Raw genomic sequence first — 55,753 nt, 5'->3', positions numbered from 1 at the left:
GATGGCCTCGTAGTCGCCGGTGTCGGCCACCACCACAGACAGTTCGCGCAGCTGGGAAAGTTTGGACGGGGGGGTGCTCATTGCAGCTCCATCGTTGCGGGCGCGCGTGGGGCGCGGCCAAAGGGTCTGGGATTCTTCAGGGCTTGTCGTTGTGGACAGCGGTGACACGCAGCTTCAACTTGCGACCACCGGGGGCATCCCACTCGATGCGCTGGCCGATCGCCAGTCCCAGCAGCGCCGTGCCAACGGGCGCCAGCACGGAGACCTTGTGCTCATCGACATTGGCTTCGCGGGGGTACACCAGGGTCAGTACGTGGGTATCGCCGGAGGTTTCATCTTCGCACTCTACCCGCGAATGCATCATGACGATGCCTTCCGGCATTTCCGCCGTCGGCAGCACGTTGGCGCGGGTGAGCTCTTCTGAAAGCGCTGCGGCAGTGGGCAGTGCACTCGCCGCAGGCGAGTCCAGCAAGGCCTCCAGCCGGGCAAGATCGTGGGAAGAAACGGTGATGGATGGCGGCAGGCCGCTGGCGGTGGTCATGCAGTACTCCTGGAAAGGGACCATACAAAAGGCGGCACCGGATGGCGCCGCCTCGTTCTATTGTGGGGACAAACGGGGCGGGAATCGACCCGTTGACCGCTTCCAGGGATTTCGCTGTTCCGCTGCGGCTCAGACCAGCCGCGCGGGCGCGGTGCGATCGACGCCGCGTGGTGGAGGCGGCGCCCCGTCCTCCAGCGCGAACAGCGATGCGGGCAGGTGTTTGAACTGATCCGCCAACTGCAGCAGGAACCCACTCATCGCCGAGCTGCGCCGCCATGCCATGGCAATGCGGCGGCTGGGCGGATTGTCACCGATCAGGTCCAGCAGGCGGATGTTGTCTGATCGCGGTACCGGTGGCTTGACCGACAGCGTCGGCAGCAGTGTGATGCCCACATCCGCGGCGACCATCTGCCGCAGCGTCTCCAGGCTGGTGGCGCGGAACTCCGATTTTTCGTTTGCGCCGAACAGCCGGCAGACTTCCAGTGCCTGATCGCGCAGGCAGTGCCCGTCTTCAAGCAGCAGCAGGCGCTGGGCCGACAGTTCCTGCACGTCCAGCCGCTTGCGCCCCGCCAGTGGATGCTGGGCGGACACCGCCAGCAGGAACGGTTCTTCGAACAGGAACTCGGTATGCAACTGATCGTCCAGCACCGGCAACGCCAGCAGTGCTGCATCCAGTTTGCCTTCGCGCAGTCGGGCCAGCAGGACATCGCTTTTTTCTTCCACCAGCAACAGCTCAAGCTGTGGGAAGCGCTCGCGGATGCGAGGGATGACATGCGGCAGCAGGTACGGACCGAGCGTAGGGAAGATGCCCAGCCGCACTGCACCGGCTTCCGGGTCGCGGCTGCGGCGCGCGGCCTCCTTCATCTGCTCTACTTCGGCCACGATCACGCGTGCGCGCGCTGCCGCGTCGTGGCCGGCGGGTGTCAGCATCACTTTGCGGGGAGCGCGCTCCACCAGCGACACCCCGAGCTCGTCTTCCAGCTTGCGTATCTGGGTGGACAGCGTGGGCTGGCTGACGAAGCAGGCCGCCGCGGCCTTGCCGAAGTGACGATGCTCCGCCAGCGCCACCAGGTATTTCAGATCACGTAGGTTCATCCTGAGACCTCATTGGATAGATACCGGGTGATGGCGTGGTTGACCCAGTGGACACGTACGGTCCCGGTGGTCCGGGATCTTTTGTCAGGCAGCTTCTGCAACGGTGCTGCTGCTCTTGCTCACGGACGAGCGGATCAGATGGTCGAAGGCACTGAGTGCGGCCGTCGATCCGGCGCCCATGGCGATGATGATCTGCTTGTAAGGTACGGTAGTGCAGTCTCCCGCAGCAAACACACCGGGCAAACTCGTCTGGCCCCGATCATCGATGACGATTTCGCCACGCGGTGACAAGGTGATGGCGTCGGCCAACCACTCCGTATTGGGCAGTAGTCCGATCTGCACGAAGATGCCTTCCAGGTCGACCCGGTGCGAATCGTTGCCGATGCGGTCCTTGTAGACAAGGCCGGTCACTTTCTGCCCATCACCCAGCACTTCGGTGGTCTGCGCGCTGGTCAGCACGGTCACGTTGCCCAGGCTGCGCAGCTTGCGCTGCAGCACCTCGTCAGCACGCAAGGTGGTGTCGAACTCCAGCAGGGTCACGTGGGCGACCAGGCCCGCCAGATCGATCGCCGCTTCGACCCCGGAATTGCCACCGCCGACCACCGCCACACGCTTGCCCTTGAACAGCGGGCCATCGCAGTGCGGGCAGTAGGCAACCCCCTTGTTGCGGTACTGGTCCTCGCCAGGGACGTTCATCTGCCGCCAGCGCGCGCCGGTGGACAGGATCACCGACTTCGACTTCAGCACGGCGCCATTTTCCAGCTGCACCTGCACCAGCCCGTCGTCGCCGGCGGCCACCAGCCCCGTCGCGCGCTGCAGGTCCATGATGTCCACGTCGTATTCGCGCACGTGCTGTTCCAGGGCCATGGCCAGCTTGGGGCCCTCGGTCTCCTTGACCGAAATGAAGTTCTCGATCGCCATGGTGTCCAGCACCTGGCCGCCGAAACGCTCAGCGGCCACGCCGGTGCGGATGCCCTTGCGCGCGGCATAGATCGCCGCTGCAGCACCGGCCGGCCCGCCGCCGACAACCAGCACATCAAACGCTTCCTTGGCGGCGATCTTCTGCGCATCGCGCTTGGCAGCACCGGTATCCAGGCGCGCCACGATCTGCTCCAGCGTCATGCGGCCCTGGTCGAACAGCTCACCGTTGAGATACACGGTGGGCACGGACATGATCTGTCGCTGCTCCACTTCGTCCTGGAACAGCGCACCGTCGATGGCCACGTGCTGCACGCGCGGATTGAGCACTGCGGCAAGATTCAGCGCCTGCACCACATCGGGGCAGTTCTGGCAGGAGAGCGAAAAATACGTTTCGAACCTGTACTCGCCTTCCAGGTTGCGCACCGCCTCGATGACCTCGGCCGTCGCCTTGGACGGGTGACCGCCCACCTGCAGCAGTGCCAGCACCAGCGAGGTGAACTCGTGGCCCATCGGCAGGCCGGCGAAGGTCACATGGATGTCTTCGCCCGGGCTGCCCAGGTCGAACGAGGGCACGCGGCCCTGGCCGTCGCGCAGGACGTCCAGCGAGATATTGTCGGACAGGCTGTCCAGCGTGGTCAGCAGTTCCAGCATTTCCTGTGCCTTGGCACCGTGATCCACGCGCGCGGTGATCTGGATCGGGCGGGTGACGCGCTCCAGGTAAGTCTTCAGCTGCGACTGCAGGTTGGCATCCAACATGGTTTTCTCCTGGCTTCAGGCAAACAGGGGGCGTGGCGCCGCTGCACAAGGTAGCGGACCAGCGAGGGGTAGGGGTGAACCCAAGACGCCTGTGGAAGGGGCTGGCGGTGGCTGGCGCCGGCGTCTTGGGTTCACCCCCACGCCCGCACGGGGCGGGCATGGGAGCGAGGGGGCAGCTTAGATCTTGCCGACAAGGTCAAGCGACGGGGTCAGGGTCTTCTCGCCTTCCTTCCACTTGGCCGGGCAGACCTGGTTCGGGTTGGCGGCGGTGAACTGGGCAGCCTTCAGCTTGCGCAGGGTCTCGGACACGTCACGGGCGATCTCGTTGGAGTGGATCTCCATGGTCTTGATCACGCCTTCCGGATTGATCACGAACGTGCCACGCAGGGCCATGCCGTCTTCCGGGATGTGCACGCCAAAGGCGTTGGTCAACTGGTGGGTCGGGTCGCCAACCAGCGGGAACTGGGCCTTGCCAACGGCCGGCGAGGTTTCGTGCCAGATCTTGTGGGCGAAGTGCGAGTCGGTGGTGACGATGTAGACCTCGGCACCGGCCTTCTGGAACTCGGCGTAATGATCCGCCGCGTCTTCGATCTCGGTCGGGCAGTTGAACGTGAAAGCAGCCGGCATGAAGATCAGGACGGACCACTGGCCCTTCAGCGTGCTGTCGGAAACCTTGATGAACTCGCCATTCAAGTAAGCGTTGGCTTCGAACGGCTGGATCTGGGTGTTGATCAGGGACATGGATATTCCTCTTGGGTGAAGGGGACTGGGTGAAATCGACAGGGACTACATTACCGGCTCCAATTCAATAAGGACAATCCATTGATCGCATCTATTCAATAGGCATTGGCTATCTAAATAGCCCGTCGTGACGAGGTTCACCCCACCGGAGCGTCGGGAAAGCCTTGTCGCACGGCGCTCTTGAGGTCCCATGGCTGCTTCGGTCGATAGGTCGCGCTTATTTCAGACCCCCACCTGCAGCTGAACGCGGTGGCCCGTCACTCAGGCGATGCAGGACGGGGTGGCGCTGGGTGAGCTGATTGCGTCGCAGCCGCTGGGCTAAGCTGCGCGCCCCTGCAGGTTGAGTCCGATGAACGCGTTTTCCCCGGTTTCAGTACGTGATGTCCTTGCCGATGCCACCGCTAGGCTGTCCGGGCCGGATGCCCGGCACGAGGCGGAGCTGTTGTTGCTGCATACGCTGCAGTGCGCCCGCTCCTGGCTGTTCGCGCACGCAGCCGATCCGTTGGGTGATGCTGACCGCGCGCGGTTCAGCGCGCTGGTGGCGCGCCGCGCGGAGGGTGAGCCGGTGGCGTACCTGACCGGACGCCGTGGCTTCTGGACCCTGGATCTGGACGTTGACGGGGCGACCCTCATACCGCGTCCGGAAACCGAGCTGCTGGTCGAGTTGGCACTGGCGCGCTTGCCGTTGGACAGGCCATTGGAGGTGGCCGATCTGGGAACGGGAAGTGGCGCCATCGCCCTGGCCGTGGCCAGCGAGCGGCCGAACGCACGGGTGCTGGCGACCGACTTCAGTGAGGCGGCGTTGGCGGTGGCCGCCCGTAATGCCCAACGCCATGCGTTGACCACGGTGCGCTTTGCCCACGGATCCTGGCTGGTACCGCTGCAGGGCCAGCGCTTCGACCTGATCGCCAGCAACCCGCCTTACATCCGCAGCGACGATCCCCACCTGCAGCAGGGTGATCTGCGCTTCGAACCCGCCACCGCGCTGGCCTCCGGTGAAGATGGCCTGGCTGATATCCGGCTCCTCGTCGCCGGTGCCATGCAGCACCTGCACGCAGGTGGCTGGCTGCTGCTGGAACACGGCTGGAACCAGGGCGCGGCCATCTGCTTGCTGCTTCAGCAGGCAGGGTGGGACGCGGTGGAGACCGTGCAGGACCTGGAGCAGCGCGACCGGGTCACGCTGGGTCGACGGCCGGCCTAGAATGGAGGCTCTCCTGCCGCGCGCAGGGCACCACCATGGAGTTGCACACATGCGTACGCTGTACCCCGACATCGCCCCGTACGACCAGGGCACGCTGAAGGTCGATGACCGCCACACGCTGTATTTCGAACAGTGCGGCAACCCGGACGGCAAGCCGGTGGTACTGCTGCATGGCGGCCCCGGTGGCGGCTGCAGCGACAAGATGCGCCGTTTCCACGATCCGGCGAAGTACCGCATCATCCTGTTCGACCAGCGCGGCTCGGGCCGGTCCACGCCGCACGCCGATCTGGTGGACAACACCACCTGGGACCTGGTGGCGGACATCGAAAAACTGCGCGAGCACCTGTCCGTCGAGAAGTGGCAGGTGTTCGGCGGCAGCTGGGGTTCCACCCTGGCGCTGGCCTATGCGCAGACCCATCCGGACAAGGTAAGCGAGCTGGTGCTGCGCGGCATCTTCATGCTGCGTCGTTGGGAGCTGGAATGGTTCTATCAGGAAGGCGCGAACCGGCTGTTCCCGGATGCATGGGAGCACTACCTCAAGCCCATCCCCGCCGTTGAACGGCATGACCTGATCTCGGCGTTCCACCGCCGCCTGACCAGTGACGACGAAGCCACCCGGTTGGCGGCGGCCAAGGCGTGGAGCGTGTGGGAGGGTGCGACCAGCTTCCTCCACGTGGACGACGACTTCGTCAACAGCCATGAAGATCCGCAGTTCGCGCTGGCCTTCGCGCGCATCGAAAACCACTACTTCGTCAACGGTGGCTTCTTCGAGGTGGAAGACCAGCTGCTGCGCGATGCGCATCGCATTGCCGACATCCCGGGCGTGATCGTGCATGGCCGCTATGACGTGGTGTGCCCGCTGGCCAATGCCTGGGACCTGACCAAGGTGTGGCCGAAAGCCAAGCTGGACATCACCCCGGCATCGGGGCACTCGGCGTTCGAAGCCGAGAACGTGGACGCGCTGGTGCGGGCGACGGATTCGTTCGCCTGAGCCAGCCGCGGTAGTGACGGCCGCTGGCCGTCAACGGATGCGGGTGAACCTGCATCCGGTCGGGTGACGGCACCTCGTCGTCACCCACCGGCCGTTCCCGTGTCACCACTCTCCGGCCAACAACGCATCAGCCAGCACCTTCAGCTTCGGTGACGCCTGCCGCGACGGCGGGTAGACCAGCGACAGCGCACGACTGCGTCCTTCAAAGGGTTGCAGCACGCGCTGCAGCGTGCCGGCCGCCAAGGCATCGGCCACCGCGAAATCCATCACCTGCACGATACCCACACCGGCCACTGCCGCTTCCACCAGCGGGTCGCCGCTGTCGAACACCATCCGAGCCGGGGCGGTGAACTCGCGCAGCCGGCCGTCTTCGCGGAATTGCCAGTCGACCAGCCGTCCGCTGCGCAGGTTGCGCACGGCCAGGCACACGTGGTCATGCAGCGCATCGACGGTGGCGGGTGCGCCGTGCCGGGCCAGGTAACCGGGCGCGGCCACCGTGACCCAGTGCAGTGGACGCAGGGGGCGAGCGACCATGCGCACATCGCTGATCGGCCCGGTGCGCACTGCGGCATCGAAGCCCTCGTCCACCAGATCGACCAGCCGATCGTTGAGCACCAGCTCGAACTGCAGCAGCGGATGCTCGGCCATCAGCCTGCCGGCCAGTGGCACCAGCACCTTGCGACCGAACATCGACGGCGCGGTGAGCTTGAGGATGCCGGAGGGCGTGCAGGGGCGGTCCCCCAAACGCCGCTCAGCGTCTTCCAGACCGGACAACAACGGCGTGCAATGGTCGACAAACTGACGGCCATCCGGGGTCAGGCTGACATTGCGCGTGTTGCGGTTGAGCAGGCGCACGCCAAGCTCCGTTTCCAGCCGCCCGATCGCACGCGACAGCCCGGACTGACTGATGCCCAGCTGACCCGCCGCCACGGTGAAGCTGCGGGCGTCGGCGACCTGCACCAGCATGCGCACGGCATTGAGATCCATTGCTGACCTTTGATTGATGCCTGTATGCATTACAGAAATCGAAGTATCGGGGTTTCTTTGTCGAGCGTCATCAATGAGACTGCGCACCTCCCCGCAGTCCCCATCGGCATGAACCCACGTATCCCGTTGTTTCCGGCCCGTCTCGCGCTGACCCTGCTGGCCATGGCCCAGCTGATCATCGCGCTGGATGCCACGATCATCTTCGTCGCGTTGCATGAGATGGGCATCCAGCTGGACATCAATGCGCAGCAGTTGCAGTGGATCGTCAGTGCCTACACCGTGGCGTTTGGCGGCTGCCTGTTGCTGGGAGGGCGGGCGGCGGATCTCCTGGGGCGTCGCCGCCTGTATCGCATCGGCATGGCGCTGTTCGCACTGGCCTCACTGGTCGGTGGGCTGAGCAGCAGCGCAGGCATGTTGATCGCGGCCCGCGCGGTGCAGGGCATCGGTGCGGCCCTGCTGTTCCCGGCCACGCTCTCACTGATCAACACGATCTACGCCGAGGGCGCGGCGCGCAACCGGGCGCTGGCGATCTGGAGCATGGCCAGCGCGGCGGGGCTGGCCCTGGGCACGTTGCTCGGAGGGGTGCTGACGCAGTTCTTTGGCTGGTCATCGGTGCTGCTGGTGATCGTGCCCGTCGCCGCGGCGTGCGCCGGGTTGGCGGGACGCTGGTTGCCGCAGGATGCGGCGGTGCCCTCGGGTCGCTCCTTCGACCTGGCCGGCTGCGCGACGGTGACCTTGGGCGGCAGCCTGCTGGTGACCACGCTGGTGCAGGGGCCCGAGTGGGGCTGGACGGCGCCGCTGACGCTTGCGTGCCTGCTGCTGTCGGTCGCCCTGCTGTGGGTCTTCGTGCAGATTGAAAAGCGCAGCCGCGATCCGTTGATGCAGTTCGCGCTGCTGCGGCTGCGCAGCCTGCGTGCGGCCATGCTGCTCACGATGTTGTTCATGAGCAGCTTCGGCGTGCAGTACTACTTCCTTGCGTTGTACTTCCAGGATGGCTACGGCTGGTCACCGCTGCAGGCCGGGTTGGCGTTCCTGCTGCCCACGCTGGTATGCACCTACGGCATCAGCGTGGCCGAACGCATGCTCAGCCGACGCTCACCGCGGCAGGTGCTCGCGCTTGGCATGGGCGCTGGCGCGCTCGGCATCGCCGGCGTGGCGCTGGCCTTGCCGCATGGCCAGACCTACTGGGCACTGCTGCCGGGCATCGTCGTGCTCAGCCTGGGCCAAGGCATGACCTGGACGGCGATGTGGATTGTCGCGGGGCAGGGTGTGCCGGCGGCGCAGCAGGGCGTTGCCTCGGGCATGGCGGCCACGGCCCAGCAGATCGGGGGGGCGCTGGGGCTGGCGGTGCTGGTGATGGCGGCCAACGCCGGGCGCACCGCTGGTGCCGCCGGTTCAAGTGTGGAGGCGCTGCAGGGCTTGATCTCTGCGCAGTACGGTGCAGCGCTGTTCGCGCTGCTGGGCGTGGCGGTGGCGTTGTGGCTGCGTCCGTCGCGATGACGGGATGATGGACGTGGGCCGTCATGGGACCCGCGGCTGACGGCCAGCGGCCGTCACTACCAAGGCCCGTGGCCGTCGTTGCCGAGGCATTGGATCAGCCGAGCAGTACCGGCTGCAGCGCGGTGAAAATGCGCGCCAGCCTGTCCGCCCATGCCTGCTGGCCGGCGGTATCGGCGATCAGGTCCTGGCGGATTTCCAGTTCCACGTGCAGCAGGCCCCGTCCTTCGCCATGCACAGGCACGGCGTAGTCGCTGGTGCTGCTCACTGCGTACGGCTGGTTGTCACCGACCACCAGGTCGTCCTCGTCGCGCAGCGCGTGCAACAGCGCATCGGCCATGCGCGTATCGCGGTGGTACAGCACGCCGGCATGCCACGGCCGCTCCACGCCGTTCATCCTGGGGGTGAAGCTGTGCATCATCACCAGCAGGGTCGGACGCGATGCGGCATGCCGCGCGTCCAGCTCGTCGTCGATGCGCGCATGGTATGGCGCGTGGATGGCATCGATGCGTTGTTGCCGCTCGGCGGCGTACAGGGCCGCATTCCCCGGAACCACCGTGTGGTCGCTGGTTTCAGGCATCAGCGTGGGGGACGTCAGCGGGCGGTTGCAGTCGATCACCAGCCGCGAATACGTCTGTTCGATGGCCCACGCATCCAGCCGTTCGGACAGTGCACGGGTGGTGCCGGCGATGCCGATGTCCCAGCCGATGTGCCGGTCCAGCTCGGCCTGCGGCAGGCCCAGTGCACGCAATGCATGCGGCACGCACTGGCCGGCGTGGTCGGCCAGCAGCACATACGGCGAGGTGCCCTGCGGGCGGTGGATGGCGAACACCGGCGGGTCGTCCGCGCCCAGCAGGGACGGCGCTTGGCGCAGATCGGCATCAGCCACGCGGGGTGCCATCCAGATGATGGTCGATCATCCACAGGCCCGCCCACAGCTTGGCATCCAGCTCGTAGCCTTCGCCGATCTTCTGCACCAGCCAGGCAGCGGCGTTGGCGCGTGGGATCTCATGCACGGTGATGTCCTCGCTGTCATCGCCGCCGCCGACACCCACCCGGCTCAGGCCGGTAGCGCGTACGAAGGCGATCTTCTCGCTGCTCGCGCCGGACGACGTCGGCCCGATCATCAGCACCTCGGCATGCTCGGCCGTCCAGCCGGTTTCTTCTTCCAGCTCGCGCACGGCGGACAGTTCAATGGACTCACCTGCGTCGATGTCACCGACCAGGCCGGCCGGCATTTCGATCGTCCTGGCTTGCAGGGGCACGCGGAACTGCTCGACGAACAGCACCGTGTCCTGCGGGGTGACCGCGATGATGATCGCAGCCAGACCACCGGCGTGGGTACGCTCGCTGTATTCCCAGGTGCCGCGCACGACCATGCGCTGGTACTTGCCTTCGAAGACGACGCGAGGGGCTTCGGTGTTGCGCTGGCTCATGCGAACTCGCTCGATGTGGGGTAAGGGGCTGGCGCGCTGGTGTCCCCGAGGCCGGCCACGGCGAACAGCCGCCGGCGGGTCAAGGGGCCGAAGCGCAGCGTGCTGCACAGGCCGTCAAGCAGCTGTGGATCCACCTCGTCGCGCAACAGGCCGCTGACCGTGCCGTCCAGTGGTGCATCCAGTGCGATGGTGGTCAGCTGCCGCCACAGCAGGGCGTGCTCGCGCTGCTCGCGCAGTCGCACCGCCATCTGGGCCGCGCCACGCAGGCGCAGGAATGGCACTTCGTCCAGTCGCTCGTACAAGGCGTCCAGGCTGCCGAAGTGGGCCAGCAGCACGGCGGCGGACTTGCTGCCCACGCCGGTGATGCCGGGAATGTTGTCGACCGCATCACCGCACAGCGCAAGGTAATCGGCGACCTGGTGCGCATGCACGCCCAGTCGGCCTTTGACGCCGTGCATGTCCCAGCGGACGTTGCGGGCGAAATCCCATTGCTCGTCCTGCTCCAGCAACAGCTGCGACAGGTCTTTGTCTGCGGAGATGATCAACCCGTGGTGGGTGCTGCGATGGGCGTGCAGGGCGCTGCCGATCAGGTCGTCGGCTTCGTAATCATGGTGCGCCATCACCGGCAGGCCGAGGGCCGCGCACAGGGCCTTGCAGTGGACGAACTGCCGGCGCAGGGCTTCCGGGGCCGGATCGCGGTTGGCCTTGTAGGCGGGATACAGCCGGTTGCGGTAGCCGTTGTCCAGCGCTTCGTCGAAGGCGATGGCGATGTGCTTGGGGCGCTGCCGCTCCAGCAGGTCCAGCAGGAAGCGCGCAAAACCGTGCACGGCGTTGGTGGGCCAGCCCTGCGCATCCTGGAACTCGTCCGGCATCGAATGCCAGGCGCGGAAGACGTAGATGCTGGCATCCACCAGATACAACGGCGCGCGCGGCCGCTGAGCCGTTGGCGTGCTCGACGGCAGCGGGTCATCGACCCGCTCGACAGCGCTCACGCCGTGCCCGTCCACAGCTGCAGCAGGGCCTGCGGATCGGGCCGGTCGCGTTCGGGGATCTCGGTTTTCGGGGTGCCGATATGGATGAAACCGGCGATCCCTTCTTCCTCGGTCAGTCCGAGATGGGCGTGCACGGCTGCGTCGAAGGCCATCCAGCCGGTCAGCCACTGGGCGCCGAAGCCCAGTGCCTGTGCGGCCTGCAGCAGGGCGAAGCAGACACAGCCGACCGTCATCAGCTGCTCCTCGGCGGGCACCTTTGCATCCGGGCGGATACGGCTGACGACGGTGATGACCAGCGGGGCATGGTTGAACCGTTGGCGGTCCTTCTCCAGCTGCGCGGACGACACCTGCGGGTCACGTTGCTGCGCACGTTCTACAAGGAATTCGCCCAGCGCCGCGCGTGCGTCGCCGTCGATCTGCAGGAAGCGGAAGGGCACGCGCTTGCCGTGGTCGGGCACACGGACGGCCGATTCGAGCATGCGCAGCACCGTGGCGGCGTCCGGGCCAGGCTCGCCCAGCTGGCGCGAAGGCACCGAACGGCGTGCATCGAGGGCGGTCAGGGCAGCAGGATCGGACATGCGGGAGCCAGTCAGTAAAGCGGAACCCTGAGTATAGCGACGTCACCTGGCGGGGCCGGGAAGGCAGTCAGCTACGGGCAAGGGTGGGGGGCGCCACCCCCGTGTGAACGGAGCCCGGAACCTGCGCTCCCAGTGCCTCGCGGCTTAATCATTCATCACAGGTCGCCGGGTATAGTGGCCTGCGTCAGCCGGCCCGTGCCGGCCTCCCCTTCCCAGTGACAGAATGTGATGTCCATCAGGCTCCATTTTACCCGTGCCTGCGCCATGGCGCTCGCGCTGCAGCCCCTGCACCGCTTACGATACGTATGTTGTGAGTTGCCCGGTCGCGGGGTTTGGAAGTGAGGACTGATTCACTGTCTGCGGCGGGGCGGACGACGTACCATCGAGCAGTTGACGCCGGGGAGGCGTCAGCTGTCATGTCATCGCTGCAGCATCCAGTTTCGCCGAAGGTGGGGAGCCTTCACGCATGGTGACGCCCAGTCCGATGGGAACGCCGGGACGCGACGTGACCCAGCTCATGCTGGTGCGCGAAGCGACCCTGCCCGCGCTATCGCTTGCATTCACGACCGTGCTCGCACGGTTCGACGACGTGCTGTTCGACCGTGCCGCAACGGCCGGCTCCTCGCAGCTGTTGTTCCTGGATGGCATGCGCGAGCTGCGCCGACGGCGCGACGATATCGGCAATGGCTTCATCGCCCATCTGGAACGCAGCTGGGATGCCTTTGCTGCCGGTACACCGTTGTCGGCCGAGGTGACCTTGTCCGGGCAAGGCGACGAAGTGCTGAGCCTGGTGGGTGAGCATGAACTGGAATCGCGCCTGGCGGCGCGGCAGTTCGCCACCATCCTGTTGCGCGATTTCAAATCCGTGCTGGGCCGCCTGGATCGGCGGCTGGGTTTCATCGGCGGCGGTCTCGAGCTGGATGCGGATACCAATCCGATCAGCCCCGAACATCTGGGCGTGGCGGTGCACGAGGCGTTCGCCGATTGCGAGCTGGCTCCGGAAGTCCGCCTGGTCCTGATCAAGTTGTGCGAGCGCGATCTGCACGGCCCGGTGGGCAAGATCTACGAAAAGGTGGACGACCATCTGGTCAAGGCGGGGGTGATGCCGAACATGGCAACGCCACGCCGGCAGCCACCGCCGCCACCGCGCCCGCAGCATGCCGCTGCCGCGCAAGGCATGCTGGATGACTTGGTGGAACACCGCCAGGCACCGGGCGCGGACGCCTATGAAGGGCAGGATGATGGCCAGGCCGCACCGGCGTGGGCGCAACGGTTCACGGACCGCTGGGCGCAGCAGCGCGGTTCGCTGCAGGGCATGCCGGATGACGGTGAAAGTGGACCCTCGGGGCAGGGCGGCGAACAAGGCATGCTGCTGGATGCGTTGCATGAGTTGCTGCGCCAGACCCGCCACGTACGCGAGGACGCTACGTCCGCCGCACAGGTAGCGGTGGGGCAGCAGCGTCCGTTGAGCCAGCGCGAAATGATGTCGGTGCTCTCGCTGCTGCAGGCCACGCCCAGCGCCACCTTGCGCGCAGCCATCGGCGAAGACGGCGAGTCACTGGCGCAACGGTTGAAGAGCGAAGTGCTGTCCAACGCGACCCAGCTGGGCATGGACCCCAGCCAGGCCCGGTTGGACCCGCAGGACGAAGACGCGATCGATCTGGTCGGCATGCTGTTCGACGTCATGCTGGACGAACGTGAGTTGGAAGGCCGCTCGCGCGAGCTGATCGGTCGCCTGGTGGTGCCGTTCGTGAAGGTCGCGATGCTGGACAGGCGCATGTTCGTGCAGAAGACCCACCCCGCGCGCAAGCTGCTCAACTCGCTGGCCGAGGCCTGCGAAGGCAATACCGGCGAAAGCCAGGCCGAGCGCGTGTTGATGGGCAAGGTCGAAGAAATCATTGAACGACTGGTCGCCGAGTTCAACGAGAACTTGGCGATCTTCCTCACCCTGGAAGAAGAATTCCGCGACTTCCTGGCCCAGCACCGTCGGCGGATCGAGATCGCCGAGCGTCGTGCAGCGGAGACGCAGCGTGGCCAGGAGAAACTCGAACTGGCCCGTGCACGCTCCAGCGCCGAGCTGGATCGGCGCATCGCCGACGCGACGCTGCCGCAGGCGATCGCCGAGTTCCTGCGCCAGCCGTGGCAGCATCATCTGACCTTGGCGCTGCTGCGCGAGGGCGACGATGGGGCATCGGTGGCCGAAGCCCTGGCGCTGGCCGATGGGTTGCTGGATGAAGTCGCCGAGGCGCGGCGCAAGATCGTCGGCAAGCCGTGGTTGCAGGCATGGCAGCCGGCACTGGGGCGGGTGTTCACCAGTGTCGGCGTGCACGGTGACGGCGCGGCACGCGCGATCGATGCGCTGCACGACACGCTGCAGAGCATCGCCGAGTCGCGTCCCGAGCTGGAGCGCGCGCTGCCGGATTTGCCGCAGGGCATGCTGCCGCCGCCGCCGCCCACCGACCCCACCTCTGCGGAAGTGACCGCATCGGTGGATGACGACAACTTCGATAATGCCGACGCCGATCGTTTCCGTCGCATGGAGATCGGTATCTGGCTGGACTTCATCGACAAGGACGGCAAGCTGCAGGCCGGCAAGCTGTCGTGGATCAGCCCGATCTCCCAGCGGCTGCTGTTCGTCAACCGCCGCGGCGTCCGCTTCTGCGTCGCCTCCCCGGAAGAACTGGCCGTCATGGTGCGCCTCGGCCGCCTGCGCCCGCACGTAGACCACGGCGCGTTCGACAGCGCCATGCAAGGCGTGATCGACCGCCTGGATCCTCAGGCCAACCGCACCGTGCATTGAAAAAAAGGGGACGGAGGGGATTAAGTCGTAATCGGCCAAGCCGATTACGACTTAATCCCCTCCGTCCCCTTTTTCGTTCTTTGGACTGAGGTATGGTTCACGGACGTTCACGGTTTGGGTATGGCTTGATGCGAAGCAAGGCGGGTGGCTGCTTGCTGTAGGTTTACTCAATGGAGGGAGGACAAGGATGCTGTTGGAGTCCGTTGTGGGGATGGATCGTTGCTGAGCTCGCTAAAAGGGTGCGTCAATTCAATGCGTAGTTGCCCAGCTGGACATGATCCAAGTTCGGAAGTCGGTAGGTTGTCATGCCGATGAGGACGCGGGCCGCCTTCGCTCTCATGGTGATTCCTCTAACTGCCGTCGCTGTCATTGGATTCTGGCTGTGGCAGCAGCTCAGGGTTGATGAATGCCACGACCAGGGTGGGCGTTGGGTGTACGCAGAATCCAGGTGTGATCTCAGATGACGGCCTGCGATTTTTCATGTCGAGGTGCAGGCTCGCTTACGAGCAGCGCTCTTTGGTTTTTAGCGGGCGACTATAGCGGGAGCAACACGTTCGAAGCTTTCTTTGCGATTCTAAGTCCGGGCAGGTGCGGGCTCGGCACTTACCCGTGGGAAACCTCGTCCGAGTCGCTGAAGAGTGCGAAATGAATTTATTCATTTATCTTGCGGGTTGGGTAGGCCTGTTTGCGGTAGGGGCGATTCCGCCCAGGTCGTGGTCAGTTATGAGGAAGGTGGTTAATGAGAAGAGGGGCGCTAGCTTCTTCTTGATGGTGGTAATTGTCAGCGCGGCTGTGGCGATGGATGTTGTCATCGTCTCTCGCATTTTCACCTGCCTTACTCAGCCATATTGCGGGCCTGGTGTGGCAAGTGGATGGATATATCTGGCAACTCTGGGTTCGGCGTATGTGTTGTTTGAGGTCGCAATATTGGCTTTAAGAACGGCGTTGCCGCCAAAGTCGCGTGGCCGCCTACGTAGGGAGGTTGAATAAAATCTTCAAGACGTCGTGGCCTGGGATCAAGATATGAAACTGGCGATGTCGGGCTTGGCTCTAGCTACCTCCACCTTTGCCGTAGGCTTCCATTTCATGTATAGCCACGCGGGGGTCGATGATAAATCCATCTACGCAGATATTCAGTCTGCGGAGGTCGATGGGCGGGGGATGGTTGGCACGTTTCTGTACCGCACCTCCAATGGACGTCGGGTTGTTGGCGTTGAGACTCGTGAAGGGGGCAGGGTGTGGGTATACCTTGGCGGAGTCGATGCGCGGGGGGGCATCTATTCAGTCCCGGGCATGGAGCAAGTCGGCGTGGAGTGCAGGCTCATTCGGAAGTTGATGCTCAGCCATCCTGTGCATCCCACTGTCGCGTCAGCCCTCAAGAATTCATGCGTCGAATAAGTGGGGCGGCGTAGCAGCGGAGATGCTGGGCGAAAGCCTTGGACTTGTGCTGATTCAAGGAGGATGGTGTAGATGTGCAACTTACAGGAGCAGGGAATGCGGAAGGCACAGGAATGCCTCAAGTCGGATCGTACTTGCAGAAGAAAGGCGGGCGCGCGATGAAGTCGATGCTCAGCTCTCTCTTCTCGCGTCTGACTCCTCTATCCGATCTGGAGCGTTTGATCCTCGAAGAGGCGAAAGCGTGCCTGAGTCCCGAAACCGCTGTGCTGTGGCAGCGTCAGGTTGATGAAATAAACGATGTCCAGCGTGCAGTAGGGGGTGGCGGTATCGCGCTCCGACGAACACTGCGTGGAAAGCCGGTATTCAATGAATCCATCGCATTCCCCAATAAAGCCGTCGCCCTGCATGTGGCAACGGTAGTGGTTCAGGTGGACGGCGGTTTTGCGCCCGTGAATGCCTTCGTAAGCAGCTCCGAGGGGTTTCTTTCTTCGATCGTCTACGAGGGAAACGCGGCGTATCTCGAACAATTGTCCAAGGCGAAGCAGGCGTTTGAGATCAGCGTTGAAGCGCACTGCATCAACGATCCAAGCGTTGTCTGAGGCAGAGGCACGGGGTGGCGGGGGATAGAAGAGTGGTTGAAGCCGCTGGGGCCTTGTGTTTTTGCCGCTTTGCTCGCCGAGCGTGGCTCGGCGCTACCCCCACCCCGATGCGCGCGCTACCATCGGGATTCATTCTTCGGCGGGGAATCGCATGTCCGTAGCGTTGCTGGGCGTCAAGGAAACCGCAGCAGGCGAGCGGCGGGTCGCGCTCACGCCGGAGACAACCAAGAAACTCGTGGCCCGGGGCGCAACCGTCTGGTTCGAACCGGGTACGGGGGTGGCGGCGGGATTCACCGATCAGGCGTATCTGGATGCGGGCGCGCTCAGCGTGGACGACAGCCGGTGGGCGGAGATCGATGTGCTGCTGTGCGTGCAGGCGCCGGACGCGACCAGGCTGCAGCGCCTCAAGTCCGGAGCCAGCGTGGTCGGTCTGTTGAATCCGGCGCGCGATGCAGGTCTGGCGGATCTGGTGGCACATCCCGGTCTGCACCTCTTCCCGCTGCAGCAGTTGCCACGCACGTCGCGCGCGCAATCGATGGATGTGTTGAGTTCGCAGGCGGGCATGGCCGGCTACAAGGCGGCGCTGATCGCGGCACAGCGTGCGCCGCGCTTCTTCCCGATGCTGACCACGGCCGCCGGCACGGTGCGCCCGGCGAAGGTGCTGGTGGTGGGGGCGGGCGTGGCGGGTCTGCAGGCGATTGCCACCGCGCGTCGGCTGGGCGCGCAGGTTGAAGGCTTCGACGTGCGGCCGGAGACGCGTGAGCAGATCCAGTCGCTGGGTGCACGTTTTCTGGATCTCGGGGTCAGTGCGGCGGGCGAGGGCGGTTACGCGCGTGCGCTGACCGATGAAGAACGCGCGCTGCAGCAGCAGCGCTTGGCCGACCATCTGCGTGGCGTGGATGTGGTGATCTGCACGGCGGCGGTGCCGGGACGGACGGCGCCGGTGATCCTGAGCCAGGCGATGGTGGAAGGGATGGCCCCTGGCAGTGTGATCGTGGACCTGGCAGCGGAGAGCGGTGGCAACTGCGCGCTGACGGTGCCGGGCGAGTGCATCGAGCACGGCGGGGTGATGGTGGATGGGCCGCTGAACCTGGCCAGCCTCGGCGCCACGCACGCTAGTGAGATGTACGCGCGGAATGTGCTGAACTTCGTCAGCCTGTTCGTGCAGGAGGGTGAGGTCCGGTTTGATTGGGACGATGAGCTGCTGGCAAAGACGCGCTGGGTGGCGGCTGGCTGACGGCGCGGTGCCCGGGAGAGCAGCCGACTGAAGTCGGCTCTACCGAGCAGAGGCGAGCAGAGCCGAGCAGAGAAGAGAAGAGCAGAGCAGAGCAGAGAAGAGCAGAGCCGAGCCGAGCAGGGCCGGGCCGGGCCGGGCCGGGCAGATCAGAGCCGTGCGAGCCAAGCCAAGCCAAGCCAGGACACGTCAGGTCAGTCGCGGTTGCGCGGGGGCGGCGGGTTGTCCCGCACCCACTGCTGGCGCTGGTCCTGGGTCATGCTGCCCCAACGGGTGCGCAGCTCGGCGCGCTGCTCGGGCGTCATGCCGCGCATCTTGCCGAACAGGGCGCGGGCCTGCTCCCGTTGCTGCGGACTCATGCCGTCGAAGCGACGCATGCCTTTGCGGGCCTGATCGCGCTGTTCGGGCGTCATCGCCTGCCAGCGTTGGCCGTGGTTGAGCATGCGTTGGCGCTGGTCGGGCGGAGCGCTGTTCCAGCGATCACGTAGCGGCGCCACCAGCGCATCGCGCTGGGCAGGGGGCAGCTGTTCCCATGCAGGCGGCGCAGTCTGCGCCGATACCGTCGCGCTGGCCGTCATCAGCAGCAGGGCGGCGAGCAGGAAAGAAGGGGAGGGCATCTTCATCGGTTCACTCCATCGCCAGGTCGGTGTTGCCCAGCCACAGGTAGAGGTCGGGGTTTTCATCCAGTGCGCCGCCATCGCTTTCCAGCGCCGCCACCATCGGCGCGACCGTAGAGGAGGGCGCCTCACGCATCTGCAGGCTGAGGCCGATACCCAGCGCGGCGACCCCGGCGAATGCGGTGGCCATCCACCACGCGGGGCTGCGCCGCGACGGGGCCGTGGCGTGCCGTGCGCTGCGAAGGCGGGCCAACGTGGCAGGCGACAGCGCCTGCACGGCCTGCTGGTGCAGCGCGTGCAACTGGTCGTCGGGGGGCAGGGTGCGGCTCACGTCGGGTTCTCCATCAGGGTTCTCAGCGCGTCGCGGGCGCGCGCCAAGTGGGTTTTTACGGCGCCTTCGCTGCAGCCCATGGCGCGCGCGGTGGTCGCGCCGTCCAGATCCTGCAGCACGCGCAGCGTAAAGGCTTCACGCTGGCGGGCCGGCAGCAGGCGCAGCGCCTGCACCAGCGCTTCGTACTGCGCGCGCTGCGCATGCACTTCGGCGGGACCGGGCCCTTCGTCGGCCCAATCCACCGGCTCGCCTTGGCTATCCACGTTGTCGCGCCAGAACGGCAGGCGGAAGCGGCGCCGGCGCTGCATGTCGATCACGCGGCGACGCAGGATGCTCCAGAAGAGCGGTGGCCATTCGGCGGCCGGCCTGTCGCGGTAGTCCAGCATGCGCATCAGGCTGTCCTGCACCGCGTCCAAGGCATCTTCGCGCTGGCGCAGGCCGGCCTCGGCGAAGCGGAACGCACGCGGCCCCACGCTGGCCAGGAAAGCGTCCAGCGAAGCAGGTGGTGCAGCAGCGGTGGCAGCAAGCGGACTCACCAGCACAGGGTACGGGTCCTTCATGGGGCGTACCAAGAACAACGCGCGGGCAGCGGCAAGGTTGACCGCGGGGCGCACGCGGTTCAGCGCGTGGTTATGATGGGGCTACATCACAGAGCGGGAGCGTTGCCGGTGAGTGACGGATTCGTAGCGCTGTACATCTTCATGCTGGCGGCCATCGCCGGCCACGTCATCATCTCGCGGGTGCCGGTGATCCTGCATACGCCGTTGATGTCCGGGTCGAACTTCATCCACGGCATCGTGCTGATCGGTGCGATGGTGGTGCTGGGGCATGCCCAGACGCCGCTGGAGAAGATCCTCGGTTTCTTGGCGGTCGTGCTGGGTGCCGGCAATGCGGCCGGCGGCTATGTGGTCACCGCGCGCATGCTGGAAATGTTCAAGCCGAGCGTCAAGCCGGCCGACACCGACGCCAGTAAGGAGTCGCAGTCGTGAACATCAGCACCCCTGAGCTGCTCGACTGGCTGGTCAAGGCCAGCTACCTCGTCGCTGCCACCCTGTTCCTGCTCGGCCTGCAGCGCATGGCATCGCCGGTGACCGCGCGCAGCGGTATCCGCTGGGCGGGCGTGGGCATGCTGCTGGCCACGGTGGCGACGTTCTTCCTGCCTGAGTTGCACAACATCCCGCTGATCCTGGTTGCGCTGGCGTTGGGGGGCGGGCTGGCGTGGTGGTCGGCTGGCAAGGTCGCCATCACCGACATGCCGCAGATGGTGGCTTTGTACAACGGCATGGGCGGTGGCTCGGCTGCGGCCATCGGCGCAGTGGAGCTGTTGCGCTGGTCAGCGCTGGCCAACCGCGATACCACGCACTGGAGCGCGCAGGCGCTGGCCGATCTGGCCGCGCGCCAGCCGTCGGCAATGGTCATCGCCTTGGCGGTGACCGGTGCGGCGATCGGCGCGGTGTCGCTGTCCGGTTCGGTGATTGCCTGGGCGAAGCTGGACGGTCGCTTGGACAAGCGGGTCACCTGGCCGGGGCAGCAGGCGCTGAACCTGATCGTGGCGCTGGCCGTGGTGATCCTGGGCATCGTGGCAGCGACCACGCTGAGCAGCTGGGCGATCGTGGCCTTCTTCGTGCTGGCGCTCGCACTGGGCGTTCTGATGACGCTGCCGATCGGCGGCGCGGACATGCCGGTGGTGATCTCGCTGTACAACGCGTTCACCGGCCTGGCGGTGTCCTTTGAAGGGTATGTGCTGGGCAACGAAGCCCTGATCATCGCGGGCATGATGGTCGGCGCGGCCGGGATCCTGCTGACGCGGTTGATGGCCAAGGCCATGAACCGGCCGATCAGCAACGTGCTGTTCTCCAACTTCGGCGGCAACGCCGGGGGCGAGGCGCAGGAAATCACCGGCGCGCAGAAGCCGATCGATGCGTCGGACGTGGCGGCGATGATGGCCTATGCCGAACGGGTGGTGGTGGTGCCGGGGTATGGCATGGCGGTGGCGCAGGCCCAGCACAAGATCTGGGAACTGGCGCAGCGGCTGATCGCACGCGGCGTGAAAGTGAAATTCGCCATCCATCCGGTCGCTGGCCGCATGCCTGGCCACATGAACGTGCTGCTGGCCGAAGCCGGTGTGCCGTACGACCTGATCGCGGACATGGATGACATCAATCCGGAGTTCCCCAACACCGATGTGGTGCTGGTGATCGGCGCCAACGACGTGGTGAACCCGGTGGCGCGCACCGATCCGGCAAGCCCGATCTACGGCATGCCGATCCTGGACGTGGTGAACGCGCGCAACGTGGTGGTGATCAAGCGCGGCCGCGGGACGGGGTTTGCGGGGATCGAGAATGCGCTGTTCTATGCGGACAACACGCGGATGCTGTACGGCGATGGCGCAGCGGCGGCGAGCAGCCTGGTCAGCGAATTGAAGGCGCTGGATGGCGGGCACTAGGGTCCCGGAACCGCCCGGCGGACAGCAAGTCCGGTAGCGCCGAGCCGTGCTCGGCGGAACGTGTCCGGTAGCCGTGATGAAGAGCCGCCGAGCGTGGCTCGGCGCTACGGAAGCGCACCGCACGCAGATGCTGTCCGGCGGTCACCAAGTCCGGTAGCGCCGAGCCGTGCTCGGCGGAACGTGTCCGGTAGCCGGGGACACCCGCCCCCGCGTCAGCGGCGGCCGCGCGCGCCCAGCCAGGCGCCGAGCAGCATCGCGACCGGCAGCCACGCCCAGTCCATCACCTCATTGGCCAGGGTGATCAGGGTCCAGGCCAGATGAGGTCCCATCCGCAGGGCGGACGCTACCGGTGCCAGGCCCATCGAGCCGCCCAGCCAGGCGCTGGCGATGCACCACCACGCCAATGCAGTCACCAGCAGCGTGCCGACGGTCACCAGGACGGCGCGCAACGCGCCGCCGCGCAGCGTGCCCAGCTGCAGCATGAACACCAGGTCCAAGGCGACCAGCACGGCCATCCAGCCCATCTGGCGGCCGGTCAACAGGGCCAGGAACACCCAGGCCAGCAGGGCGGTGCCGGCCCCGAGCAGATACATCAGGGGCCAGAGCCAGGTTACGGTCCTGGTGCGTACAGCAGCAGAGTGCATGCGGATTTCCCGTTGGTAGCCAACAGGATACTGGGTTTGCCGCAGTGCACGGGCGGGCGCCGGGCCGCTGGGCTAAAATGTCGGCTTGCGCGGCACGTCCGCAGCCCCCACATCGAGCCTCATGTACTCCCGCAGCAGTGAACCAGTCCACTTCGAACGCGACTGCGAGGCCGTCATGGTCCCGCAGGGCGAAACGGTGACCCTGCCCGCCGGCAGCTATGGCTACATCACCCAGGCCCTGGGTGGCAGCTATACGGTGTTCGTCGAAGGCAATCTTTTCCGCATCGCCGGCAAGGATGGCGATGCCATCGGCAAGGAAGCCCCCGCTCCGCTGGAGCTGCCTGACGACGCCAGCGATGAACAGGTCGAACAGCTGGTGTGGCAGCAGCTGCGCACCTGCTTCGATCCGGAGATCCCGTTCAACATCGTGGATCTGGGTCTGGTCTACGAAGTGGACCTGAAGCATCTGGACGACGGCCGCCGCGAGGTGGACGTCAAGATGACCCTGACCGCACCCGGCTGCGGCATGGGCGACATCCTGGTCGATGACGTGCGCAGCAAGCTGGAAATCATTCCGACCGTGGCGCAGGCCGACGTGGAGCTGGTGTTCGACCCGCCATGGGGCCGCCACATGATGTCCGAGTCGGCGCGTCTGGAAACCGGCATGCTCTGACCCGACCGTACCCCGCCCGCGTGGTGGAATCCCGGCAACAACCGCAACCAGAACAGGAAACATCCGGTGTCCCAGTCCAACCTCAGCTTCGACGTCACCCGCTCGGCCCACCCGCGCAGCGCCGATGAGCGCGCCGCCATCCTGGAAAAGCCGGGTTTCGGCCTGCACTTCACCGACCATATGGTGGAAGTGCGCTGGGACAAGGACACCGGCTGGCACAACGCCAATGTGCGCCCGTACGGTCCGCTGCTGCTGGATCCGGCTGCCGCCGTGCTGCATTACGGCCAGGAAATCTTCGAGGGCATCAAGGCATACCGCCATGCCGACGGCTCGGTGTGGACCTTCCGTCCCGACGCCAATGGTCGCCGCCTGCAGCGCTCGGCGCAGCGCCTGGCGCTGCCGGAGCTGCCGGTCGACATCTTCGTTGAATCATTGAAACAGCTGGTGGCGCTGGACAAGGACTGGGTGCCGTCGGCCGACGAATCCAGCCTGTACTTCCGTCCGTTCATGATCGGCGACGAGGCCTTCCTTGGCGTGCGCGGTGCACACAAGGCCGGCTACTACGTGATTGCCAGCCCGGCCGGTCCCTACTTCGCCAAGGGCGTGGCGCCGGTCGCCATCTGGTTGTCCACCGAGTACGCGCGTGCGGCCAAGGGCGGCACCGGCGCCGCCAAGTGCGGCGGCAACTACGCCGCTTCGCTGTTGCCGCAGCAGAAGGCGCAGGCACAGGGCTGTTCTCAGGTGCTGTTCCTGGACCCGACCGAAGGCAAGTACCTGGAAGAGCTGGGCGGCATGAATGTCTTCCTGGTCTACAAGGACGGCACCCTGGTGACCCCGCAGCTGTCGGGCAGCATTCTGGAAGGCATCACCCGCGAAAGCATCCTGCAGTTGGCGCGCGACCGTGGCATGAAGGTCGAGGAGCGCAAGGTCAGCATCGACGAGTGGAAGCAGGGCGTGGCCTCCGGTGAGATCACCGAGGTGTTCGCCTGCGGTACCGCTGCGGTGGTGACGCCGATCGGCCAGTTGAAGGGCGAAGGTTTCGAAGTGGGTGACATCACCGCACCGGCCGGTGAAGTGACGCTGTCACTTCGTAAAGAGCTGACCGACATCCAGTACGGTCGCTTGCCGGACCGCCATGGCTGGCTGGTCAAGCTGGCCTGATGGACTGACGGGACCCGTTCGCCGAGCATGACTCGGCGCTACCGGTACCGCGCGCCGCCACGGTAGCGCCGAGCCACGCTCGGCGGCCTGCATCCGAAAGCCCGTTCACGCAACGGGCTTTTTGTTGTCCGCAAGGTCACTGCGGGGCAGGCCAAGGACAGTCCGTGACCGTTAACTCCAGGTGAAAGTTCCTTCACCTTCACAAATTTTACACACCAAAAGTCTCATTTCAGACATTTCATGTCCCTGAAGTGGGGCTGAAACATTGTCGTGAATGGCTCGAAACGACTAGCTTCGAGACGTGGGCAGTGCACGGGGGGCTGCCCGCCCCGGTCATCGGTTCCCGCCATTGTGGTACAGCCTGCGGACCTGACCGGCCATCGCCGAATCCGGCATCCATGCCAGAACAGAAAAGGAAATCCGATGTCCCAGGTTTCGCAACCGCGTTTGCGTCAGCGTGCATTGGTCGTGATGGGAGTGTCCGTGCTTGGCTCCCTGCTCCTCGTCACCCCGGCCTTCGCCGGCGATGTCCATCTCAGCGGGCTGGCCTCCGCCCCCAGCCATAAGCAGTTCATCGTGAAATATCGCGAGGGCAGCGCGCCGCTGGCTACGCGCACCGCGCTGGCCACCTCGCTCAAGGCGGCGGCCACTGGCCTGAATGTCAGCCAGGGCCGGGCGCTGGGGCTGCAGGAAGTGCGTCGATTGGCCATCGGCCCAACCGTCGTGCGTGCCGACCAGGCACTGGATGCCGCGCAGGCTGAGCTGCTGATGCGCAAGCTTGCCGCCGACCCCAACGTGGAATACGTGGAAGTCGACCAGATCATGCGCCCGACACTGGTGCCCAACGATGCGCGGCTCGGCGAGCAGTGGGGCTTCGGCACCTCCAATGCCTCCATCAACGTGCGCCCAGCCTGGGACAAGGCCACCGGCACCGGGGTGGTCGTGGCGGTGATCGATACCGGCATCACCAACCATCCGGACCTCAATGCCAACATCCTGCCCGGCTATGACTTCATCAGCGATGCGGCGATGGCGCGCGACGGCGGCGGCCGCGACAGCAACGCCAACGACGAGGGTGACTGGTACGCGGCCAATGAGTGCGGCGCGGGCTACCCGGCCTCCAATTCAAGCTGGCATGGCACCCACGTGGCCGGCACCGTTGCGGCGGTGACCAACAACAGCACCGGGGTGGCAGGCACGGCCTTCAATGCGAAGGTGGTTCCGGTGCGTGTGCTGGGCAAGTGCGGCGGCTACACCTCCGATATCGCCGATGCCATTGTCTGGGCCTCGGGCGGTACCGTCAGCGGGGTGCCGGCCAACGCCAACCCGGCAGAAGTGATCAACATGTCACTCGGCGGGGGCGGCAGCTGCTCTACCACCTACCAGAACGCGATCAACGGCGCGGTCGGTCGGGGCACCACGGTGGTGGTTGCTGCAGGCAACGACGCCGTCAACGTCTCTTCGGCGGTGCCGGCGAACTGCGCCAACGTGATCGCGGTGGCCGCGACCACCAGCACCGGCGCGAAGGCCAGCTTCTCCAACTTTGGTGCCGGCATCGATGTTTCCGCGCCGGGCCAAGGCATCCTGTCCACGCTCAATACCGGCACCACCGTGCCGGCCAGCCCCACCTACGCCTCGTACAACGGTACGTCGATGGCGGCCCCGCACGTGGCCGGCGTGGTCGCGCTGATGCAGTCGGTCGCCCCGACGCCGCTGTCGCCGGCGCAGGTGGAAACCATCATCAAAAACACCGCGCGTGCGTTGCCAGGCGCCTGCTCCGGCGGCTGCGGCGCAGGCATCATCAACGCCGATGCGGCGGTCACCGCTGCACTGGGTGGCGGTGGCGGCAATCCGAATCCGGGCACCGGCACCGTGCTGCAGAACAACGTGGCGGTGAGCGGTCTGTCGGCCGCATCGGGCGCGGCATTGAGCTACACCGTGACCGTGCCCAGCGGTGCCACGCAATTGCGGGTGGCGATCAGTGGCGGCAGTGGCGATGCGGATCTGTACGTCCGCCAAGGCAGTGCGCCGACCGACACCGTGTACACCTGCCGGCCCTACCTGAGCGGCAACAATGAAACCTGCACCATCAACAGCCCCGCAGCCGGAACCTGGCATGTGCGGATCAAGGCCTACAGCACCTTCTCCGGGCTGACGGTGCGCGCGCAGTACTGATGGCGTAGCTTCCCTGGCACAGACGACGCCCCGGCATCCCGGGGCGTTTTTTGTGGAGAGCGTTGGACCGCGTCAGATGCGAGGACAAAGCGACGGCATGTTTCGGGGTTTGCCCGATAGGTCATCATCTTGTACGGCGGAAGCATGGACCGGTCACTTCCCTTGCTCTCCTACGAATTGCCGCCATGTCCCAATCACTCCATCCTCCGTTGCTCGCGCTCGCCACCGCTCTGGCGGCCGTCATCGGCAGCGCGGTGCCGTCCGCGTCCGCCGGTGAGGTGTACCTGCAGGGCCTGGTTTCCAGTCCAGGCAACCAGCGCCTCATTGTGGGCTATCGCGCCGGTAGTCCCCTCGCGCGCTCAAATGACGTGTCGCTGGCGGAATTGCGTGCGGACCGCGGGCCACTCCAGCAAGGTCGGTCCGGACCGCTGCAGCTTCGCGCACTGCGGCCGCTTGCGATCGGTGGCCATGTCGTGCAGCTCACCGGGGGGCCCGACAGAGTGCAGGCTGAGCAGGTGATGCGGCAGATAGCCGCCCACCCTGACGTGGCCTATGTGCAGGTCGATGCACTGCTGCAGCCCACCCTGCGGCCGGATGATCCCCGATTCACTGAACAGTGGGGCTTTGCCGACAGCGCTGCATCGATCAATGTGCAGCCGGCGTGGGATATCGCCACGGGTAAGGGGGCGGTGGTAGCGGTGGTCGACACTGGTATCACCGCCCATCCAGATCTTGATGCCAACATGTTGCCTGGCTACGACTTCATCAGTGACGCCTCCAAAGCCGGCGATGGCGATGGACGCGACGACAATCCGCGCGATGAAGGCGACTGGAACACGACCAACGAATGCCGCGGGTCCAGTTCCAGCTGGCACGGAACCCACGTGGCCGGCACAGTGGCGACGCTGACCAACAACCGCATCGGCGCGGCCGGAACCGCCTTCAACGCGAAAGTGCTGCCCGTGCGCGTGCTCGGCAGGTGCGGAGGTTACAACTCCGACATCGTCGATGGGTTGGCGTGGGCGGTGGGGGCAAAGGTCAGCGGTGTGCCGGACAACCTGACGCCGGCACAGGTGATCAATCTTTCGCTGGGTGGATTTGGTACCTGTGATCCTGCGACGCGTGATGTGATCAAGATGGCCAACGCCAATGGTGCTGTCGTCGTCGTAGCAGCAGGAAACGAGAACATCGATGTCTCCGGTTTCCGGCCAGCAAACTGCCCGGGCGCTATCGCCGTGGCAGCTACCACCAGCGTGGGTGACAGATGGTTGTCATCCAATCATGGCCCGGGCATCAGCTTGGCTGCACCGGGTCGGGCGATTCTTTCGACGCTGAACACCGGCACGACCGTACCCGAACTGCCGGGTTATGCCCGCTACAACGGGACATCGATGGCGGCACCGCACGTCGCAGGGGTCATTGCACTGATGCAGTCCGCAGCCCTCAGAACGCTGTCGCCCGATGCGATCAAACAGATTCTGACCACTACAGCCCGCGCGTTGCCAGGCACCTGTGCTGAAGGCTGTGGTGCAGGCATCGTCGATGCGCATGCGGCAGTGCTGAAGGTACAGGAGGGCGGCACGCCGGGTCCCGATCCGGATCCGCAAGAGCTGCACAACGGCGTAGCGGTGACCGGACTCGCCGGCAAGGCCGGCAGCGAATACCGGTACACCATCCGTGTTCCCGCCGGCAGTGAGCAGCTTTCTGTCTCCATCAACTCAGGACAAGGCAACGCAGATCTTTACGTGCGCTATGGCAGCCCGCCGACCGATACCGAGTACAACTGCCTACCGCAGAGCGGTGGCAATGAAGAGAGCTGCCTGCGCATTCTCCCGGGGTTGGGGCTGTGGCACGTCCGTATCAAGGCAGTGAGTGATTTCAGCGGCGTTTCGTTGATCGCCCGCTATCGATAAGACGACACCTGCCGGCGTATTTCACCGGGGGCGTAATCGGCTGAATCCCGATGGCTGCCGATGGTCGGAACGCCGAAAGTGAGGTCGTCCACCAACCGAAGGACCGCACGAATGAAAACGGCAAACACCCCGAACCTTCTCTCAACGCTCATCACCTGCGTGCTGACGGCCGCAGCCACTGCTCCGGCGTATGCAGGGGACGTAGACCCGGCTGGTCTGATGGAGTCCGAAACCCATCAACAGTTCATCGTGCACCTGCGTGAAGGCAGCGCGCTGCTGGGCAGCGAACGCGCGATGCAGGCGGCGCTGGGTCGTACCGAATCCCGCCTGCGCACGGGTGGTGGGTCCATGCGCGTGCTGCGCCAGTTGGCCATCGGGCCCATGGTGGTGCGTGCCGAACGGGCAATGGATCGTGCCGAGGCCGGCGCCTGGATGGCAGCGATCGCGCGTGAGCCAGAAGTGGAGCACGTCGAGATTGATCGCATCATGACGGTGGCGCTGGACCCCAATGATGCTCGACTACGCGAACAGTGGGGCTTCTCCACCAGCAATGTGGGAATCAACGTGCGTCCAGCCTGGGATAAGGCCACCGGCACGGGACAGGTGGTCGCGATCATCGACACCGGACGCACCCGTCATCCGGAGCTGGATGCCAATACCCTCCCGGGATATGACTTCATGAGCAACAGTGGCATGGCCGGCGATGGCAACGGACGGGATAACAATCCCGATGACGCCGGCGACGGCAGCTGGATTCGGTCATCCAGCTGGCATGGTACCCATGTGGCGGGCACGGTCGCTGCCGCCACCAACAACGGACTGGGCGTTGCCGGAACGGCATTCAATGCCAAGCTAGTACATGTGCGTGTGCTGGGAAAAGGCGGCGGCTACGCTTCCGACATCGCCGATGGCATGGTGTGGGCCGCAGGCGGTGCCGTACAGGGCGCACCGGCGAATGCAAATCCCGCCAAAGTGCTGAATCTTTCGCTTGGCGCATCGGGACCATGCGGTCGCACGTACCAAGCGGCCGTGGACAGCGCGCGCAGCAAGGGGGCAACGCTGATTGTCGCAGCCGGAAACAGCAACAGGGACGTAGCGGGATTCAACCCGGCCAACTGCCGCGGCGTGGTGGCGGTGGCAGCCACGACATCACGTGGCGCGCGCTGGAGTTCTTCCAATTATGGCCAAGGAATCACCTTGGCGGCGCCCGGTGACAACATCCTCTCCACGCTGAATAGTGGCCGCAGCGGGCCGGGTCAACCGAGCTATGCGGCTTACAGCGGCACCTCGATGGCAGCGCCGCATGTCGCAGGGGTCGTCGCCTTGATGCAGTCGGCGGTCGGCGGGTCGCTCACCCCGGACGAGGTTGCCGATATTCTCAAGAAGACCACACGGCCACTGGCGTTCCCCTGCCGTGAAGGATGTGGGGCAGGAATCACCAACGCAGAAGCTGCAGTGGACAAGGCATTGGAGAAAGCCCGCCGATAAGGTGTCGCCGCGCCCAGCGCGCATTGATGGGGGAGGCAGTGCGGCCTCCCCTGCCGGAGCCAACCGGAGAGATCAGGCTGCCTCGAATCGGTTTTCGGCCACGTTCTTGCGCACGCTCTGCGGGTCCCAGATGCGGCCGTTCATCGCGATGTAGACGCCATGCGGCATGGACTGCACCGCACCGATCGCGCATCCGATGTTGAACTCTGCGTCCGACCCACGGAAGCGGGCCGGGCTCAGCGCGCCAGTCATCACGATGGTCTTGTCGGCGATGGTGGCCAGGACCTTGCCGGTCTGCACCATGGAATCGGTGCCGTGGGTGACCAGCACGTGCCGGGTAGGCTGCGCGGCGATGGTCGCGCGGATCAGCTCGCGGTCGTCGTCGCTGATGTGCAGCGAGTCCTTGCGCAGGATCGGGATGACATTGAAGCGGAACGTCACGCCCAGCTCGCGCAGGATCATGCCGATCTGCGGATCGCCGATCTGGTAATCCGACTTGTCATCGAAATAGATCTTGTCGATCGTGCCACCGGTGGTGACGATCAGGAGGTCTTCCATCATGGGTAGGTCTTCGGCGCCTGGAACGGCAGTGCGGGAACAGGAAACAGGATGATACCGGGCGCGAAGGGGCGCGTCAGGGACGACGCCGACTGAACCGGGCACGCAGCCCCGGCAGGCTGGCGGCGAAGATGACCAGCAGTGAAAGCAGGATCGCGACCAGCGCCAGCACCCGGATTTCGGGGTGGCTCCAGGCACTCATCACCCCATGGCTGAACCAGCCCAGGGCGAGTACGGACGACCAGAAGCCGGCCTTGCGCCACCCCAGGCGCAGGGCGATGGCCAATGCCAGCGGCGGGGCGGTGAACACCAATTGCGCCGCCAGCCAATGACGGTCGTTGATGAACCAGCTGGCATACAGGGCGGCAAGGCCCATCAGCGCCAGCAGCAGGACGATGCGGGCCATCGAGGCGCCCATCAGGCCAGCCGCCGCGCGATATCGGCGACACGGCGCCCGAGCGCCCTGGCCAGGATCGCTTCATCCTCGCTGGGCTGCGGATCATCATTGCTGCCGGCCACATGGCTTGCACCGTAGGGCGTGCCGCCGGACGTGGTGTGGCTGAGTGCCGCCTCGGTGAAGGGTATGCCGACGATCAGGCAGCCATGGTGCAGCAGCGGCAACTGCATCGACAGCAGGGTGGATTCCTGCCCCCCGTGCATCGATGCTGTGGACGTGAACACACCGGCCGGCTTGCCGGCCAACGTCCCGTTGACCCACTCCGCGCCCAGCGTATCCAGGAAGTACTTCACTGGGGCGGCCATGTTGCCGAAGCGGGTAGGGCTGCCGAGCAGCAGGCCGTCGCATTCGACGAGGTCAGCGATGCTCACATAAGGGGCGCCCTCTTCGGGCACCGGCGGGCGCGCGGTCTCGGTCACCGGTGCCACGGCCGGTACCGTGCGCAGCCGCGCGCTCATGCCGGCGACCTCGCCGATGCCCCGCGCTATCTGCCGCGCCAGCCGTGCCACCGAACCGCCTCGGCTGTAGTAGAGCACCAGGATCTCGCCCATCATCGACCCGCTTTTTCGTTCAGGAGACATCAGTATGGCTATCCTGCGCCCATCCTGCATCGGGTACCCTTGCGCCGATGGAACCCTTGAATACGCTCAACCTGTGGATGGAACGCGTTCGCGACCGTCCGCGTGCTGCAAGCTTCGGTCGCTTCCTGTGGCGTCGCTTCCTCGATGACCGCCTGTTCCAGGCCGCCGCTGCGCTGGCCTACACGACGGTGTTCGCGCTGGTGCCCTTGGCCATCGTCGTGTTCGGCGTGCTGTCGGCGTTCCCGGTCTTTGACCGCTGGAGCGATCAGCTCAGTGACTATGTGTTTTCCAACTTCGTGCCCAGCGCGGCGCGTGCGGCAGAGGGCTACCTGCGCCAATTCAGCGCCAGTGCCGGACAGCTGACCGCGGCCGGCTTCATCGCGTTGGTCATTTCACTGTTGATCACCCTCAACAGTGTGGAAGAAACCTTCAACCAGATCTGGCGGGTGGGCTCAACGCGGCCGAAGCTGACGCGGTTCCTCGTCTATTGGACCGTGCTGACCCTGGGCGCCATGCTGGCCGCCGCATCGCTGGCGGTCTCGGCGCGGGTGTTCGCACTGCCCCTGTTCGGCACGCAGGAGGGGCGTTGGCTGGCCGATCTCTCGCTGACCCTGGCCCCGGTGTTGATCGAATTCGTCTGTATCACGCTGGTCTACCGGGTCGTGCCGCACCACACGGTCAAATGGCGCCATGCCGTGCCCGGTGCGATCCTCGCGGCGGTGCTGCTGGAAATAGTGAAGTGGGGCATTGGCGCCTATCTCGGCAGTTTCCAGTCCTATCAGAAGCTGTATGGCACCGTGGCCTTCGTGCCCATCCTGTTGTTGTGGATCTACCTGTGCTGGGTCGCCGTGCTGCTGGGTGCGTCGCTGGCCTCGTCGATGGCCGCCTTCCGCTACCAGCCAGCCGAGATGCGCTTGCCGCAGGGTTACGAGTTCTATGCGTTGCTGCGCCTGTTGGGCCGCTTCCAGCAGGCGCGTTCGCACGGGCGCGGGTTGGCCGACGATGACATCCTGCAGCACGAGCCGATGATGACTGACTCGCTGCTGCACCAGCTGTTGTGCGACATGGAGCGCATCGAGCTGGTCACCCGCGCCGAGAACGGAAACTGGATGCTGGCCCGCGACCTTGATCAGTTGACCCTTTCTGATCTGTACGAATCCACCCAGCTGCGCATTCCCGTGTCCGAGCAGCTGCTGCCCTACCGCCAGGACAGCCTGGGCAAGGCGGCGATGGCCGCGTTGGACGAACTGCGACTGCCGCTGCGTGAGAAACTCAAGCGCCGCGTCAGCGACATCTATCCCCCCGGAGAGACCCGATGAAAGTAAACGTACTGGTCGTGGCCTGCGCCGCGCTGCTGCTGGGCGCTTGCAAGCCCGCCGCCGAGCCGGCATCCGATGCAGCGCCTGCCGCGTCTGCGCCGACCGCGCAGGAAACACCCGCGACGCCGCCCGATCCGGACGCGGTGCTGGGTGAAGGGGACGGGGCTGCGCCAGCCGAACGGGTCACCGCCGAGTTCCCCACGTTGAAGGTAAAGACCATCGACGGAGCGGACTACGACCTGGCCGCGCACCGCGGCAAGTGGGTGGTCGTCAACTTCTGGGCGACCTGGTGCGCGCCCTGCCGCAAGGAAATGCCGGAGCTGTCCGCGCTGCATGCGATGCGCAGCCAGATCGAGGTCGTGGGCCTGGCGTACGAAGAGATCGAGCCGGCCGATATGCAGGCCTTCCTGAAGACACGACCGGTGACCTATCCGATCGCCATTGTCGATCCGTACGCCCCGCCGGCCGATTTCGCCACGCCGCGTGGCCTGCCGCTGACCCACCTCATCGATCCGCAGGGCAAGCTGGCGCACTCCTTCGTGGGCCCGGTCACCGCCGCGGACATCGAAGCGCGCATCGCCGGCAAGTCCTGACGTCCGGGACGCCCGGGGTCAGGTCCCTTCACGTGGAAGGGCCCTGACCGCATCGCGGTTCAGACCACCGGCGGGATCGGCTTCAACTCGCCGTAGTGCTCGCGATGCAGTTTGCCGTGCAAGGCTGGCAGGTCGGGCAGGGCCTCATCGAGGTGGGTATCGGGCAGGCGGTCCAGCAGGTCGCGCACCAGGGTCAGCCGACCCGCGCGCTGGTCGTTGAAATCCACCAGTGTCCAGGGCGCGTGTGTGCGATGGGTGGCCTGCAGCATAGCCTCACGGGCTTGGGTATAAGCCTCGTACTTGTCGCGTGATTGCAGGTCCACCGGCGACAGTTTCCAGCCCTTCAGGGGATCGAGGTGACGCTCGGCGAAGCGCTCCTCCTGCTGTGTCTGGTCGACGGCCAGCCAGTACTTGAACAGTACGATGCCATCGTCCACCAGCAGTTGCTCGAACACCGGTGCCTGTTGCAGAAACTGCCGGTATTGCGCGTCGCTGCAGTAGCCCATCACGTGCTCGACGCCAGCGCGGTTGTACCAGCTGCGGTCCATCAGCACGATCTCGCCCGCCGCGGGCAGATGGCTGGTGTAGCGCTGGAAATACCACTGCGTGGCTTCGCGGTCGGTTGGCTTCGGCAAGGCAACGACCCGGCATTGGCGCGGGTTGAGATGTTCGCTGATCGCCTGGATGGCGCCGCCCTTGCCCGCAGTATCGCGGCCTTCGAACAGCACCAGGACGCGCTGCCCGGTCAACTGGACCCAGCGGGCCATCGTCGCCAGTTCCAGTTGCATCGGTTCCAGCAGGGCGTTGTACGCCTTGCGCTTGAGCTTGCCCATCGGCGGCTCCGCAGTAGAGGGAAACCGCATTCTGCGCGCGTGCCGGTTCAGGCCGCGTGCGGACCCTGCCAGCCGTGTTCGGTGGCGAGCCCGCGGATGAAGATCGCGAAGTCTGCAGCGAACCCGGCCATGTCGAACAGGCCGCTGGACGCACGGGCGGCCGCAAGTTCCGCGCGCACCGCAGCCAAGGCCGTGGGATCGTTGCCGAGGTGGCTTGCCACGCGGATGAAGGCATCATCGTCCGCCACGTTCATGCCGGGCAGTCCAAGGTGGTGGTTGAGGCTGCCGGCCACACGTGCGGCGAACGTATCGCCGGGGCAGGTCAGCACCGGGCAACCCGCCCACAGCGCATCGGAGGCGGTGGTGTGCGCGTTGTACGGGTGAGTGTCCAGGAACAGGTCGGCCAGTGCGAATCGGGCCAGGTACTGCGCGTGCGGCAGCTTGGGCATGAACACCAGGCGCGCCGGATCCAGTCCCTCCGCATGGGCTGCCGCACGCAGCCGCGCGTCGGCGTTGCCGGGCCCGGACAGCAGCCACAGCACGCTGTCCCGCACCGCATGCAGTATGCGGAAGGCACGCGCCATGCTGCGTGGATTGAGCTTGTAACTGTTGTTGAAACAGCAGAACACCACGCCGTCCGGCGGCAGGCCACACGCACTGCGCGAGGGCGGCGGCGCCAGCGCGCGGGTCGTGTCCGATGGCTGGAACGCCCGTGGCAGGCGCAGCACGCGCTCGCTGAAGTCGGCTTCCATCGTCGCTGGCAGCACGAATTCGTCGGCCAGCACCACGTCCATCCAAGGGGCGCCGGACGTGCCCGGGAACGCCAGCCAGTTCACCTGCAGGGGCGCAGGGCGCATCGCCAGCACTTCCGGCGTGCCGCCGCCGCCCCAGCCGCGCAGGTCGAACAGCATGTCGATGCCCGCTGCCCGGATGCGCGCGGCGATATCGGCATGGCGCATGCCCGCAACGTCGTGCAGTTCACTCGCCGTCGCCAGGCGACGACGGATCGGGCTGCCATCGTCGCGGTTGAGGGCGAACAGATGCACCTGCAGCGACGGATCGACGCGCAACTGCTCGAACAGCGCCACCGTCAGCAGGCCGGTCGGGTGCGCACCGAACCCATTGGACAGAAAGCCTACCTGCAACGGGCCCTGCCGCCTCGGCACAGCCGGCGCCATCGGTCGCACGGCAGCGCCGACATGCGCCGCGCGCAGGCGCGCGCAGGCCAACTGCTCGGTCGCGCTGGCGTCTTCGCTCAGGAAGGCAAAGGGTTCGACCGCGCCGTGCCCGCGCGCCACCGCCTCGCGCACCTGGCGCGACAACACGTCGAGGTCCTGCCAGTCACACAGGCGGCGCTGCCAGGCCAGCCGCTGCGCGGCGATGTACGGTTCGTCCGGTTGCAGGGCGTGGGCGCGGCGATACGCGGCGGCAGCGCCTTCGGCATCATCCGCATCTTCAAGGGCGTGGCCGAGCCACAGGGCAATACCGGGGTGCTGCGGCGCACGGGCCGACGCTTCGCCCAGCAGGCGCGCGGCATCGGCATGTGCGCCGGCCATCCACGCCACGCGTCCCAGCCGTGCCAGCGCTTCGGGATGACCCGGACGCAGCTGCAGGCCCTGCCGTGCAGCGCGCTCGCCTGCCGCCAGGTCGCCGGCTTCCAGCTCGGCATCGGCCAGCATCACCCAGGCGATGAAATCGGTCGGTTGGCGGCGCACCGCCTGCTGCAACTGCTGCCGCTGGCTGCCTGCCTGCATCGGTCAGACCGTCGCGGACAACTGGGCCAGCGCGTCGGCCTGGTGTTCCTGCGCCAGACGTTGCAGCAACGCATCCATGTCGCCGGTCATCACATTGGGCAGGTCATACAGGGTCAGCCCTTCGACCCGGTGGTCGGTGATGCGTCCCTGCGGGAAGTTGTAGGTACGGATGCGCTGGCTGCGGTCGCCGCTGCCCACCTGCAACCGACGCGATTCGGCCTGCGCGGCGTCCTGGCGCGATCGCTCGGCGTCGAGCAGCTGCGCCTTCAGGCGCTTCATCGCCTTGTCCCGGTTCGCGTGCTGGCTGCGCTCGGTCTGGCATTCCACCACCACGCCGGTTGGCATGTGGGTGATGCGGATGGCCGACTCGGTCTTGTTGACGTGCTGGCCGCCTGCGCCGGACGAGCGGTACGTATCTACCCGCAGGTCGGCAGGATTGATCTGCACCTCGTCAATCTCGTCGGCCTCGGGAATGATCGCGACGGTCGCCGCCGAGGTATGGATGCGGCCCTGCGATTCGGTCGCGGGCACGCGCTGCACGCGGTGGGTGCCCGACTCGAACTTCAAGCGCGAGAACGCGCCCCGGCCGACCACGCGCGCCACGACTTCCTTGTAGCCGCCGTGCTCGCCGGGACTGTCCGATTCCACCTCGACCTTCCAGCCTTGGCGCTCGGCGTAGCGTGCATACATGCGGAACAGATCACCGGCGAAGATCGCCGCTTCGTCGCCACCGGTGCCGGCACGCACTTCCAGGAACAGGTTGCCATCGTCGCGCACGTCGCGCGGCACGAGCAGCAGGGCCAGTTCCTGTTCCAGCTGCAGCAGGCGGGCCTGCGCGGCGTCGACTTCCTCATCCGCCAGCTCACGCAGATCCGGATCCGCGCGCATGGCCTCGGCCGTCGCGAGATCGGCCTTGGCGCGGTTCTCATCGGCCAAGGCCAGTGCGACCGGCTCCAGCTGGGAGAACTCGCGGGAAAGATCGCGGAAGCGCTTGTTGTCGGCGACCACCGCAGGATCGGACAGCAGGCGTTCGAGTTCTTCGCGGCGCTCGGCCAGCGCTTCCAGCTTACGGCGCAGGGTCGGCGTCATCAGGTCTCACAGTCGGGTGGTGGTATCCCGGCACGGCCGGGAACAGGCGCTCGGCAGCGCGGGTGAGTTCGGCATCACCGCTCAGCGCAGCAGCGCGCAGCGCCGCCGTAGGTGGATGCAGCAGGCGGTTGGTCAGGCCATGCGCCAACAATTCCAGCACTTCGTCGGCCGGCTTGCCGTGCGCCAGCTGCTGGCGTGCGCGCTCCAGCAACTCGGCGCGGGTGGCTTCGCCGAAGGCCCGCAGCTGCTTCAGCGGCGCGTGGTGGGCACCGGCCTGCTGGGTTTCGATGAAGCGGGCCACCTGCAGGTCGATGATCGCCTCGGCCTCCGCAGCGGCTTCACGACGGCCGCGGCGGTTGTCTTCCACCGCCCGCTCCAGATCGTCGACGGTGTACAGAAAGGCATCGTCCAGGGTGGCGACCGACGCTTCGATATCGCGCGGCACGGCCAGGTCGAACAACAGCATCGGCTTGTGCCGGCGCGCGCGCAGCGCAGCCGCCACGGTGGCGCGATGGATCACCGGCTCACGTGCGGCGGTGGCGGAGAACACGATGTCGGCCTCGGCCAGGTGCCGGTCCAGTTCGGCCAGCGGCAGCGCGACACCGCCGTGGCGGGTCGCCAGATCCTGCGCATGGGCCAGCGTGCGGTTGGCGATCAGCAGCCGCCGCACTTTGCCGTCACTGAGGTGGCGCGCCGCCAGTTCGATGGTTTCGCCGGCGCCGACCAGCAGCACGGTGGAGTCGTCCAGCCGGGCGAACGAGTTCTGTGCCAGGCGCACTGCCGCCGATGCCACAGACACCGGGTTGGCGCCCACCTGGGTATCGGTGCGCGCACGCTTGGCGACCGAGAAGGTCTGCTGGAACAGCCGGTCCAGGCGCTGGCCGAGCAGGCCATGCTCGCGCGCCACGGTCCACGCCTCTTTCACCTGGCCGAGGATCTGCGGCTCCCCCAGCACCATCGAGTCGAGCCCGGTGGCGACACGGAACAGATGGCGTACGGCCTCCGCGTCGGCGTGCTGGTACAGATAGCCCTGCAGATCGCCGGCCTGGTCGTGCAGCCACTGGTTCAGCGCGGTTTCCGATTCGGCGACGGCGTACAGTTCGGTGCGGTTGCAGGTGGACAGCAGCACCGCTTCGGCGATCTGCGGGGTGGCGCGGAGGGAAAGCAACGCGCGCGGCAGCGCCTCACCGGCGAAGGCTGCGCGTTCGCGCAGATCCACCGGTGCGGTCTGGTGATTCAGTCCGAGCACCCACAGGGTCATTGTTCAGTTGCTTGCGATAAGCTGCTGGCCATAGGCACACATTTTAAGGCCCCAATGCCATCGATGCCCGCATTGATTCGCATCTCCAGTGTTCTGCTGCTCAGCCTGATGGCTGGACCGACCCTGGCAGCCCCTTCCACCTCACGTGTGCTGGACCGGGCCGAGGCGGCCCAGGAGCCGTCGCTGGAGCCCGCACTGGTGGGCGAATTCGCCCTGCAGGCAGGCAAACTGAGTGATTCCGCCGCCCAGTACCTGCAGGCCGCGCAGGCCAGCGAGGGCGATGCCGGGTTGGCCGAGCGGGCCACGCGCATTGCCATGCTGGCCAACGACGACACACGCGCCGGACAGGCACTGGCCTTGTGGCAGCAGCGTGCGCCGACTTCCTTGACCATGCGCAGCGCTGCGGCGGCGTTGGCCATGCGGCAGAACCGGCCGGAGCAGGCGGTGACCGAACTCAAGGCGCTGCTGGCCACGCCGGGCGACGAAGGCTGGCGCCTGACACTGGCCGCGCTGGTTGGCGGTGGGCGCGAGCCGACCGTGCCGGCGCAGGTACTGGAAGCGCTGGTTGCCGCCGATGCGATCCCCAACCGGATCGAGGTCTGGCAGGAGTTCGGGCGGGTGGCCATGCGCATGGAAAAACCGGACCTGGCCCAACGCATGGTCGATCAGGTCGTGCGGCGCTTCCCCGATGATCCCCGCGTGGCGCTGCTGCGCGTCAGCCAGCTGCAGCAGGCCGGCAAGACCGCCGAAGCAATGAGTGTGCTGCAGGCGCTGGAACCGGCTGCCCGCGCCACCCCGGACCTGCGCAATGCGGTGGCCATCGCCTACGACGCGATGAATCAGCCGATGGCCGCCGAACGGGTGCTGTCCGCAGGGCCGCAGGACACGCAGACCTATGGCATGCGCGCCTCGCTGCTGGCCAAGCAGGAGGATGCCACCGCGCTTGCCGCGCTGTATGCCGAGCTGTCACGCGCGGCCAGCAAGCCGGATCCCGCGCAGCGTCTGCTGCTGGGCAAGATCGCCGAGTACCTCAAGCGTTACCAGGAAGCCGTTGACTGGTACCACAGCGTGCCGGGTGGCGACGAGTTGAGCGAGGCACGCCTGCGTGCCGCCAATGCGCAGGGGCTGCTGGGCAACCAGGCCAAGGCACTGGAAGAAGTGCGCGCGGTGCAGTCCGATGCCGTGCTCGCCGAAGAGGCCCGACGTGACGCGTACCTGCTGGAGGCCGAGCTGCGCCTGCGTGCGGGTGATGAGGCCGGTGAGCTGGACGCGCTGGGCCGCGGGCTGGCCGCCTACCCGGACGAAAACGCACTGTTGTATGCGCGCGCCCTGGCTTGGGAGCGTCGCGATGACATCCCGCGCGCCGAGGCCGACCTGCGCAAGGTGCTGGTCACCGAGCCGGAAAACGTGGCTGCCCTGAACGCACTGGGCTACACCCTCGCCGACCGCACCCACCGCTATCAGGAGGCGCTTGAACTGATCGACCGGGCGCGCGTCGCCGATCCGGACAATCCGGCCATCGTCGACAGTCATGGCTGGGTGCTGTATCGCCTGGGTCGCAACGAAGAGGCCGCCGTCCAGCTGCGCCGCGCCTACGCCTTGGCCAAGGACGCGGAAATTGCCGCACACCTGGGTGAAGTGCTGTGGGTGCTGGGTCGCCAGGACGAGGCAAGGCGTTACTTCGATGAAGCCGCCAAGCTGGACCCCGACAACCGCGCGCTGCAGCGCGCCCGCGAGAAGTTCAGCCCATGAAGCCTGCTTTTTTGCGTCCGCTGTTGCTGGCCGCGCTGCCGCTCGCGCTGGCAGCCTGCACCTCGGTGGGCAACCAGAAGACGCCTGTCCCGGATGTGGCCTACACCGTCCCGCCCGCTGCCGAGCGGGCCGAAGCCGCACGGGTGCAGGCGCTGCGCGCGCAGCCGGACTGGACCTTCCAGGGCCGTGTAGCGGTCAGCAAGGGCAAGAACGGCGGCAGCGGGCGGATCGACTGGTCGCAGCAGGGTGCGGACTACCAGGTGCAGCTCAGCGCGCCGGTGACCCGCCAGAGCTGGCGGCTGCAGGGCAATACGCTGCAGGGCGGTGGGCGGCTCGAGGGGCTCGATGGCGGTCCCCGTGAAGGAGCTGACGCCGCGCAGGTAGTGCAGGACGCTACCGGCTGGGAGATTCCGGTCAACCAGTTGCCGGACTGGACGCGTGGCCTGGTACTGCAGGGCACCGATGAAAACGGGCTGCAGCGCGATGCCGAGGGTCGTCCGCGCCGGCTGCAGCAGGCGGGGTGGGTCGTGGAGTATCTCGACTGGCACGCAGGCGAAGGCGATCAGCAGGTGCTGCCACGCCGGATCGAGGCCACCAATGGGGATGCCAAAGTCAAACTGGTGATCGATCAGTGGGGCACGCCGGGACCATGATGGCGCACCATGTTGACGCGGCTGGCTGGTCCTGGTGGCCCGCGCCGGCGAAGCTGAATCTGTTCCTGAACATCGTCGGCCGTCGTCCTGATGGCTACCACGCGCTGCAGACGGTGTTCCGCCTGCTGGACTGGGGTGACCGGATCGGCATACGGCTGCGGGACGACGGGGTCATCCGGCGTGAAGGCGACTCGCTGCCCGGCGTAGCCGAGGCGGATGACCTCGCGGTACGTGCGGCCATGCTGCTTCAAAAGGAAACGAACAGCGCCCAAGGTGCGGACATCGTCGTTGAAAAGTCGATACCGGCGGGTGGTGGTTTCGGCGGCGGGTCATCTGATGCCGCCACGGTGTTGAAGGTGCTCAACGTTCTATGGCGTACCGGCCTGGATGACGATGCGCTGGCCGCTCTGGGGCTGCGTCTTGGCGCAGATGTTCCGGTATTCGTGCGCGGCCACACAGCATGGGCCGAAGGAATCGGCGAGCTCCTGCGGCCGCTGGACCTTGCTCCTGCGTGGTATGTGATCGTTGATCCGGGCGTGCACGTGCCGACGCCGGCACTTTTCGCTGATCCGGATTTGACGCGGGACAGCGCAATAGCGAAAATAGAGGACTTCGTTTCCGGATCCCTGTCCGGCAATGCGTTTGAACCGGTGCTGCGCCGCCGTGAGCCTGCCGTAGAGGCCGCGCTTGCTGCGTTGAGCGACATTGGTCTGGCGCGTCTTACAGGGTCGGGGGGCGGGTGCTTCGTCGAGTTTCCATCGCAGCCTGCTGCGATGGCTGCAAAGACGGAGCTGCCTGAGGAGTTGCGGGCGTGGGTGGTGGAAGGGGTAGCCCGTTCACCGCTGCTGGATGCACTCGAGCGTAACTGATTCATTTGATGCAGGGGCGTCGCCAAGAGGCCCAAGGCACCAGGTTTTGATCCTGGCATTCGGAGGTTCGAATCCTCCCGCCCCTGCCACTTGCGGCTGTGTCCGCGCCAACCAGCGCATGCGTCTGCGCGGGACGTGGAAACCGTCGCGGTGATATCAGCTGCAGGGGCCTCCGGGTGCCTGCAGTCACCCGATCTCCGTCACTCGCCCCCGCTCGAGACAATCATGATGCAAGCGTCGCCCAACCTGCTGGTCTTCTCCGGCAACGCCAACAAACCCCTCGCGCAGAGCATCTGCAAGGAGCTGGGGGTACGTCCCGGCAAGGCACTGGTCTCGCATTTCTCCGACGGTGAAGTCCAGGTCGAGATCGAGGAAAACGTCCGCAAGCAGGACGTGTTCGTGATCCAGCCGACCAGCGCGCCCAGTGCTGAGAACCTGATGGAGCTGCTGGTGCTGATCGACGCGCTGAAGCGTGCATCGGTGGCCAGCGTCACCGCCGTGGTGCCGTATTTCGGTTACTCGCGGCAGGATCGCCGCATGCGCTCGTCGCGCGTGCCGATCACCGCCAAGCTGGCGGCAAAGATGTTCAGTACGGCCGGTGCGGATCGTGTGTTGACCGTGGATCTCCACGCCGACCAGATCCAGGGTTTCTTCGACATCCCGGTGGACAATGTGTATGCCTCGCCGCTGCTGCTCGCCGATATCTGGCGCGCGTACGGCACCGAGAACCTTATCGTGGTGTCTCCGGACGTGGGCGGTGTGGTGCGCGCGCGCGCCGTGGCCAAGCGCCTGGATGATGCCGACCTGGCGATCATCGACAAGCGCCGGCCGCGTGCCAACGTGTCCACCGTGATGAACATCATCGGTGACGTCGAAGGCAAGACCTGCGTGATGGTCGATGACATCGTCGATACCGCCGGCACGTTGTGCGCCGCTGCCGCTGCCCTGAAGGCGCGCGGTGCGCTCAAGGTCGCCGCGTACTGCACCCACGCGGTGCTGTCCGGCCCGGCGGTCGACAACATCAACAACTCCCAGCTCGATGAGCTGGTGGTGACCGACACCATTCCGCTGAAGGACGCCGCGCGGGTGTGCAGCAAGATCCGCCAGCTGAGCGTGGCGGAAATGCTGGCCGAAACGATGCGTCGCATCGCCTTCGGTGAGTCGGTCAGCTCGTTGTACGTGGACTGATTTTTTTTGTCCCTGCCGGCGACGGCGGGGACCTCCAAGGGTACTTCTGGTCGCGGAAGTACCTTCATCCGCCCCGCCACCCGGCAGGGCATCCAACAGGTAGTAGAAAATGTCGAAGACCCATGAAATCAAGGTCACCAAGCGTGAACTGCAGCGCAAGGGTGCGAGCCGCCGCCTGCGTCACGCTGGCGTGATCCCGGCGATCGTGTACGGGGGCAGCGCCGATCCGGTCGCCATCAGCCTTGACCACAACGAAATCTGGCTGGCCCAGTACAACGATTGGTTCTACTCGTCCATCCTGGACCTGAACCTCGATGGCAAGGTCGAGCGCGTGCTGCTGCGTGACATGCAGCGCCATCCCTTCAAGCAGCTGATCCTGCATCTCGATTTCCTGCGCGTGAACGAGAATGAAGTGCTGACCGCTGCCGTGCCGCTGCACTTCATCAACGAAGACACCTCGCCGGCTGGCAAGGCGTCGGACATCGTGGTCACCCACGAAGTGAAGGAAGTGACCGTCAGCTGCCTGCCGAAGGACCTGCCGGAGTCGATCGAAGTCGACCTGGGCGCCCTGGAAGCCGGTGGCGTGATCCACCTGTCCGACCTCAAGCTGCCGAAGGGCGTTGAGCTGCCGGCGCTGGCGCTGGGCAAGGATCACGACGATGCCGTGGTCACCGCCAAGCACGGCAAGGAAGACGCTGCCGACGCCGCCGAAGAAGCACCGGCTGCCGAGTAATGCCTTCGCGGCGCCTGTCCCTGCGGGGGCGGGCGCCGTACCTGCCGGTGCGTGAGGCACGGGCAGCATCTGGAAGAAACAATGGCAGGATTGCGACTGATCGTTGGTCTCGGCAACCCCGGACCAGAGCACGCCCGGACCCGGCACAATGCTGGGTTTCATTTTGTTGAGGCCCTTGCGGAAAAAGCAGGTGCGCGCTGGAGCGTGGACAGCAAGCTGTTCGGCGAGACCGCCAAGGTGGATATAGCGGGCCAGCCGGTCTGGCTGCTGAAGCCGGCCACCTTCATGAACCTCAGTGGCAAATCGGTGACCGCAGCGCAGCGGTTCTGGAAAATCGAGCCGGAAGAAACCCTGTTGGCGCACGACGAGCTGGACCTGCCGCCGGGTGCGGCACGGCTGAAGTTCGACGGCGGCCACGGCGGGCAGAACGGCCTGCGCGATACCATCCGCCTGCTCGGCCACGGCCAGTTCCACCGGCTGCGTGTGGGTATTGGCCATCCAGGCCACAAGGATCGGGTCGTGCCGTGGGTGCTGGGACGGGCGTCGAAGGATGACGACATCCTGATCGCGCGTGCCATCGACGATGCGATCGATGTGCTGCCGCTGGCGGTGCAGGGCGATTTCAGCGAAGCGATGAAGCGTCTGCACACCCCGAAGTAATCCGCGGACCCTCGCGGCAGCGGTAGGTAGCGCCGGGCCATGCTCGGCAGATGTTGGTAGCGCCGAGCCATGCTCGGCGGCCGTACGAAGAGAATGATTAGCCAAACAGCGCGTGCGCTCTTTCGCCAATCACTTTCACCCCAAAGGTTGTCGAACATGGGTATCAAATGCGGAATCGTCGGCCTGCCCAATGTGGGCAAGTCGACGCTGTTCAATGCGCTCACCAAGGCAGGTATCGCCGCGGCCAATTTCCCGTTCTGCACGATCGAGCCGAACGTGGGCATCGTGCCGGTGCCGGATCCGCGCTTGAACGAACTGGCGGCCATCATCAACCCGCAGAAGGTCATCCCGACCGCGGTCGAGTTTGTCGACATCGCCGGCCTGGTTGCCGGTGCGGCCAGTGGCGAAGGCCTGGGCAACAAGTTCCTGGCGCATATCCGCGAAGTGGATGCGATCACCCACGTGGTGCGCTGCTTCGAAAACGCTGACGTGATCCACGTCAACAACAAGGTGGATCCGCTTTCGGATATCGACACCATCGATACCGAGCTGGCTCTCGCCGATCTGGACAGCGTTGAAAAGGCGCTGAACCGGGCCGAGCGTTCGGCCAAGGGCGGCGACAAGGAAGCGGCGGCACGCAAGCCGGTGCTGGCCAAGCTGCAGGCGGCGCTGGCCGACGGCAAGGCCGGCCGTGCGGCGGGCCTGGACGAGGAAGAGAAGGCGCTGGTGCGCGATCTGTTCCTGCTGACCCTCAAGCCGGTGATGTACATCGCGAACGTGCTTGAAGACGGGTTCGAGAACAACCCGCACCTGGATGCCGTGCGCGCGCGCGCGGCCGAAGAGGGTGCGAAGGTGGTGCCGGTGTCGGCGGCCATCGAAGAAGAACTGTCGCAGCTCGACGATGACGATCGCGATACCTTCCTGGCCGACCTGGGCCTGAGCGAGCCGGGCCTGAATCGCGTGATCAACGCGGCCTACCAGCTGCTCGGCCTGCAGACCTACTTCACCGCAGGCGTCAAGGAAGTGCGTGCCTGGACCGTACGCAAGGGCGCGACCGCGCCGCAGGCGGCCGCCGTGATCCATACCGACTTCGAGAAGGGCTTCATCCGCGCTGAAACCATCGCCTATGACGACTTCATCAAGTACAAGGGTGAAGCGGGTTCGAAGGAAGCCGGTCGTCTGCGTCTGGAAGGCAAGGAATACCGTGTGCAGGAAGGCGACATCCTGCATTTCCGCTTCAACGTCTGATCGCGAGCGTTGACGACCGAGGGTCGTCACCGCATCGAACCTGCAACGCCCCGTCCTGCGGGGCGTTGCTGTATCTGGACAAAAAATCACCATGCCCGGAGATGCCTGCGGTGACAGGCTTACGGTGAGTTGTCCACACGTAACCCCCATCGCTTTCCACGCGGCATGTGGAAAACCGCAGCGTGCAGCCCATCATCAGTGGCGAAAAAACAGCCAGTGCTGGAAACGCTTGCCACGCCGCGCTCACACCTACTTGTCCACATCTAACCCCCACGGGTTTCCCGCGTGGGTGTGGAGAACATGCGGGCTGTCAGAATCCATACCGGATGCCGATCAGTGCCCCGTACTGGCGGAAGTTCGATGCGCCGCGCGCGACGTCGAGTTCGCCCCATGCGGCTACCCGTTCGCTCAGCTGCGCCTGCACGCCGGCACGCACCTGGTACACCGTGCGTGGATTGCCGCCGGACACCCTCGCATCGTCGAAGCGCATTGCGTTGCCTGCGCCGTGACGCGTGATCCAGTCGACGGTGAGGAACGGCTGCACCCCTGCGCTGGCATCAGGCAGCGGACGGCCATGCAGGCGCAGGCCGACCCGCGTCTGCAGGCCGCCGGCGTCGGCGACACTGACCCGGGTGCCGTTCTGCTCGATGTGCATGCCGCCGGTCATGGCCCAGCTGTTCCACGTCACCTGCACCTGCGGCTGCAGATAAAGCGCGTGCGCGCCGGACTGGAACACCGCCAGGCTTTGGCCCACTTCCACTGACGCGCTGGTACTGCGGGCGCGGTAATGCTCGCGTGCCAGTGCCTCGCCCTGCACACTGCCGCGGAAGTCAGCGTGTTGCAGCCAGCTGTCGATGTAGCGCGCTTCCTGCAGCCAGCTGGCATACACGCCCACGCTTCGGCCATCGATCCGTCCGTCCGCGCTGTAGCTGGTGCGCGTGGACATCACCTGCTGATCGACACGCCCGCTGCCGGCCATCACCCCGGCCACGCCGTGGCTGCCGTGGCCCCAGCGCAGCAGGTCCGCACCTGCCTGCACCACGTGCTGCTGGCGTCGACCCTGCAACTGATCGGTGACGTCCATGCGCGCGTTTTCGCTGGGCATGCGCAACCACGCCGTGATGCCGTCCTGCGCTGCGGGTAGCGAGGGGTCGCCGCTGCGCTGGTGCAGGGTCATGTCGAACAGATGCAGCGCCGCCGCCTGGTTGGCCAACCAGGCGCCCACCTCCGGCCGCTGTACGAGCGGGGAGACCGTCGGCGGAATCACCGGCGGCGTGATCGGTGTCACGGGCGGGTCGATCACCGGCGGCGTGATCGGTGGCGTCACCGGCGTACATCCCGGCGCAGCAGGATCCTGCTCGCAGGGATTCACCGGGTCCGACGGCAGCTGCGAGCGCAGGTACCAGTCGCCGTCGCCCGGTGCGGCGGCGCTGCCCTGGTGCAGGAAGTACTCGTACGCACCAGCCACCGCGCGTCCTTCCAGTGCGAAGGCTGCGCCCGATGTGCCGTCCACCTGCACCACGCGCAGGCCCTCAACCGTCGCCGCGCCGCCGCCGCCGGCATTCTCCACCTGCAGGCGGGTACTGCCGCTGCTGTCGCCTTCGATGTGCAGAAGATTGCTGGGGGCATCGTCACCTTCCAGCCGCGTGTTGAGCACGAGCAGTCCGCCGTGCCCCGCGTAGTCGCCATGCACGGTCAGCTGCGCAAACGGCTGCGCGGCGGGCGCGATGAAGGCGATCGTGCCCGCATGGTCCAGCGTCTCCACGGCCGAGTCTCCCGTGACGGTCCAGTGGCTGCCCGCCGCTACGTGCATCGAGCGCGCATGCAGTCCATCGACCTCGCGCAAGGCGCCGCGCCACAGGCTTGCACCGGCCAGGCTGATATCCACGGCGGCCGTGGGGCTTTCCACGGTGATATCACCGCTCAGGACGCTGTCGAGGGCCGCGACCTGCACCGTGCCTGCCGCGATGCGTGAGCCATCGTTGAACACGGTGTCGCCGACATGCAGCAGCGCGCCCGCCGGGGCCGCTTCATTCACCTGCATGCCGTGCAGTTGCAGCTCGTGATTTCCGCCCTGCAGCCAGAAGGCGGTGCCGGCCGGTGTGCGCAACATGCCGTCCTGCAGCAGGGCGCGATTCCAGTAGTCGCCGTCGGCCGTCAGGTACGAGCGCCAGCCGATGGACTGCGCGCCACGCAGGTCGATGTGCAGGCCTTTCGCCAGGTCCAGGGTGGCGGTGTTCACCTGCACCACGCCGGAAACCCGCAGCCCATCGCTGTCGATGCGCACGTCCTGCAGGGATGCGCGCGTGGCGCCGCCGCCAACGAACACCCCGGTGGCGTCGTTGCCCAGCAGCTCGATGCGGCTGCCGCTGGCCTGCAGGCGCGTACGGGTGCTGCCGGTGGAGCCGGTCGCGCGCAGTCCCTGGCCGCGATCACCGTGGACGTTGATCACGTCGTCAATCAGCAGCGCGTTGCCGCCGAACAGCTCCACGGCGTACCGGCCCTCGCCGAAGACGTCGAGCTGGCTGCCACGCAACTGCAGGTCGGAACTGTCGCTGGAGAGCCAGATGGCCGCGCTGCCCGTGCCCGGGGCGCTGCGGATGCGGGTGCCTTCGGCCAGCAGGCGGCCGCCACTGTTGATGTTGAAGCCGATATCTCCGCTGGAGTCGTACAGGCCACCCACCATGTGCAACGTCGCGTAGTCGCCGGTCGCCGCATTTCCCAGCAGGCGCGCGCTGCCGATGGTGCCGGTAAGGGTGACGTTGTCGGCCTCGACCTGCGCGCCGCTGGCTACGTCCAGAAAGCCGTTGAGGTAGTCCACGTTCCGCAGCAGCACCTGGGCACCCGTCGTCGCACGTAGCCCGCCGATGCGCGGATTGCTGTCGCTGGCGTCGAACCGGCTGTCGACCAGCGTCAGCACGGCGTTGTCGTGCGCTTCCAGGCGTCCGCCACCGTGCAGCTGCAGGTCACTGCCGTCGATCCGGCTGCCGGTACCGGTGGCCAGCAGCGCAGCGGCGGTGCTGCCGGGGGAGAGTTCCAGGATGCTGCGGCCCAGGCTGGCGCGGCCGCCGGCGCTGGCCTGCACGGCTTGCGCGGTGGTCGCGGCGTCGCCCAGCGCGATGGTGGAATCGACCACGCTGACCTCGCTGCCCGTACCGCGCACGCTCAACGCCGTACCGGCGCGGTCCTGCACGATACGGTCGTCTTCGAAGTGCCGTGCCTGTCCGCCATCCACGGTGATCGGGCCGCTGTAGTCCGCCGCAGCGGCGGGCAGCGCGGCGGCCATCGCCAGGTTGAGCAGGGTAGGGCAGAGAGGGCGGCGCGCACGCGCCGGGGTGGGAAGATTCATGGGGTCTCGCTTGCGGGGTGGCGCAGGGGTGGGGTGCGGCGGCGCGTGATCGGCCGCAGCGCCCGACGCTAGGGCAGCGTTCCGGTGGGCTCCATCGACTCCGGCTGAAAAGCGCGGCGCTTGCCAAGCGAGCCGCACGCGCGCAGCGTGGTCGTTTACCGACCTGTGGGAGATGCCTGGATGACGTTGCGCCTGTGCTGTGCCGCTGTGCTGTTGTCGCTGAGCCTTGCTGCCGTTGCGGCCGCCGCCACGCCCGGCGAACCGGGGGTTGCGCCGGCTGTGATGGGCGACTCGTTGCTGGTGATCCACGGCGGGGCCGGGGTGCAGCGCAAGGATCTGTCCGCAGCAGAAGAGCGTGCCGCCCGCCAGGCGCTGACGGCCGCCTTGCGCGCGGGGCATGCCGAGCTCGCTGCCGGACGCCCGGCACTGGCCGCGGTCACCCGCGCCATCACCGTGCTCGAGGACGACCCCACCTTCAATGCGGGGCGTGGCGCGGTCTTTACCCATGACGGCCGCAACGAGCTGGATGCATCGTTGATGGACGGCGCGACCCAGCGTGCCGGTGCCGTAGCCGGCGTGCAGCGGGTGCGCAATCCGATCCTGCTGGCGCAGGCGGTGATGGAGCACTCTGCGCACGTGATGATGGTAGGTCAGGGCGCTGAAGCCTTTGCTGCCGAGCAGGGTGTCACGCTGGTCGATCCGTCGTACTTCCGCACGGACAAGCGCTGGCAGCAGCTGCAGCGGGCCTTGCAGGAAGAGCGAGCGGGCACGGCGCATGCCGATCTGGAGACCGCCCGGCATTTCGGCACGGTCGGCGCGCTCGCGCTGGATGCGCAGGGCAGGCTGGCGGCAGGCACGTCGACGGGCGGTATGACCAACAAGCGCTACGGGCGCGTGGGCGATTCGCCGGTCATCGGTGCTGGCACCTGGGCCGATGCGCGCTGTGCGGTATCCAGCACCGGCTGGGGTGAGTTCTACCTGCGCACCGCGGCAGCGCATGAAATCTGCGCACGCGTGCGTCTGTCTGGCACCCCGGCCGCCCAGGCCGGGCGCGAGGTCATCAATGAAATGATCCCTGCCATGGGCGGTGACGGGGGCGCCATCGTCCTGACCGCAGACGGGCAGATCGGGCTGCCCTTCAACACCCAGGGCATGTATCGGGGCTGGATAGGCGCCGACGGTGTGCCGCATGTTGCGATCTTCGCCGACGAGCCACTCGAGGTCCCCGGCCGATAACCTTGCGTATCAACGGGTTTGCGACAGCATGTGAAAAAAAAGAAAAAACGTGTTGACAGACCTGCGGCGGATCAGCAGAATTGCGGGCTCACCACCACACACCGCAACGCTTCGGCGCCACGGCATGGGGTGGTAAGGAGGGATACCCAAGCGGCCAACGGGGGCAGACTGTAAATCTGCTGGCTTACGCCTTCGGTGGTTCGAATCCACCTCCCTCCACCAGTTTCACGTAGTTTCACGTTGTGGCAATTCCCGGTGCGGGAGTAGTTCAATGGTAGAACTTCAGCCTTCCAAGCTGATTGTGCGGGTTCGATTCCCGTCTCCCGCTCCATTGAATGTTTAGAACTTTGAAGATATTTCGGTTCATGCCATAATGCAAAACTCGCTCACGTAGCTCAGTCGGTAGAGCACTTCCTTGGTAAGGAAGAGGTCGAAGGTTCGATTCCTTTCGTGAGCACCATCTTAAGCATCACCCCAAGACGAATTCGAGATAAGCAGCCATGGCCAAGGGTAAGTTCGAGCGCACCAAGCCGCACGTCAACGTCGGCACCATCGGTCACGTCGACCACGGCAAGACCACGCTGACCGCCGCACTGACCAAGATCGGTGCCGAGCGCTTCGGTGGCGAGTTCAAGGATTATTCCTCGATCGACGCCGCGCCGGAAGAAAAGGCACGTGGCATCACGATTTCGACTGCACACGTCGAATATGAATCCCCGAACCGTCACTACGCCCACGTCGATTGCCCGGGCCATGCTGACTACGTCAAGAACATGATCACCGGTGCAGCGCAGATGGACGGCGCGATCCTGGTCTGTTCCGCTGCTGACGGCCCGATGCCGCAGACCCGTGAGCACATCCTGCTGTCGCGTCAGGTCGGCGTGCCGTACATCGTCGTCTTCCTGAACAAGGCAGACATGGTCGATGACGCCGAGCTGCTTGAGCTGGTGGAAATGGAAGTGCGCGAGCTGCTGAGCAAGTACGACTTCCCGGGCGACGACACCCCGATCATCGCCGGTTCGGCGCGTCTGGCGCTGGAAGGCGATCAGAGCGACATCGGTGTGCCGGCTGTCATCAAGCTGGTCGAGGCGCTGGACAGCTGGATCCCGATGCCGGAGCGCGCTGTCGACAAGCCGTTCCTGATGCCGGTGGAAGACGTGTTCTCGATCTCGGGCCGCGGCACCGTGGTGACCGGTCGTATCGAGCGTGGCGTGATCAAGGTCGGCGAAGAAATCGAAATCGTCGGTATCCGCGACACCGTCAAGACCACCGTGACCGGCGTGGAAATGTTCCGCAAGCTGCTCGACCAGGGTCAGGCAGGCGACAACGCCGGTCTGCTGCTGCGCGGCACCAAGCGTGACGACGTCGAGCGTGGCCAGGTCCTCTGCAAGCCGGGTTCGATCAAGCCGCACACCGAGTTCGAAGGCGAAGTGTACGTGCTGTCGAAGGATGAGGGTGGCCGTCATACCCCGTTCTTCAACGGCTACCGCCCGCAGTTCTACTTCCGTACCACTGACATCACCGGTGCTGCCAAGCTGCCGGAAGGTGTCGAGATGGTGATGCCGGGCGACAACGTGAAGATGGTTGTCACCCTGATCAACCCGGTGGCAATGGACGAAGGCCTGCGTTTCGCGATCCGCGAAGGCGGCCGTACCGTCGGCGCCGGCGTGGTGTCGAAGATCGTCAAGTAATCCCGCAGTTCCGGCAGTTTGTGCAAGACTGCCGGTCGCGCGATTGGCGGGCCGGGAACCTCGGTCCGCCTTCGCCGTCTAAGGCAAGGCAAAGTTTACCTACGTACGCCAGTAGCTCAATTGGCAGAGCAGCGGTCTCCAAAACCGCAGGTTGGGGGTTCGAGTCCCTCCTGGCGTGCCATCTGCCTTCCTAACCAGCGGTCCGCCGCTAAAGCAGCCCGAGCCGGATGAACAGCAAGATCGAACACTCCAAGGATACGTCCACCTCTGGTGGAGACCTCGTCAAGTACGTCGCCGCATCGTTGCTGGTGCTGGCAGGACTGTTCGTCTGGTTCTGGTTCTCTGCAGACTCCGGTCGCGCCGCCCAGCTGGGTGCGTGGGCTGGCCAGATCCGCGCGCTTGCCGTGATTGTCGGCCTGGCGGGCGGTATTGCCGTTTTCATGCTGACCGGAAAGGGTCGCGATACCCGCGACTTCCTGTCCGAGTCACGCTTCGAGCTGCGCAAGGTGGTCTGGCCGACGCGCCAGGAAGCCATCCGGATGACCTGGGTCGTTATCGTGGTTGTGATCATCCTCAGCCTGCTGCTGGGTGGATTCGACTTCGTCATTCAGAAACTGACCCAGTGGTTCCTGGGCCGGTAAGGAGTAACCCATGAAGCGCTGGTACGTTGTTCACGCCTATTCAGGCTTCGAGAAGTCGGTTGCGCAGGCCCTGCGCGATCGCATCGTCCGTGACGCCAAGGAAGAGCTGTTTGGTGATGTGCTGGTTCCGACCGAAGAAGTGGTCGAAATGCGCGCAGGCCAGAAGCGTCGTTCCGAGCGCAAGTTCTTCCCCGGCTACGTGCTGGTGCAGATCGAGACCCACGAAGAAGGCGGCATCCCGCGCATCGATAGCGAAAGCTGGCATCTGGTGAAGGATACGTCCCGCGTGCTGGGCTTCATCGGTGGCACCGCGGATCGCCCGCTGCCGATCGCCGATTCCGAAGCCGAAGCCATCCTGAACCGCGTTCAGGACGGTATCGAGAAGCCGCGTCCGAAGGTGCTGTTCGAGCCGGGCCAGATGGTCCGCGTCACCGACGGGCCGTTCAACGACTTCAACGGTGTGGTGGAAGAAGTCAACTACGAGAAGAGCCGCCTGCGCGTCTCGGTGTTGATTTTCGGTCGCGCCACCCCGGTGGAGCTCGAGTTCGGCCAGGTCGAAAAAGCCAACGGCTGATCCACGGCGCCGGGCGAAGCCCGGCGGTCAGGATCCCTGGTGTGGACGTTACGTCAAAGCACTGGTATAGTGCCCGGCTTCCTGCCAGGAACCTGGCAAAAGTGAAGGCCGCCGCAAGGTGGCCTTCGGCATGTATTCAAAAACGCGATGCCGGGACGCGAGATTCCCGGTCCGATGGGGAGCCTGTAGTCGTAAGGCGCTAGCACCCGGAGAGCATAGTCATGGCAAAGAAAGTTGTCGGTTACATCAAGCTGCAGGTGAAGGCCGGTCAGGCCAATCCCTCGCCGCCGGTCGGTCCTGCGCTGGGTCAGCGTGGTCTGAACATCATGGAATTCTGCAAGGCCTTCAATGCCGCCACGCAGAAGCTCGAGCCGGGTCTGCCGGTTCCGGTGATCATCACGGCCTATTCGGACCGTACGTTCACCTTCATCACCAAGAGCACCCCGGCGACCACCCTGCTGAAGAAGGCTGCTGGCATCTCGTCGGGCTCCAAGCGCCCGAACACCGAGAAGGTCGGCAAGGTCACCCGCAAGCAGCTGGAAGAGATCGCCAAGGCGAAGGAACCGGATCTGACTGCCGCCGATCTGGACGCCGCCGTGCGTACGATCGCCGGTTCTGCGCGTTCGATCGGCATCGTGGTGGAGGGTTAATAAGATGGCACAGACCAAGCGTGAGAAGGCCTCCAAGGCCGCAGTCGTCGCCGGCAAGTCGTACGGCTTCGAAGAAGCAATCAAGATCCTGAAGACCACCGCCACCGCCAAGTTCGTCGAGTCGATCGACGTGGCCGTGCGCCTGGGCGTGGATGCCAAGAAGTCCGACCAGCAGGTGCGCGGTTCCACCGTGCTGCCGGCCGGTACCGGCAAGTCGGTCCGCGTCGCGGTGTTCGCTCCGGCCGGTGCCAAGGCTGACGAAGCCCTGGCCGCAGGTGCGGAAGCGGTCGGTATGGACGATCTGGCCGAGAAGATGCAGGCCGGTGATCTGAACTATGACGTCGTGATCGCGACCCCGGACGCCATGCGCGTCGTGGGTAAGCTGGGCACCGTGCTCGGCCCGCGCGGCCTGATGCCGAACCCGAAGGTCGGCACCGTCTCGGCCAACCCGGGCGAAGCCGTCAAGAACGCAAAGTCGGGTCAGGTGCGTTACCGCACTGACAAGGCCGGCATCATCCACTGCACCATCGGCAAGGCCAGCTTCGAAGACGAAGCGCTGAAGTCGAACCTGCAGGCGCTGCTGCTCGACCTGATCAAGGCCAAGCCGGCCACCTCGAAGGGCCTGTACCTGCAGAAGGTGTCGGTCAGCTCGACGATGGGCCCGGGCGTCACGGTCGACCAGTCGACGCTGACCCTGAAGTAAGTGATTCAAGCGGGCAGGGCGCCTTCGGGTTCCTTGTCCGTCTCTTTTGAAGGCGTCCGCCGGCATCCATCGCCGGTGGCAGCCGTCAAAGACCGCAGGTGCGGTCGTGGTATGCCGGCGACGGGCACGGAAGCTCGATTTGGCAAGGAGTCGCCGCCGGAGCAGTCACGAACGCTTAATCGATCCTTCGTGGATCACCCTGCGTAGATGGTGCCCTTCTGGAGTTTTTTCTGGTCATGCAAGTCTGGGGTAACCCAGGTTGGATCCAGGTCTGGAACGGCCCACCCCCCGGAACATCAGCCTGATGTTCCCGGTGTCCAGGACGGACGCCGCCCAGGACCGCACACGGCAGGAGCCGTAAGCGGAGTTCAATCGGAGGAGTGCAATGGCTCTCAATCTGTCCCAGAAGCAAGAAGTAGTCGCGGAGCTGGCAGACATCGCCGCCAAGGCCCACTCCTTGATCGCAGCCGAATATGCTGGCACCACGGTCTCCCAGATGACCGCGATGCGCAAGCAGGCTCGTGAAACCGGCGTTTTCTTGAAAGTTGTCAAGAACACCCTGGCTTCGCGCGCCGTTGAAGGCACCGAATTCGCATGTGCACAGGACAAGCTGGTCGGTCCGCTGCTGTACGCGTTTTCGCTCGAGGAGCCCGGCGCAGCCGGTCGCCTGATCAAGGAATTCGCCAAGGGCAACGATAAGCTGCAGCCCAAGGTTGTCGCCATCGGCGGCGAAGTGTTCCCGGCAAGCCACGTTGATGTGCTGGCCTCGTTGCCGACCCTCAACCAGGCGCTGGCAATGCTGGCACGCGTCCTGACCGAGCCGGTCACGATGTTCGCGCGCGCCAACAAGGCCCTGGCCGATCAGCTGGGTGGCGGTGAAGCCGCTGCTGCTGACGAGCCGGTCGCCGAGACCGCCTGAGTTTCGACCTACCGTGGTTCCTGACGGAACCTACATCCAGAATATTATTGAAAGGTATCAATCATGTCCCTTACCAACGAACAGATCGTCGACGCAATCGCCTCGAAGTCCCTGATGGAAGTGATGGAGCTGGTCAAGGCCATCGAAGAGAAGTTCGGCGTCTCCGCCGCTGCTCCGGTTGCTGCAGCTGCCGCTGCTGGCCCGGCTGCTGCTGTTGAAGAGCAGACCGAGTTCACCGTGACCCTGAAGTCGCCGGGCGACAAGAAGGTCGAAGTGATCAAGGCCGTCCGCGCCATCACCGGCCTGGGCCTGAAGGAAGCGAAGGACCTGACCGAAGCCGGCGGCGTCGTGAAGGATGGCGCGTCGAAGGACGAAGCCGAGAAGATCAAGAAGGACCTGGAAGCTGCTGGCGCGACTGTCGAAGTCAAGTAAGCAGATCCCTTGCGTCGCCATCGATTTCGGGCGATGCAGCCAAGGCTGGGGGCGTAAGCCCCCGGCCTTTGGTCGTTTCACCACGCGCGGTAGAGCCGATTTCAGTCGGCTGCAAGACAAGCGGTAGAGCCGACTTCAGTCGGCTGCAGGACAAGCGAAAAAAAGCCCAACACGGGCTGCGGTCAAAAGGCCCGTCCAGCCAGCGCGCAGCGCGGCGGCGGTCAACAGATGCAGTCAAGTTGGCAGTTGGAAGTAGCAAGAGAAGGCGTGCTGGTGCCGGCAATACCAGCGACTTCCAACTGACAATTTCAAGTTTCCTTTTGGGTCGTGGACGCACGCCCCTCACAACAAGGTGGAAGACATCATGACGTCCTATTCGTTCACCGAGAAGAAGCGCATCCGCAAGGATTTCGCCAAGTCGCGCGCGATTCTCGAAGTGCCGTTCCTGCTCGCCATCCAGGTGGACTCGTATCGCGAGTTCCTGCAGGAAAACGTGGATCCGGCCAAGCGCACGGACCACGGCCTGCACGCCGCCCTGAAGTCCGTCTTCCCGATCTCCAGCTACAGCGGCAACGCGGCGCTGGAATACGTCGGCTACAAGCTGGGCGATCCGGTGTTCGACGAGCGCGAGTGCCGCCAGCGTGGCATGAGCTACGGCGCCCCGCTGCGCGTGACCGTGCGCCTGGTGATCTACGACCGTGAGTCGTCGACCAAGGCCATCAAGTACGTGAAGGAGCAGGAGGTCTATCTGGGTGAAATCCCGCTGATGACCGACAACGGTACCTTCATCGTCAA

General features: G+C 65.7%; 53 protein-coding genes and 5 tRNA genes (2 of these 58 running past the window's edge). 36 read left to right on the top strand and 22 right to left on the bottom strand.

The annotated features are described in order from the left end of the window. From ABRP17_RS05605 to ahpC, 5 genes are all read right to left on the bottom strand, one after another. Positions 1 to 81: the beginning of a transaldolase gene (locus ABRP17_RS05605; protein WP_349986118.1), read on the bottom strand. The gene continues 879 nt to the left of window position 1, outside the view; only the first 81 of its 960 coding nucleotides appear in the window; it begins with the start codon at positions 79 to 81; its stop codon lies beyond the left edge, outside the window. Positions 82 to 136: 55 nt separating this feature from the next. Next, positions 137 to 541, bottom strand: a complete 405-nt coding sequence (rnk, locus tag ABRP17_RS05600; protein WP_188325012.1) for a nucleoside diphosphate kinase regulator — start codon at positions 539 to 541, stop codon at positions 137 to 139. Between the two features lie 129 nt (positions 542 to 670). Beyond that, a complete protein-coding gene (locus ABRP17_RS05595) occupies positions 671 to 1,636 on the bottom strand; it encodes a LysR substrate-binding domain-containing protein (RefSeq protein ID WP_192094191.1) in 966 nt (321 codons plus the stop codon). Between the two features lie 84 nt (positions 1,637 to 1,720). Next, positions 1,721 to 3,313 (bottom strand): alkyl hydroperoxide reductase subunit F, encoded by a 1,593-nt coding sequence (ahpF, locus tag ABRP17_RS05590; protein ID WP_349986117.1) that lies wholly within the window; start codon positions 3,311 to 3,313, stop codon positions 1,721 to 1,723. A gap of 177 nt (positions 3,314 to 3,490) precedes the next feature. Beyond that, on the bottom strand, positions 3,491 to 4,054 hold the full coding sequence (gene ahpC / locus ABRP17_RS05585; protein WP_188325009.1) for an alkyl hydroperoxide reductase subunit C: 564 nt from the start codon (positions 4,052 to 4,054) through the stop codon (positions 3,491 to 3,493). A gap of 349 nt (positions 4,055 to 4,403) precedes the next feature. On the opposite strand from ahpC, the gene prmC reads away from it, so the two are divergent. Further along, a complete protein-coding gene (gene prmC, locus ABRP17_RS05580) occupies positions 4,404 to 5,255 on the top strand; it encodes a peptide chain release factor N(5)-glutamine methyltransferase (protein WP_349986116.1) in 852 nt (283 codons plus the stop codon). 49 nt (positions 5,256 to 5,304) lie between these two features. Then, positions 5,305 to 6,246 carry a prolyl aminopeptidase gene (gene pip / locus ABRP17_RS05575; RefSeq protein WP_188325007.1) on the top strand — a complete coding sequence of 314 codons (942 nt, stop codon included), beginning with the start codon at positions 5,305 to 5,307 and terminating at the stop codon, positions 6,244 to 6,246. Positions 6,247 to 6,348: 102 nt separating this feature from the next. Here pip and ABRP17_RS05570 read toward each other — a convergent pair whose 3' ends face one another. Next, positions 6,349 to 7,233, bottom strand: a complete 885-nt coding sequence (locus ABRP17_RS05570; protein ID WP_349986115.1) for a LysR family transcriptional regulator — start codon at positions 7,231 to 7,233, stop codon at positions 6,349 to 6,351. A 108-nt stretch (positions 7,234 to 7,341) separates the two neighbouring features. Here ABRP17_RS05570 and ABRP17_RS05565 point away from each other — a divergent pair, with 108 nt between their 5' ends. After that, positions 7,342 to 8,733, top strand: a complete 1,392-nt coding sequence (locus ABRP17_RS05565; RefSeq protein WP_349986114.1) for an MFS transporter — start codon at positions 7,342 to 7,344, stop codon at positions 8,731 to 8,733. 94 nt (positions 8,734 to 8,827) lie between these two features. Here the strand turns inward: ABRP17_RS05565 and ABRP17_RS05560 are convergent, their stop codons facing one another. Genes ABRP17_RS05560 through ABRP17_RS05545 form a run of 4 tightly spaced genes read right to left on the bottom strand, consistent with a single transcriptional unit; the run spans position 8,828 to position 11,736 of the window. Then, positions 8,828 to 9,619 (bottom strand): N-formylglutamate amidohydrolase, encoded by a 792-nt coding sequence (locus ABRP17_RS05560; protein WP_349986113.1) that lies wholly within the window; start codon positions 9,617 to 9,619, stop codon positions 8,828 to 8,830. Beyond that, on the bottom strand, positions 9,612 to 10,166 hold the full coding sequence (locus tag ABRP17_RS05555; protein WP_192094186.1) for an NUDIX hydrolase: 555 nt from the start codon (positions 10,164 to 10,166) through the stop codon (positions 9,612 to 9,614). The genes ABRP17_RS05560 and ABRP17_RS05555 overlap by 8 nt, the downstream gene beginning before the upstream one ends. Further along, positions 10,163 to 11,128: a 5'-3' exonuclease H3TH domain-containing protein gene (locus ABRP17_RS05550; protein ID WP_188327363.1), complete on the bottom strand. Its 966-nt coding sequence runs from the start codon at positions 11,126 to 11,128 to the stop codon at positions 10,163 to 10,165. Before ABRP17_RS05550 ends, ABRP17_RS05555 begins: the two co-directional genes overlap by 4 nt. Positions 11,129 to 11,154: 26 nt before the next feature. Further along, positions 11,155 to 11,736 (bottom strand): nitroreductase, encoded by a 582-nt coding sequence (locus tag ABRP17_RS05545; protein WP_349986112.1) that lies wholly within the window; start codon positions 11,734 to 11,736, stop codon positions 11,155 to 11,157. A 466-nt stretch (positions 11,737 to 12,202) separates the two neighbouring features. Here ABRP17_RS05545 and ABRP17_RS05540 point away from each other — a divergent pair, with 466 nt between their 5' ends. The 3 genes from ABRP17_RS05540 (at position 12,203) to ABRP17_RS05530 (ending at position 17,770) form a co-directional block, all read left to right on the top strand. Further along, complete coding sequence (locus tag ABRP17_RS05540; protein ID WP_372486909.1) at positions 12,203 to 14,536, top strand: DUF1631 domain-containing protein; 2,334 nt, start codon at positions 12,203 to 12,205, stop codon at positions 14,534 to 14,536. A 1,532-nt stretch (positions 14,537 to 16,068) separates the two neighbouring features. Beyond that, the gene (locus ABRP17_RS05535; RefSeq protein WP_223202911.1) at positions 16,069 to 16,533 is read left to right on the top strand and encodes a hypothetical protein; all 465 of its coding nucleotides are present in this window, start codon (positions 16,069 to 16,071) and stop codon (positions 16,531 to 16,533) included. 151 nt (positions 16,534 to 16,684) lie between these two features. Continuing rightward, positions 16,685 to 17,770, top strand: a complete 1,086-nt coding sequence (locus tag ABRP17_RS05530) for an NAD(P) transhydrogenase subunit alpha (RefSeq protein WP_188324990.1) — start codon at positions 16,685 to 16,687, stop codon at positions 17,768 to 17,770. A gap of 191 nt (positions 17,771 to 17,961) precedes the next feature. Here ABRP17_RS05530 and ABRP17_RS05525 read toward each other — a convergent pair whose 3' ends face one another. From ABRP17_RS05525 to ABRP17_RS05515, 3 genes are read right to left on the bottom strand one after another with little or no spacing between them, the layout of a single operon-like run. Next, positions 17,962 to 18,390: a DUF3106 domain-containing protein gene (locus ABRP17_RS05525; protein ID WP_372486908.1), complete on the bottom strand. Its 429-nt coding sequence runs from the start codon at positions 18,388 to 18,390 to the stop codon at positions 17,962 to 17,964. 4 nt (positions 18,391 to 18,394) lie between these two features. Next, a complete protein-coding gene (locus tag ABRP17_RS05520) occupies positions 18,395 to 18,715 on the bottom strand; it encodes a hypothetical protein (RefSeq protein WP_188324989.1) in 321 nt (106 codons plus the stop codon). Next, complete coding sequence (locus tag ABRP17_RS05515) at positions 18,712 to 19,275, bottom strand: RNA polymerase sigma factor (protein ID WP_349985750.1); 564 nt, start codon at positions 19,273 to 19,275, stop codon at positions 18,712 to 18,714. Before ABRP17_RS05515 ends, ABRP17_RS05520 begins: the two co-directional genes overlap by 4 nt. Before the next feature lie 108 nt (positions 19,276 to 19,383). On the opposite strand from ABRP17_RS05515, the gene ABRP17_RS05510 reads away from it, so the two are divergent. Continuing rightward, entirely contained in the window at positions 19,384 to 19,704 is a 321-nt protein-coding gene (locus ABRP17_RS05510; RefSeq protein WP_188324987.1) for an NAD(P) transhydrogenase subunit alpha, read from the top strand. After that, positions 19,701 to 21,161: an NAD(P)(+) transhydrogenase (Re/Si-specific) subunit beta gene (locus ABRP17_RS05505; RefSeq protein ID WP_192080861.1), complete on the top strand. Its 1,461-nt coding sequence runs from the start codon at positions 19,701 to 19,703 to the stop codon at positions 21,159 to 21,161. Before ABRP17_RS05510 ends, ABRP17_RS05505 begins: the two co-directional genes overlap by 4 nt. Positions 21,162 to 21,373: 212 nt before the next feature. Here ABRP17_RS05505 and ABRP17_RS05500 read toward each other — a convergent pair whose 3' ends face one another. After that, positions 21,374 to 21,805, bottom strand: coding sequence for a hypothetical protein (locus ABRP17_RS05500; protein ID WP_192080862.1), 432 nt, complete (start codon positions 21,803 to 21,805; stop codon positions 21,374 to 21,376). Positions 21,806 to 21,926: 121 nt separating this feature from the next. Here ABRP17_RS05500 and sufT point away from each other — a divergent pair, with 121 nt between their 5' ends. The 5 genes from sufT to ABRP17_RS05475 all read left to right on the top strand — a co-directional run bounded on the left by sufT (position 21,927) and on the right by ABRP17_RS05475 (position 29,215). After that, entirely contained in the window at positions 21,927 to 22,478 is a 552-nt protein-coding gene (gene sufT / locus ABRP17_RS05495; RefSeq protein WP_188324984.1) for a putative Fe-S cluster assembly protein SufT, read from the top strand. A gap of 66 nt (positions 22,479 to 22,544) precedes the next feature. Beyond that, positions 22,545 to 23,639: a branched-chain amino acid aminotransferase gene (locus ABRP17_RS05490; protein ID WP_188324983.1), complete on the top strand. Its 1,095-nt coding sequence runs from the start codon at positions 22,545 to 22,547 to the stop codon at positions 23,637 to 23,639. Between the two features lie 423 nt (positions 23,640 to 24,062). Continuing rightward, positions 24,063 to 25,814 (top strand): S8 family peptidase, encoded by a 1,752-nt coding sequence (locus tag ABRP17_RS05485; RefSeq protein WP_349985751.1) that lies wholly within the window; start codon positions 24,063 to 24,065, stop codon positions 25,812 to 25,814. A gap of 185 nt (positions 25,815 to 25,999) precedes the next feature. Further along, positions 26,000 to 27,727 (top strand): S8 family peptidase, encoded by a 1,728-nt coding sequence (locus ABRP17_RS05480; protein ID WP_349985752.1) that lies wholly within the window; start codon positions 26,000 to 26,002, stop codon positions 27,725 to 27,727. A gap of 219 nt (positions 27,728 to 27,946) precedes the next feature. After that, positions 27,947 to 29,215 carry a S8 family peptidase gene (locus tag ABRP17_RS05475; protein ID WP_349985753.1) on the top strand — a complete coding sequence of 423 codons (1,269 nt, stop codon included), beginning with the start codon at positions 27,947 to 27,949 and terminating at the stop codon, positions 29,213 to 29,215. A gap of 72 nt (positions 29,216 to 29,287) precedes the next feature. Here the strand turns inward: ABRP17_RS05475 and ABRP17_RS05470 are convergent, their stop codons facing one another. The 3 genes from ABRP17_RS05470 to wrbA all read right to left on the bottom strand — a co-directional run bounded on the left by ABRP17_RS05470 (position 29,288) and on the right by wrbA (position 30,781). After that, positions 29,288 to 29,773 carry an asparaginase domain-containing protein gene (locus tag ABRP17_RS05470; protein WP_349985766.1) on the bottom strand — a complete coding sequence of 162 codons (486 nt, stop codon included), beginning with the start codon at positions 29,771 to 29,773 and terminating at the stop codon, positions 29,288 to 29,290. A gap of 76 nt (positions 29,774 to 29,849) precedes the next feature. Continuing rightward, positions 29,850 to 30,179 (bottom strand): DUF2069 domain-containing protein, encoded by a 330-nt coding sequence (locus ABRP17_RS05465; RefSeq protein ID WP_372486906.1) that lies wholly within the window; start codon positions 30,177 to 30,179, stop codon positions 29,850 to 29,852. Positions 30,180 to 30,190: 11 nt separating this feature from the next. Then, positions 30,191 to 30,781, bottom strand: a complete 591-nt coding sequence (gene wrbA / locus ABRP17_RS05460) for an NAD(P)H:quinone oxidoreductase (RefSeq protein ID WP_188327359.1) — start codon at positions 30,779 to 30,781, stop codon at positions 30,191 to 30,193. Positions 30,782 to 30,858: 77 nt separating this feature from the next. On the opposite strand from wrbA, the gene ABRP17_RS05455 reads away from it, so the two are divergent. Continuing rightward, positions 30,859 to 32,130 carry a YihY family inner membrane protein gene (locus tag ABRP17_RS05455; RefSeq protein ID WP_188324979.1) on the top strand — a complete coding sequence of 424 codons (1,272 nt, stop codon included), beginning with the start codon at positions 30,859 to 30,861 and terminating at the stop codon, positions 32,128 to 32,130. Then, positions 32,127 to 32,723 (top strand): TlpA disulfide reductase family protein, encoded by a 597-nt coding sequence (locus ABRP17_RS05450; RefSeq protein WP_349985754.1) that lies wholly within the window; start codon positions 32,127 to 32,129, stop codon positions 32,721 to 32,723. Before ABRP17_RS05455 ends, ABRP17_RS05450 begins: the two co-directional genes overlap by 4 nt. Before the next feature lie 59 nt (positions 32,724 to 32,782). On the opposite strand, the gene ppk2 is transcribed toward ABRP17_RS05450, so the two are convergent. From ppk2 to hemA, 4 genes are read right to left on the bottom strand one after another with little or no spacing between them, the layout of a single operon-like run. Continuing rightward, positions 32,783 to 33,556, bottom strand: a complete 774-nt coding sequence (gene ppk2 / locus ABRP17_RS05445) for a polyphosphate kinase 2 (protein WP_349985755.1) — start codon at positions 33,554 to 33,556, stop codon at positions 32,783 to 32,785. 47 nt (positions 33,557 to 33,603) lie between these two features. Continuing rightward, positions 33,604 to 35,310, bottom strand: a complete 1,707-nt coding sequence (locus ABRP17_RS05440) for a tetratricopeptide repeat protein (RefSeq protein ID WP_349985756.1) — start codon at positions 35,308 to 35,310, stop codon at positions 33,604 to 33,606. 3 nt (positions 35,311 to 35,313) lie between these two features. Further along, positions 35,314 to 36,399: a peptide chain release factor 1 gene (gene prfA, locus ABRP17_RS05435; RefSeq protein ID WP_349985757.1), complete on the bottom strand. Its 1,086-nt coding sequence runs from the start codon at positions 36,397 to 36,399 to the stop codon at positions 35,314 to 35,316. Continuing rightward, entirely contained in the window at positions 36,377 to 37,660 is a 1,284-nt protein-coding gene (hemA, locus tag ABRP17_RS05430) for a glutamyl-tRNA reductase (protein WP_192080869.1), read from the bottom strand. Before hemA ends, prfA begins: the two co-directional genes overlap by 23 nt. A gap of 63 nt (positions 37,661 to 37,723) precedes the next feature. Here hemA and ABRP17_RS05425 point away from each other — a divergent pair, with 63 nt between their 5' ends. The 8 genes from ABRP17_RS05425 to ychF all read left to right on the top strand — a co-directional run bounded on the left by ABRP17_RS05425 (position 37,724) and on the right by ychF (position 44,763). Continuing rightward, positions 37,724 to 39,412, top strand: a complete 1,689-nt coding sequence (locus tag ABRP17_RS05425; protein WP_349985758.1) for a tetratricopeptide repeat protein — start codon at positions 37,724 to 37,726, stop codon at positions 39,410 to 39,412. Beyond that, the gene (gene lolB / locus ABRP17_RS05420; RefSeq protein ID WP_349985759.1) at positions 39,409 to 40,065 is read left to right on the top strand and encodes a lipoprotein insertase outer membrane protein LolB; all 657 of its coding nucleotides are present in this window, start codon (positions 39,409 to 39,411) and stop codon (positions 40,063 to 40,065) included. Before ABRP17_RS05425 ends, lolB begins: the two co-directional genes overlap by 4 nt. Then, entirely contained in the window at positions 40,062 to 40,934 is an 873-nt protein-coding gene (gene ispE, locus ABRP17_RS05415; protein WP_349985760.1) for a 4-(cytidine 5'-diphospho)-2-C-methyl-D-erythritol kinase, read from the top strand. Before lolB ends, ispE begins: the two co-directional genes overlap by 4 nt. A 12-nt stretch (positions 40,935 to 40,946) precedes the next feature. Further along, a tRNA-Gln gene (locus tag ABRP17_RS05410) sits at positions 40,947 to 41,023 on the top strand. Between the two features lie 139 nt (positions 41,024 to 41,162). Beyond that, on the top strand, positions 41,163 to 42,122 hold the full coding sequence (locus ABRP17_RS05405) for a ribose-phosphate diphosphokinase (protein ID WP_188327358.1): 960 nt from the start codon (positions 41,163 to 41,165) through the stop codon (positions 42,120 to 42,122). Between the two features lie 109 nt (positions 42,123 to 42,231). After that, positions 42,232 to 42,855 carry a 50S ribosomal protein L25/general stress protein Ctc gene (locus ABRP17_RS05400; protein WP_192080872.1) on the top strand — a complete coding sequence of 208 codons (624 nt, stop codon included), beginning with the start codon at positions 42,232 to 42,234 and terminating at the stop codon, positions 42,853 to 42,855. Between the two features lie 81 nt (positions 42,856 to 42,936). Beyond that, entirely contained in the window at positions 42,937 to 43,515 is a 579-nt protein-coding gene (pth, locus tag ABRP17_RS05395) for an aminoacyl-tRNA hydrolase (RefSeq protein WP_188324969.1), read from the top strand. Positions 43,516 to 43,671: 156 nt separating this feature from the next. Continuing rightward, positions 43,672 to 44,763, top strand: a complete 1,092-nt coding sequence (ychF, locus tag ABRP17_RS05390; protein WP_192080873.1) for a redox-regulated ATPase YchF — start codon at positions 43,672 to 43,674, stop codon at positions 44,761 to 44,763. Positions 44,764 to 45,073: 310 nt separating this feature from the next. Here ychF and ABRP17_RS05385 read toward each other — a convergent pair whose 3' ends face one another. Further along, on the bottom strand, positions 45,074 to 48,112 hold the full coding sequence (locus ABRP17_RS05385) for an autotransporter outer membrane beta-barrel domain-containing protein (RefSeq protein WP_349985761.1): 3,039 nt from the start codon (positions 48,110 to 48,112) through the stop codon (positions 45,074 to 45,076). A gap of 180 nt (positions 48,113 to 48,292) precedes the next feature. On the opposite strand from ABRP17_RS05385, the gene ABRP17_RS05380 reads away from it, so the two are divergent. The 13 genes from ABRP17_RS05380 to rpoB all read left to right on the top strand — a co-directional run. Then, positions 48,293 to 49,348: an isoaspartyl peptidase/L-asparaginase gene (locus ABRP17_RS05380; protein WP_349985762.1), complete on the top strand. Its 1,056-nt coding sequence runs from the start codon at positions 48,293 to 48,295 to the stop codon at positions 49,346 to 49,348. A 136-nt stretch (positions 49,349 to 49,484) separates the two neighbouring features. Continuing rightward, positions 49,485 to 49,570: transfer RNA gene (locus tag ABRP17_RS05375), tRNA-Tyr, on the top strand. A 35-nt stretch (positions 49,571 to 49,605) separates the two neighbouring features. Continuing rightward, positions 49,606 to 49,679, top strand: a tRNA-Gly gene (locus ABRP17_RS05370). A 53-nt stretch (positions 49,680 to 49,732) separates the two neighbouring features. Continuing rightward, positions 49,733 to 49,808 (top strand) — tRNA-Thr (locus tag ABRP17_RS05365). 40 nt (positions 49,809 to 49,848) lie between these two features. Then, positions 49,849 to 51,039 (top strand): elongation factor Tu, encoded by a 1,191-nt coding sequence (gene tuf / locus ABRP17_RS05360; protein ID WP_188324965.1) that lies wholly within the window; start codon positions 49,849 to 49,851, stop codon positions 51,037 to 51,039. 105 nt (positions 51,040 to 51,144) lie between these two features. Beyond that, positions 51,145 to 51,220, top strand: a tRNA-Trp gene (locus ABRP17_RS05355). 46 nt (positions 51,221 to 51,266) lie between these two features. Further along, positions 51,267 to 51,680: a preprotein translocase subunit SecE gene (gene secE, locus ABRP17_RS05350; protein ID WP_188324964.1), complete on the top strand. Its 414-nt coding sequence runs from the start codon at positions 51,267 to 51,269 to the stop codon at positions 51,678 to 51,680. 10 nt (positions 51,681 to 51,690) lie between these two features. After that, a complete protein-coding gene (gene nusG / locus ABRP17_RS05345; protein WP_188324963.1) occupies positions 51,691 to 52,254 on the top strand; it encodes a transcription termination/antitermination protein NusG in 564 nt (187 codons plus the stop codon). A gap of 221 nt (positions 52,255 to 52,475) precedes the next feature. Further along, positions 52,476 to 52,904 carry a 50S ribosomal protein L11 gene (rplK, locus tag ABRP17_RS05340; RefSeq protein WP_042615322.1) on the top strand — a complete coding sequence of 143 codons (429 nt, stop codon included), beginning with the start codon at positions 52,476 to 52,478 and terminating at the stop codon, positions 52,902 to 52,904. 4 nt (positions 52,905 to 52,908) lie between these two features. Then, complete coding sequence (rplA, locus tag ABRP17_RS05335; protein ID WP_188324962.1) at positions 52,909 to 53,607, top strand: 50S ribosomal protein L1; 699 nt, start codon at positions 52,909 to 52,911, stop codon at positions 53,605 to 53,607. 385 nt (positions 53,608 to 53,992) lie between these two features. Next, positions 53,993 to 54,526 (top strand): 50S ribosomal protein L10, encoded by a 534-nt coding sequence (rplJ, locus tag ABRP17_RS05330; protein WP_349985763.1) that lies wholly within the window; start codon positions 53,993 to 53,995, stop codon positions 54,524 to 54,526. A gap of 63 nt (positions 54,527 to 54,589) precedes the next feature. After that, complete coding sequence (gene rplL / locus ABRP17_RS05325) at positions 54,590 to 54,958, top strand: 50S ribosomal protein L7/L12 (RefSeq protein WP_188324960.1); 369 nt, start codon at positions 54,590 to 54,592, stop codon at positions 54,956 to 54,958. Positions 54,959 to 55,322: 364 nt separating this feature from the next. Further along, positions 55,323 to 55,753, top strand: partial view of a DNA-directed RNA polymerase subunit beta gene (gene rpoB / locus ABRP17_RS05320; protein ID WP_188324959.1) — the 5' portion only. It continues 3,724 nt past the right edge of the window; only the first 431 of its 4,155 coding nucleotides appear in the window; it begins with the start codon at positions 55,323 to 55,325; the stop codon falls past the right edge of the window.

The sequence above is a fragment of the Stenotrophomonas sp. WHRI 8082 genome (genome assembly GCF_040223995.2).
GTDB lineage: Bacteria > Pseudomonadota > Gammaproteobacteria > Xanthomonadales > Xanthomonadaceae > Stenotrophomonas.
Note: the sequence above shows the minus strand (reverse complement) of the source record. Positions and strands in the feature narration are given on the sequence as shown.

Bases quoted from the DNA above. Each gene is read 5' to 3' on its own strand.
- rnk (WP_188325012.1), bottom strand. From the start codon at position 541: ATGACCACCGCCAGCGGCCTGCCGCCATCCATCACCGTTTCTTCCCAC.
- ABRP17_RS05595 (WP_192094191.1), bottom strand. From the start codon at position 1,636: ATGAACCTACGTGATCTGAAATACCTGGTGGCGCTGGCGGAGCATCGT.
- ahpF (WP_349986117.1), bottom strand. From the start codon at position 3,313: ATGTTGGATGCCAACCTGCAGTCGCAGCTGAAGACTTACCTGGAGCGC.
- ahpC (WP_188325009.1), bottom strand. From the start codon at position 4,054: ATGTCCCTGATCAACACCCAGATCCAGCCGTTCGAAGCCAACGCTTAC.
- prmC (WP_349986116.1), top strand. From the start codon at position 4,404: ATGAACGCGTTTTCCCCGGTTTCAGTACGTGATGTCCTTGCCGATGCC.
- pip (WP_188325007.1), top strand. From the start codon at position 5,305: ATGCGTACGCTGTACCCCGACATCGCCCCGTACGACCAGGGCACGCTG.
- ABRP17_RS05570 (WP_349986115.1), bottom strand. From the start codon at position 7,233: ATGGATCTCAATGCCGTGCGCATGCTGGTGCAGGTCGCCGACGCCCGC.
- ABRP17_RS05565 (WP_349986114.1), top strand. From the start codon at position 7,342: ATGAACCCACGTATCCCGTTGTTTCCGGCCCGTCTCGCGCTGACCCTG.
- ABRP17_RS05555 (WP_192094186.1), bottom strand. From the start codon at position 10,166: ATGAGCCAGCGCAACACCGAAGCCCCTCGCGTCGTCTTCGAAGGCAAG.
- ABRP17_RS05545 (WP_349986112.1), bottom strand. From the start codon at position 11,736: ATGTCCGATCCTGCTGCCCTGACCGCCCTCGATGCACGCCGTTCGGTG.
- ABRP17_RS05540 (WP_372486909.1), top strand. From the start codon at position 12,203: ATGGTGACGCCCAGTCCGATGGGAACGCCGGGACGCGACGTGACCCAG.
- ABRP17_RS05530 (WP_188324990.1), top strand. From the start codon at position 16,685: ATGTCCGTAGCGTTGCTGGGCGTCAAGGAAACCGCAGCAGGCGAGCGG.
- ABRP17_RS05525 (WP_372486908.1), bottom strand. From the start codon at position 18,390: ATGAAGATGCCCTCCCCTTCTTTCCTGCTCGCCGCCCTGCTGCTGATG.
- ABRP17_RS05515 (WP_349985750.1), bottom strand. From the start codon at position 19,275: ATGAAGGACCCGTACCCTGTGCTGGTGAGTCCGCTTGCTGCCACCGCT.
- ABRP17_RS05500 (WP_192080862.1), bottom strand. From the start codon at position 21,805: ATGCACTCTGCTGCTGTACGCACCAGGACCGTAACCTGGCTCTGGCCC.
- sufT (WP_188324984.1), top strand. From the start codon at position 21,927: ATGTACTCCCGCAGCAGTGAACCAGTCCACTTCGAACGCGACTGCGAG.
- ABRP17_RS05485 (WP_349985751.1), top strand. From the start codon at position 24,063: ATGTCCCAGGTTTCGCAACCGCGTTTGCGTCAGCGTGCATTGGTCGTG.
- ABRP17_RS05480 (WP_349985752.1), top strand. From the start codon at position 26,000: ATGTCCCAATCACTCCATCCTCCGTTGCTCGCGCTCGCCACCGCTCTG.
- ABRP17_RS05475 (WP_349985753.1), top strand. From the start codon at position 27,947: ATGGAGTCCGAAACCCATCAACAGTTCATCGTGCACCTGCGTGAAGGC.
- ABRP17_RS05470 (WP_349985766.1), bottom strand. From the start codon at position 29,773: ATGGAAGACCTCCTGATCGTCACCACCGGTGGCACGATCGACAAGATC.
- ABRP17_RS05465 (WP_372486906.1), bottom strand. From the start codon at position 30,179: ATGGCCCGCATCGTCCTGCTGCTGGCGCTGATGGGCCTTGCCGCCCTG.
- wrbA (WP_188327359.1), bottom strand. From the start codon at position 30,781: ATGGGCGAGATCCTGGTGCTCTACTACAGCCGAGGCGGTTCGGTGGCA.
- ABRP17_RS05455 (WP_188324979.1), top strand. From the start codon at position 30,859: ATGGAACCCTTGAATACGCTCAACCTGTGGATGGAACGCGTTCGCGAC.
- ABRP17_RS05450 (WP_349985754.1), top strand. From the start codon at position 32,127: ATGAAAGTAAACGTACTGGTCGTGGCCTGCGCCGCGCTGCTGCTGGGC.
- ppk2 (WP_349985755.1), bottom strand. From the start codon at position 33,556: ATGGGCAAGCTCAAGCGCAAGGCGTACAACGCCCTGCTGGAACCGATG.
- ABRP17_RS05440 (WP_349985756.1), bottom strand. From the start codon at position 35,310: ATGCAGGCAGGCAGCCAGCGGCAGCAGTTGCAGCAGGCGGTGCGCCGC.
- prfA (WP_349985757.1), bottom strand. From the start codon at position 36,399: ATGACGCCGACCCTGCGCCGTAAGCTGGAAGCGCTGGCCGAGCGCCGC.
- hemA (WP_192080869.1), bottom strand. From the start codon at position 37,660: ATGACCCTGTGGGTGCTCGGACTGAATCACCAGACCGCACCGGTGGAT.
- ABRP17_RS05425 (WP_349985758.1), top strand. From the start codon at position 37,724: ATGCCCGCATTGATTCGCATCTCCAGTGTTCTGCTGCTCAGCCTGATG.
- lolB (WP_349985759.1), top strand. From the start codon at position 39,409: ATGAAGCCTGCTTTTTTGCGTCCGCTGTTGCTGGCCGCGCTGCCGCTC.
- ispE (WP_349985760.1), top strand. From the start codon at position 40,062: ATGATGGCGCACCATGTTGACGCGGCTGGCTGGTCCTGGTGGCCCGCG.
- ABRP17_RS05405 (WP_188327358.1), top strand. From the start codon at position 41,163: ATGCAAGCGTCGCCCAACCTGCTGGTCTTCTCCGGCAACGCCAACAAA.
- ABRP17_RS05400 (WP_192080872.1), top strand. From the start codon at position 42,232: ATGTCGAAGACCCATGAAATCAAGGTCACCAAGCGTGAACTGCAGCGC.
- pth (WP_188324969.1), top strand. From the start codon at position 42,937: ATGGCAGGATTGCGACTGATCGTTGGTCTCGGCAACCCCGGACCAGAG.
- ychF (WP_192080873.1), top strand. From the start codon at position 43,672: ATGGGTATCAAATGCGGAATCGTCGGCCTGCCCAATGTGGGCAAGTCG.
- ABRP17_RS05385 (WP_349985761.1), bottom strand. From the start codon at position 48,112: ATGAATCTTCCCACCCCGGCGCGTGCGCGCCGCCCTCTCTGCCCTACC.
- ABRP17_RS05380 (WP_349985762.1), top strand. From the start codon at position 48,293: ATGACGTTGCGCCTGTGCTGTGCCGCTGTGCTGTTGTCGCTGAGCCTT.
- tuf (WP_188324965.1), top strand. From the start codon at position 49,849: ATGGCCAAGGGTAAGTTCGAGCGCACCAAGCCGCACGTCAACGTCGGC.
- secE (WP_188324964.1), top strand. From the start codon at position 51,267: ATGAACAGCAAGATCGAACACTCCAAGGATACGTCCACCTCTGGTGGA.
- nusG (WP_188324963.1), top strand. From the start codon at position 51,691: ATGAAGCGCTGGTACGTTGTTCACGCCTATTCAGGCTTCGAGAAGTCG.
- rplK (WP_042615322.1), top strand. From the start codon at position 52,476: ATGGCAAAGAAAGTTGTCGGTTACATCAAGCTGCAGGTGAAGGCCGGT.
- rplA (WP_188324962.1), top strand. From the start codon at position 52,909: ATGGCACAGACCAAGCGTGAGAAGGCCTCCAAGGCCGCAGTCGTCGCC.
- rplJ (WP_349985763.1), top strand. From the start codon at position 53,993: ATGGCTCTCAATCTGTCCCAGAAGCAAGAAGTAGTCGCGGAGCTGGCA.
- rplL (WP_188324960.1), top strand. From the start codon at position 54,590: ATGTCCCTTACCAACGAACAGATCGTCGACGCAATCGCCTCGAAGTCC.